A 57,671-nucleotide genomic window follows, 5' to 3' on the forward strand; every position below is an offset into this window, starting at 1 on the left:
TTACCACAATCGGCAGACAAAAAACCCATAGTTTTAAAGAGATTAACGACACAAAAAGCAATCCCAAGAAAACAAAGAGCGACACTAGAACCAACGGTGCTATCGACGCGACGGAATCAGAATAAACACCCCCCACTGCCAACATAACTGAGAATATCAGCCAATAAAAAAACAAACATGCGTAGAATGAAAAAAATCTCATTCTAACCTTACATAAATTATTCACAGATATCGTCTTACGCCGTGATCTTCCATGAAAGAAAAGATATCCATCTCAACGCCATTCACGGATATAGATAGTGTACACAAAGGCAAGTAAACGCATTTAACATCAGGGAAAATCTTCGAAATATTTATTAACGCAGAACTATGGAAACTTACAACGGTGCCAAAGCTCGTTAAAGATAACAACCGTTCAGCAGGCATTGACTGTAACTCTTCGCTCAACTGGATCATACCAGCATATGAGGCGTTGGCATCGTGATGGGCTTTATAATAGACTTTTTGGTTAGGTTTTTTTTGTGAAAGCCAATGCTCCAAGTACTCCCTCTTTTCTGTTGATTCGATATTTAAAGGTTGATCTAAAAACAAAATCTCAGAGCAATATCGCTTAGGTCGACCAAACTCAATAGGAATATTTACTTTTTTCAAACATCCCAATTTACTCTTAAAAACAAGCTTTCCAGGTCGCGAAGAGAGAGTACTTGCCACACTGCAAACATCTATACCCGTTATGTGCCCCGAGTAGGGCTTGAAAGGCAGAGCGACTAACCAGGACATTATCTTCTTTGAAAGGGATATATCCCAGCGTTCGCTCACAGCATCATAATAATTGGCAATTCCCTCTTCATATATATTGACCGTGTGACATCGATTGCTCCTAGCGGGATAATTACTTGCAAAATGACACATATGAGGGATATAAAGATTTATCTTGCGGCCCGTCAAAAACCAAGACCATATCCTCAAAGAATAAAAGATCATACTTAGAATTTTATTATTGAAGGGCGATATTTTTCTCCAAGAATTTGGCTTTCCTGGATACTCTTTTGTGAAATAACAGAACACAGGTCCTTCAAGATTATTAATGAACCCTTCTGAAAATAGCGCATGATATGGAGTAAAGCCAACAACGAGATTTATGGTTTTCAAATCTATCCCAAAACAGGAAACAAATGATTTTTAAATCAATTTACTTATTACAACAATTGAACTTTATGCAGACTGAAGTCAATCCTAGCCCAGCGCAAAATAAATTTTATAACACTTCAACACCCTGAAACGAGAATAAGGTTAGGCTTTATAATTAATATCTCAGACTGAAATCTAACGACTTCGTCTAGCAACTCCTGAGATAAAAGTATCCCTCTAAAGATCCAAGACACCCCTTAATACTGGTGAATCTTTTTTTACGGGTTGATTTACTGGTTTTCCGAGTATCAAATCATAGTACTTTGGTTGCAATCCATAACCAGGTCTTACACTGCGTATACAATCTTCCGTAACTATATCACCTGCACTCAGATTTTTGACAAAGTACAATGAACGCCTAAATTGGACATTTCCTTGTTCACTGGATTTTTGGCCATAATCAACGTTTCCTAACGCCTTCCATGCTGTCTTCGTGTCTCGACAGAGCGCTGCGAGGTCTGCCGGCTCTAGTGAAAAGCTGTCATCAGGACCACCGCCATTCCTGTCCAGCGTAAAATGCTTTTCAATCAGCGAAGCACCGAGCACAACACTTGCGATGGCCGTTGTGTTATCAATGGTGTGGTCGGACAGTCCGGTAATCAGGCCGAAGCGCTCAATCATGTCCGGAATGGTTCGCAGGTTGTAATCTTCAGCCGGTGCAGGATATCCACTCACACAATGCAAAATCGCCAACTGCTGGCAACCGCCATCGCGCGCTGCGGCGATCGCTTCTGCAATCTCTTCTGCATCGGCCATACCCGTTGAAATAATCATAGGCTTGCCAGTAGATGCAACGTAACGAATTAGCGGCAGGTCTACGGCTTCAAACGAGGCTATCTTGTATGCCGGTGCGTTCAAATCTTCAAGTAAATCAACGGCGGTATTGTCGAAGGGGGAGCTAAAGATCGGGATACCAACTTGGTGGGCATGGTCAAATAAGGGCTTGTGCCACTCCCACGGCATATGAGCCTCTTCATATAGCTCATATAGAGTGCGGCCATCCCACAATCCACCCTTGATTCGAAACTCCTCGGCATCAGAATTCAGCGTAATCGTATCAGGCCGATAGGTTTGAAGCTTTACGGCATCTGCCCCTGCTTTTTTCGCTTCTTCAATAATGCGCATGGCCGTCTCGAGCTTTCCGTTATGGTTAGCGGAGAGTTCGGCAATTATGTAGGGAGGATGGTTCCGCCCAATCTTACGGCCAGCGATGCTGATTTCCTTTGACATATTCAGCCCCCAATTAAACGAATAAGTTTCTCTTGCATCTTAGGGCGTTGCTCCGCCCATTCGTCCGCCAAGAGGCCAAGCCGGTAGATATCAACATATTTGTCGTCCCGCTTGTATTGATCTCGCAGGATACCTTCCACTTTGAACCCGAACTTTTCATGCAGTTTGATCACAGGCGTGTTGAAGGCAAGCACTTCACAGCAAAGTTTATGGAGTTTTAGCTCATCAAAAGCATAATTCAACGCCAATAACTCCATCCTGCTGCCAGTTCCTCTGGGTGCGCTGGGCGAAGCGTAAAAGGCCCAGGATGAATTCCCGTTTGCTTGGTCAATGCCTGTAAAACCGACCACGCCCAATGCCTGCTTGTCTTGCTCATAGATGAAGTATTTATGAACGTCAGACTCTTTAACTTTAGCCCACCACGCCTGATGCTCGCCGAGTGATATTTCATGTGTGGTATACATGTTCTCTCTGACAGACGGCTCGTTACGCCACGCAAGCATCAATTCCAGTTCAGAATCCTGTATTAGTCTAATTGTGCCAAATTGGGCCGGAAGCTCAGTCATTGTTTTATGCCCTTGTCAGTCGGTTCCTAAATGATTTATCACTCGCTGGCACCCCAATCCATCCACTAACGAAGCACCAGCCATACTCATGGCGACCAGGTTATCCATGAATTGATTGGCAGTTAACAAACGCTCTAACTCTGCCTGCAAGTGTTCAGTGTTCTTAATAACAAATGATGCACCTTGCCTCGCCATTGCCTCTGCCGCTTCTTTCTGGTTTTCAGCCAAGACCATCGTTACGGTTGGCAATCCTAAACAACAACGTTCCCACGAAGTGCTTCCGGCGGCACCAATGCAGAGATCTGCCTTGCACATGCGTTGGGCCATGTCCGAAACATTCACGCTTACGCTGCTCCGGAACGGCAATGCTTCCGATTGCTGGCGAACCGCTTCAAGGGCCGGAGCTGATGCCCCCATCACTATGTCCAGCTCAGTTTCCGGTGGCAATGAGCTCTGCGCTAGTGCATCCAACACTTGGCCGGTTACGTTGTTCTGGTCCACACCACCCAGTGTAATCAAGATGCGTTCGAGTTTAGGAGTTTTCCTACGCTCGAGGCTGGCTTCCCGAAGTTCGGCAAATTCCGGCCTTAGAAGTGCGTAGTGAGGGCCGATGAGGCGGGTACAGGCTTCTGGAATCAAGCCATCATAGTCCTGAGCCTCTCTGCCCAGGTTTTGATCTAACAGCAATTGGCATTGATGGGGCCGGTCTGCAAGGTCATCGATCACCATGATGTTGTTCACCTGAGCGGCTACGCGGCGCTCCCAATTCACATCCAGGGCGTAGTGATCTACCACCAACCAATCTGTTTTTTTGCCGTTAAGTGCGTTAAGCGTTTGCGCTGCATCCTGCTGCCACTGCACCCCCAACCACTGGGCGTGCTCGGGGGTAGCTGCATCTTCGCTACCATTACTGTGCAAGGCTTCCGTCTCCTGACTCAGCAGATGGAGCTCAAACCCGCGCCGGGCGATCAATTCGGATAGGTTTCCCGGGTGATCCCGGCATATAAAGAGGCATTCATGCCCCTGAGCACGCAGCGCGTCCGCCAGGGTAAGGCAGCGCATAACGTGGCCGGTGCCGATTTGAACGGAGGCATCTGCCCGGAAGGCGATCCGCATTATTGGGCGCCCTGCTCTTGCATGGCTTTAAACAGCCACTCGGCTCGTACCCAGTCCTCCGGGGTATCGATATCCTGAACCCGGTGCCTCGGTAGCGTTACGGGGGCCGCATCCTCTGAGAAGATGGGGCGCTCTTGCGTCCAGGCTTGGGCCGTTCCCCAATAGAACTGGCCGGCGTCGTGCCAGGCTTCTTCAAGATCCTGGGATCGAGCTCCGAAGTGTTCCGGATGAAACATGGCTACTCGCCCGCCACCGGTGATGCGAATGGCACGCTGGATGGGGAAGGCGTAGCTGGTTACCGAAAAGGCATAGCTGCAGGCTTCGCTTTCCAGCAATTGCTGGCCCCGCTTCAGATCTTCAGGAGACACAAATGGGGCGGTCGCGTAGATACAGCAGGCTTGTGACACCGCGCAGCCATTGTCGGCCAGCCATTCAACCGCATGCCGAATGACGGGGATGGTTCCGGTGTAGTCGTCTGAGAGTTGGGCCGGGCGCATAAAGGGGGTTTCGGCCCCGTGTTGCCAGGCAACCGCAGCAATTTCCTCATCGTCCGTCGACACGATCACCCGGTCAAAACAGCCACTTTCCAGCGCGGCATCAATAGACCAGGCAATCATCGGTTTGCCGCAGAACTCTTTAATGTTTTTGCGTGGAATTCGCTTGCTGCCGCCGCGGGCGGGGATAATGGCAACTGTTGTCATGGTCGTTGTACCGCCAACGCCTTGCGAAGCGACGCAACCACTTCGTCTTGCTGATCGTCCGTCAGGCCTTGGAACATCGGCAGGCTGATGGCCTCCCGATAGTAGGCCATAGACTGCGGAAAACTCTCCGGTTCAAAACCCATCGCTTCGTAGTACGGCTGCGTGTGCACGGGAATGTAGTGCAGGTTGACACCAATGCCCTGTGCCCTCAGAGATTCAAAGACTTCTCTGTGCGTAAGGGAGATGCAGTCTAACTTCAAACGGACCACATAAAGGTGCAGGCCTGAGTAACTGTCCGGGTGTTGCCAAGGCAGCACGACGGGTAAATCCGCCAGCAGGTGGTTATACCTTTCTGCCAACTCGTGCCTGCGAGCCACAAACGCATCCAGCCGCTGCATCTGGCTTCCACCCAGCGCCGCCTGCAATTCTGTCATCCGGTAATTAAAGCCCAGATCCACTTGCTGGTAATACCAGGGCCCATCAGGTTCATGGGTCATCAAGGCTGGGTCTCGGGTAATGCCGTGGCTGCGCAGCAGGTTCATCTTATCCGCTAACTCAGCATCGTTCGTTACCGCCATACCGCCTTCAGCAGTGGTCACAATCTTGACCGGATGGAAACTGAACACAGTGATATCGCTATATCGGCCGTTGCCGATAAACTCGCCCTGGTATTTGCCGCCAATCGCATGGGAGGCATCTTCGATCACCTTGAAGCCGTACTCTTTTGCGAGAGTACCAATCGCTTCCATGTTGCAGGGCTGGCCGCACAAGTGAACCGCCACCACCACTTTCGGCAAACGGTCTTCCTGCTTTGCCTGTTCAAGCTTTTTCTTTAGCGCAACCGGGCACAGGTTGTAGGTTTGGGGGTCGATATCCACAAAATCGACCTTCGCACCACAATACAACCCGCAGTTAGCGGAGGCCACAAAGGTAACAGGCGTGGTCCATAGCCAGTCGCCCTCCCCCAGGCCCAATGCCAGGCAGGCAATGTGCAACGCTGAAGTGGCACTGTTAACTGCCAAAGCGTGGTTAGCGCCGACATGCTGGGCTACAGACTGCTCGAATCTCGGCACCATCGGGCCCTGAGTCAGGAAGTCCGACTTAAGCACCTGCAGCACCGCATCGATATCTGCCTGGTTAATATCCTGCTTACCGTAAGGAATCATGGTCAGATCTTGCCAATTTCGCTGTTGTGGCGGTCAATCCAGGATTGCAGTTCTTCGTCTGTCATCCATTCGGTGTTGTTATCACTGGCGTACACAAAGCCTTCAGGCACCGGCTTGCCGTCTTTGATGCGCTCTTTGCAGGTTCCCCAATCATTGATGTTAGGCAGAATTTTGAAATGCTCGGGGTACTCGTAGGTGAAGTAAGAATCCTCGGCGCCAATCATCTGCTCATGCAGCTTCTCGCCCGGGCGGATGCCTACGATTTCCTGCTTGGCTTCTGGAGCAACAACTCGGGCCAGATCCGTCACTTTCATAGACGGAATTTTCTTCACGTAGATTTCGCCGCCCACCATGTCTTCAAAGGCATGCCATACCAACTCAACGCCCTGCTCCAGGCTGATCATGAAACGAGTCATGCGCGGGTCGGTAATGGGCAGTACGCCTTTGTCTTTGATAGACATAAAAAACGGGATAACTGAGCCGCGCGACCCCATTACGTTGCCATACCGTACCACGGAGAACTTGGTTTGGTGGCCACCCGCGTAGGAGTTACCTGCAACAAACAGCTTGTCGGACGCCAGTTTGGTGGCACCGTACAGATTGATTGGGCTGCTGGCTTTATCGGTGGAGAGAGCCACAACGCCCTTGATGCCTTTATCGATGGCGGCATCGATCAGGTTCATGGCGCCGTGTATGTTGGTTTTTACACACTCGAACGGGTTGTACTCGGCGGTGGGTACAATTTTTGTGGCGGCTGCATGCACCACGTAATCCACACCATCCAGCGCACGATACAATCGGTCTCTGTCGCGGACATCACCAATAAAAAATCGCAGGCGGTCGTCACCCTGGAACAGCTTGGCCATCTCCCACTGCTTCATTTCATCCCGGGAAAACACGATGATTTTCCTGGGGTTGTACTTTTCCAGGGTCATTGGAATGAATTTGTGGCCGAAGGAGCCGGTGCCGCCGGTGACGAGGATGGTGGAATTTTCGAGCATAGTCACTTTCTCTGGATTTTACGGTAAAGATGAATGGTATCACCGCCAGTCGGCGGGTGTTAATCGGTAGAACTGGAAGGTTTTCCAGGCCAGCATAAATGCGAAGGCGGATATCAGCCCAAAAGGCACTGCCAGTTCTCCGGCTATCGGCGCCAGGGCAGCAGTACTGGCCAGGAAAACCAAGAATCCTGCGATATGAGCCACAATCAGCGCTTTGTCTTGGCCTCTGGCGTACAAACCGTAATGCGGAATCATTCCCACCACAAAAAGCCCAGTGGAGAGCAGCAACCAAGCAAACAGATCAATACGTTCAAGATAAAGCGGTTTATCCAGCCACTGCAGCAACGGCATGGCCGCCAGCCAGGCGCACACAGAGAACAGCGCAGTAAGGACTACCGTCTGCCAGGCCAACTGGTGGTACTTTTTCCGGAACTCTGCGGCATTGTTGTTGGCATGGGCGGCGATCATAGCCGGGTATAGGAAAGTAAACACGCCCGCATCCATAAAGCCCAGCAACGCCATGCACATACCAATAAAAAGCACGTACGCCCCGAGCACATCCAGCCCTGCGAGGGCTTCAAACCAGTACCGATCCACGGTGTAGATGCCACGCAATGCAAGTGTGGCAATCAGCATGGGAATCGCAATCTTCAGGCCTTTTTTCAGCCACCCCCAATCTACGCTTTTAAGCCATCCACCCATCGGTATTCGCCATAACACGGCAACACCAATCAACATCCCGATACTGCTGCCGGCTATCCAACCGGTAAGTACGGTTGGCAGTTCCTGGCTGGGCTCATTGAGGAACATAACTGCGACCACTGCAACACACCAGGCGCCGGCGCGGAAGAACAAAACCCAACTAGCGACGAGTTGCCGTTGCAGCGCCACCAGAAGGCGGTTAAGTTCCTGAGTTATATGCTCCAATACCAGAATGACCAGAAACCAGGGAAGCAACCACCAAGGGAGCAATTCCAGGGCGAACAAGCCGAAAGTAAGCGGCAAGAATACCGCGTACAAGATTAGACTGAGAGCAACCTGACTCTTAAGCAGCTGGCCTCGGTTTTCCGGCTCTGTTTTCAGGATCTCACGGGTGGTAAAGATGTAGAAATCAAAGCCCAGAAAATAGAGCGCATAACTGATGGTAACCGTCAGCAGGCCATATAAGCCCAGCTCGGCGGGCTCCAAAAACCTCGCCAGCATGAAAATGAGCAGAAATTTGCTGACTAAGGTAGTGCCCCGCAGCCCGAGGTTGGTGAGCCTGATGACCAGGTGCTTCATTACGCGGTTGTATCGCCGGTATTGCTTTGGCTAGAGCTCTCACCATCGGAACCTCTGATAAAGGCTCTGATAAACACAATAAATACCCCGAGCATGCCACCCAGAAGCGTTGCTATTACGCAGATCAGCGCCCGCTTCGGTTCGGCCTTTTCCTCCGCCACAACCGCGGGGTCTACCGTTTTGAATACATACTCTTTCTGGGCATTGGCCAACATCACTGTGCGGGTTTCATTCTCGATGAGCTGGTAGAACACTTGCTGCATGCCCGCGATGTTGGTTTCGTCCAGTTTTTGCTCGAGGTACGCTATCCGGGCTTCGGCTTCTTCCACATCCTGCTTGCGCATGTGCTCGTTGATATCTTGCACCAGCTTTTCCGCCCACTCCTTTGCCAGAATCGGGGAGTAGTGCTTCACGCTCACCGTAATCATGCCGGTGTCTTTGGCTTCGCCAACACTGAAGTGGTCTTCCCGGAAGGTTTCTACCATGTCCCAATCGGTAGGTTTATGGCTCTCACCATCGCTGTCGGGCAGCCATTCGCCCGTTTCGGGATTGTACTTGTCCCGGTCGTACACCCAGTCTCCAGTCTTCTTATTCCAACCTTCCACGGCCATTAACGGAATTTCCATATCATGGCGATGGAAAAAATCAGTAAGGAAGGCGCGCGACTGCAGCACCTCTTTGGCAATAACGGTCTGGTTTGAGCTTCCGCCACCCAGATTGATACCAGCAAGGCTCGCCAAACCTCCAAATTGACTAGCCAGGCCGCTGAGGCCACCGCCCTCTTCCTGGGCTGGAGCCACCAACACGCTGGACTGGTAGATATTGGGTTTGTAAAGCGCGTAGCCAACGCCTGCAGCCGCGAACACAACTGTCGTCAGAATTATCATCCATTTGCCTCGCCACAGAGTGGCGAACAGTTCCCTCAGGTCGATTTCATCGTCTGGGTAATAAGTCGGTTGTGGCGCTGTTTCGTTCATCAGAGGTTTCCTACTGCCGCAGCGCCCAGCGCCATCTGGTAAACGATCTGGCTGACGTTGGTCCAGAGTTCGAGCTGATTCAGGCGGTCTACATCAATCGGCATGATGATGGTATCGCCCGGTTGCAACTGCTGGCTTCGGCCGCCAAACCACCGGCTGCGCTCTGGGAGCATAACGGAGCCATCGGCTTTGACCACATAAACTCGGTCTTCATCTGCTTGCCGGGTGGGACCACCGGAACGTTCGAGGTAGTCATCCACGGTCAGGCCTTGTTGGTGCAGATGACTGGTGGGGAATTGAACTTCCCCGAAGACAGAAACCGCTTGGGGAATCGTGGGTATGGTCAGGCTATCGCCGTCTTGCAGGCGAATCGGCTGATAGTCTTCATCGCTTAAAACAGCCGCAAGATCAATCACCATTCGCCCAACCGGGCGGCTGTTCTGGACATCCTCCAAGAGGCCTTCAACCTGCTGGATACGCTGCGAGGTTTGGCCGCCAAAGTTGTCACCCTCTAGTTGTACGCTTAGTAAATCGCCCTGCAGGCGCTCTTCGGCTTCGCGCAGGCGCTGAGCTTCCAATTGACGCAGTTTTTCTCGTGTAAATACGGCTCCGCGAGGGAATGCATTCTCTGTCAAACCACCGGCGCGTTGGAGCACGTCTTTGAGTGTTTCGCCATCACGGAAGGTGTAGATACCCGGGTAACGGACTTCTCCTTTGAGTTCAATGGTGCGCGTTTTGGCAAACTCAGGAATGGACTTGATCAGTACCCTGTCGCGGCTTTGCAATTCGATATTGCTTCTACCTGCCATGGCATCCGTCAGGTTCACGTTAAGAATGTGCGTTTGGCCCACGCCGTTCTCATCTACGGTGTAGCGGGCTATTTCGGCTTGGTAGAGCGACGCCGAGTCTTTCAGGCCACCGGCCACAAAAATGGCATCTTCCAGCCTTTGGGTAGCAGGCAGGGGGTACTCACCGGGGTATCGCACCGGACCACTGATCGCAATGGTTTGCTGCGGCCGGGTCGGGCTGGCCTGGGCCTTCAGGCGCTGGATCACAGGTTCAAATAGTTTTTCGCGAGTGAAGGTATCACTGGCAGGCACTTCGTCGGCTTTTGCTTTGCTCTCCGGTTGATTCGCCAGATCGGCTTCGCTTTCGATATCAACTTTTCCCGCGTCTGAGAAAAACAGCAACCGGTCTTTTTCTTGCAGCTGGAGATCCTGCTGGCCACCAGGGTTACGCACGGCTTCCCTTAGCTGCAGGTTCAGTACAGAAATAGTGTCATTTTCAGGATCTGTGCGTACAACCGCAGCGTATTGTTTGTCGGCCACCGGAAGCAGCTCTGCGTCCAGATTCTTGATCAGGGAGCTGACACGCATGCCAGGAATCCAGGCAAATTTGCCGGTTCTCGCTGCCGCGCCCTGAACTTCTACATACTGGCCGGTAATGTCTGCTATGGAAGGAATGGTGATTCTGTCACCGGCCTGGATCGGGGCTTTTCTGCCATTATGGCTGGTGTAATCGGCCTCTGCGATGATGCGCAAAAAGTCTTCGTTTGTGCGCTCTATGTTAATGCGTTGCGGGTAGGCCTGAGGCGTGAGGCCGCCAGCCATACTGATCAATTGTGCCAGCGAGTTTTCACCATCCAGCTCATAAAGCGCTGGCCGGTAGACTTCGCCCTCAATGCCGACGCGTTTTCCCACTGACGGGATGAAAATAACATCCCCTGCCTGCAGGCGGTTGTCGTTGCGGCTATCACCTTTGAGCAGCAGCTCGTACAAATCCAGAGTGCCTAATAACTTACCATCGCGCTTGTGCTGCACGTTTCTGAGGGAGCCGGTTTGTTTGATACCGCCAGAGACATACAACGCATTGGTGATGGTAGAGAGAGAGCTAACCGTGTACGAACCCGGGTTTCTTGCCTCTCCGAGCACAAAAACTCTCATGCTGCGCAGTTCGCCCAGTGAAACACTGGCCTGTACCCCAATGTACTGTTCTGAAACCCGCGTTCTGATTTGCTCCCGAGCCTCATCAAAACTCAGCCCGGCCACACTCAGGGGGCCGGAATCCGGAAAGCTGATGGTGCCATCCCGGCTTACGGGAAGCTCAAGGTTCTGGTTTTCTTTGCCCCAGAGTTGAATGCGCAGCACATCTCCAGGACCCATCGTATAGTCTGCAGGTACCGGAATCTCCGTTACCGGAGCAAAGGTGCTGGGGTCTCCAGCGAACAGGTCATAGCCGAAGGGCTTAAGGCCATTGTTCTTGTCCGCCGTTTTTTGCTCTTCTGCCTGTTCTGCGAGCGCCTTGTCGCGCTCCTGATCGGTAATCTGATTCACCGGTTCTACTACTTGCACCGGTTGAGGACGGCTGGATGCCGCGTTCCCGCCAGTCAGTGCGTTCAGGTCTACGCCGTATTGCCTCGCAAGTGCCTCCTGTTGGGCTTTGGGCAAGCTTTTAAACTGTTCAATCTGGGCAGGCGTAATCGACTGGGCAGCAGCCACCATGGGCAGCAACAGTACGAGGGTGAGCAGGCGTTTTTTCAGGTTCACGGTTACGTTATTCCGGTTCTGAGTTTGTGTCGCGAAGTTTTAGAATCTGTAGGTCCAGCTTGCACTGGCGGTCCACTGGTCTTGTTCACCACCTAAAAGCTCGATTTTTTTATCGGTAGCTTGCAGGTTAAGGTCCAACCAACCTTTTAACACTTCGGTTCCGTACCCGGCTTTGACAATGGCCACTTTCTGGGCGCCGTCCGGGGCGAAGTAGAAAATATCGTTATCTGGCTGTGACACGCGGTTACCTCCATCGTTATTGAGGTCTGCGTAGGTCAATGCCAGCGAGACGTTACTACCATCGGGCAGGAAATGAAACAAGCCGGCCGTAAGCGCTTCGGCATCTCCATCGAAGGTGGATCCCATATTACGTCCGTAGTATTGGTAACCGGTTTTATAGCGAAAATGACTGTAGGCGTAGTTTGGAATGGCGTCGCCCACTATGTCGTCTGCAAGCGTATTGGTGAATTCGAAGAACCATTGCTGGTCTGCGCCCAGGAGCTGACTGGTCCAGTCGACTCCAAACAACCAGGATTTCCGTGACGGGATGTATCCGGCCTCGTCTTCGCCCATCATCTCCATGTAAACACTCATGGATTGTTCCCCCACCGGGAAACCGTAGCGGATGTCGATTGCGCCGATCTGGTTGCCGGGATCGGAGCCGTCGTAGGAGTTATCTTTGCCGATGAACGCATCCCAGAAGGTGGAGAATCCACCGGGGTAGCCTTCTCCTCCAAACATGATGGCCCGCGTAAAACCAAGATCCAGGCCCTGAATCGGGCGCAGGTTGAGGCGCATACCTACCAGCCGAATATCGGAAACGATTCTTTCCTCTTCCATCTGGCCGGCGAAGACTGTGAGATTCCAGGGCCCAATCCAATTCAGCCAATCGGATTCCGGCGCCGAGGTGTCTTTTCGGTTCAGCCAAACCGCTGGCATAGGCCGGGCATTGGTGGAGAGTACCATGGCGGATTGCCATCCGGGCCCCCACCATCGCTCAATGGCACCAGCGCCCACCACCCAGTTGCCCGGGGTGGCTGCGAGATATGAGCCGTCTAATCTGAGGGTTTCATCGTCGGAGGCATTGGCCACCACACTGGGCTTGACTCCCAGCGCGACATATTCGCCCTGCCACTGCAGATTAACCGAGAGCTCACCTTTCTCCTTTGGCTGACTGGCAAATCCACGAATTGATGTGGCTTCCGTACTGCCGGAAGCTTGAATTTCAAATCTTGCTCCCGGGCTACCCAACTGTTCCCGTTCGAAATTCAGATACGCTGCCTGGGAGCTAACGGCGCCAGCGTCTGCGGCAATCGAATTGCTTACGCCGCTATCGATATCTGCCCACATCACAGGCCATGTCGTTACGCCTTTGTCGTAATGCCCTCGGTCGGCCAGTTTTTGCAGCGAGTGCCGTGCTCGGGCGTCCCCTGGCTCAAGCCAGGGGGCCGCGTTTATTGCCGTTGAAGCCGCAAGCATTACTCCGGCGGTGATCAATTGTCTGCGTCGGGATACAGGCATTCCGGGCCCTATCGTTTCAGTAGATGTTTTTGGAGAGAAGAGTCAGAGGGGTTTTAATCAGAATCTTGATATCCAACCACAAGCTCCAGTGGTTGATATATTCCAGATCCAGCTCAACGCGCTTTTGCATCTTGTCCAATGTTTCGGTTTCGCCGCGGTAGCCGCTGATCTGGGCCAGCCCCGTGATACCAGGCTTGATTCTGTGGCGGGCCATGTAGGCGAGAATCTTGTCGGAGTAGTAATCGTTGTGGGCAACAGCATGTGGCCTGGGGCCTACCAAGGACATATCGCCCTTCAGCACATTGAATAACTGCGGGAGTTCATCGAGGGAGGATCGGCGCAGGAAACGGCCGATGGGGGTAACACGTGGGTCTTGCTTCTGCGCCTGTTTTACCTGCGCATCGTTATGGACCTTCATGGAACGGAACTTCAATACTTCAATGATGTTGCCATTCCAGCCATGACGCTCCTGGCGGAAAAGTACCGGGCCCGGGGAGGAATGCTTAACGGCAATGGCGCACGCCAGGAGCACCGGGCTGAGCAAGATAATGCCCAACAGTGCCAATGACTTGTCCATGAACGACTTCATGAGCGCACTGCCTGGGTACGCGGTGAGCGGGCTTTCGTTCAAGTGTATGGCCGGCATTCCGCCCAGATTGTGAATACTGTGATTCAGCAGTTTCAGGTTGGCGAAATCCGGCACCCAGACGACGTCTACACTGGCATCCAACAAGTCGACGTAGAGGCCCTCTATCTGATCCGTCTCCCTTGCCGGTAACGCAATATAGACACGGGCCACCTGATTCGTGCGGATAATATCGCGCAACTGGCTTACGTAACCGAGCGTTGGGAAGTAGCTTGTTTCTTCAAGCTCGTCGTCCTGTGCATCGTCAAGCACCACCAGGCCAACCATGTCTTCGCTACGCTCGTATCGGAGTTTACTGGCCAGGTTATAGGCCAACTGGCCTGAACCAATCACCACGCAGGTGCTGGCCGATCCCAGCTTGGTTTCTACTCGCCGGGCAAGGTTGTGGAGCGGCATAAAGGCAATAGCTTGTAGCAAAAAGCCACCAACGATCCATTGGAGCACGACTTCCCGTGAGTAGGTTTCGCTGGTTTTTGTGATAAAGCCAATAAACACCAAAATGGCCGCAAGGGTAGCCCAGGCCGCTGCCAATCTAGCAATGCCAGCGAGATAGCCATTGCGGGTGCTGAATGCCCGATAGACAGCGTATAAAGGAATTGCAAGCAGGGAGGAGAGCACTGCCAGGACGCGGTAGGTAGAAGGAACGTCACCGGATTTATCCAGGGTTAAAACCAACAGCAGGCCCACCTGGATAAAGGTTGCTACAGCCCACTGCCCCCAGAAAATAAACTTGATGGGGGCCCTGGTCATCGGGGCCAGTGGGTACTCATGCTGAGGCCTGGATAACCGGACACTCGCAAGCTGATGCGGGTGAAACTTGGTTCTTGAAAAGTCGTTCATGAAGCTTTCTGGCACGCTACCGCCCCACCGACCAGGGCCCAGTGTTTTAAGGTCATAGGAATTGATTTTCTAACGACAAGGATAGAACGGCTACAACGGGAGAGAAGTTCCCAACAGCTTCCTTGTCAGGGAATGAATGAAGTATTTCAAAAGCATGACGATTCTACGGCAAGCGCTATGACAAGCAAGTGACAAAAAGTCTGACACTTGGGTAATTCGGGTGCCCTGGCAGTAAACATTTGTTAAACATTAGAAAGCGCAACCAATTCGGTCACATTTTCAACACGTCGTCAGACCGCTTTCAAGCTCTGATGACGGAAACAGGCACCTTTACCTGCTGCTGCTTCTGCATAAAGGAAATCAGCACAATTGCCCGCTCCTCACCATCATAAGCCTGGAAAATTGCGCTAATACCTTTAAACGGGCCATCATCCAGCTCTATGGCCTGACCGGGCTTGATGCCGCCCTGCTCTGCCACCTTATCCATGCTACTTTTAATGTAAGTAATCACTTCGCCGTCAATCGGTGCCGGCCGGTTGGCGAAGCTGACTATGCGCAGCACACCGCGAGTGGACCGGAGCTTAGCCCACATCGGGTCGCTTTGCTCCAGGTTCACAAATACATAACCAGGAAACAGTGGCTCCAGCTTTTTGGTGCGTTTACCTGCCTTGATCTTCTCCACCTCGATTTTCGGGTAGAAGCAGGCGATGCCCTGATTCTGCAGGTGCTGGACCGCCCGGTCGCCCTGAGCCGGCTTGTGTTGTAGTGCGTACCAGGTCATGGGTTAGAAATACCAGTTTCCCGCGGCAATGAAATTGGGGTTCAGTATGTTTTCTTTTCCGTAAACCAAGGGGTGGCCCTCCGGCGTTTGCACCTTCCCCCCTGCGGCGACGAGCACCGCGTGGGCGGCTGCGGTATCCCACTCGCTGGTTGGGCCCATTCGTGGATAAATATCAGCATGCCCTTCGGCAATTCTGCAGAATTTCAGGGAGCTGCCAGCCTGGACGGTTTCGTGCGATCCCAGGGTCTCAATAAAGGCGCGGGTTTCTTCATTCAGGTGGTTTTTGCTGGCGACCACGCGCAACGTGTCTTTGGGTTCTGCCACCCGTATGCGGTGCACCATGCCGGTACGGTCCCGCATGTGAGCACCTTCACCCTTGATACCCCAGAAAGCTTCTTTCAGGGCTGGAGCGGTGACCACGCCCATTACGGGCTCGCCGTCTTCAATCATGGCGATGTTAACGGTGAATTCGCCCGTGCGCTGGGTAAAATCCTTGGTGCCGTCGATGGGATCAATCAGCCAGAACCGGCGCCATTTTTTCCGCTCTTCCCAGGGAATCTCCGCGCCCTCTTCCGAGAGTACGGGAATGTCCCGGCTGATTTGGCGCAGGCCCTTGACAATGATGTCGTGGCTGGCGATGTCCGCAGCGGTGATGGGTGAGTGATCTTCCTTATAATTCACCTTGAAATCAGACTGGTAGATATGCAGCACTTTTTCGCTGGCTTCATCAGCGATTTTGATCACATCTGGCAGTATGGAGCTGTAGTGCATCAGATCTCTACCTCTTCGAACAAATCCGGTACCTCGGCATCCCATCCGAACTTTTCCGAGATGCGCTTGCGCATGGTATCACTGGCCACCGCTTCGCCGTGAGTCACGTACACCTTTTCGGGCTTCAGAGTACCTTGCTCCAGCCAGTGCAGGATTTCCCGATAGTCGCCATGAGCACTCATGGAATCCATGTTATGGATCTCTGCTTTCACCGGCCAGTACTCACCGTGAATCTTGACCGATTCGGCGCCATGCACCAAGACATCGCCGCGTGTGCCAGGTGCCTGGAAGCCCGCAAAGACAACGCTGTTTCTGGGATTTGGCAGCAGGGTTTTAAGATGGTGCAACACCCGGCCGCCCGAGGCCATTCCACTGGCTGAGATGATCACGCAGGGATATCTCACGGCATCCAGCTCAATGGATTCCTCGACGGTGCGAACGAACTCTGTTTTGTCGTCGATCAGCTCGCACTGGGCGCCGTTAAGCTTGTGCTCTTTGTGATGTTTGCAGAAAATTTCCGTGGCTTTGATGGCCATGGGGCTGTTGAGATACACCGGAAGTTTGGGAATTCGCCCCTGCCCCATCAGTTTGTGCACAACGTACAACAACATCTGGGCCCGGCCCACGGCAAATGCCGGCATCAACACGATTCCGCCACGGCCTGCGGTTTTGGTGATGATCTGCTCCAGATCTTTTTCAGGATCGGTTTCGCCATGGGTGCGGTCGCCGTAGGTGGATTCGCACACGAGCACATCCGCATGGCTGATGGGCTCTGGCGGGCGCATGATGATGTCGTCCTGGCGCCCGACATCGCCACTGAATACCACGGTTCGGGATGAACTCTTGTGCGTAACGTGAACGCAGGAGGAACCCAGGATATGCCCGGCCGGAGTGAACTGAACCTCAAAGCCCTTCACCGGCTCGAATTTCTCGTGGTAGTGCAGGGATTCAAAGTGCTTCAGGGCTTCCCAGGCGTCTTTTTCGGTAAACAGAGGTTCCGGTTTTTCGTGCTTTGAGAACTTTTTCCGGAAGGCGTACTTGGCATCCTCTTCCTGCAGGAACCCGGCATCGGGCAGCAGTACTTTGCAGAGCTCATGAGTGGCTTTGGTGCAGTAGATCTTGCCTTTAAACCCGTTCTTGACCAACGCAGGAAGGTAGCCGGAATGGTCAATGTGCGCGTGGGTAAGCACCACCGCATCGATAGTTGAAGGATCTACCGGAAACTTGGCCCAGTTTCGGCGGCGCAGGGTTTTCACGCCCTGGTACATGCCACAATCCACCAGCATGCGGTGATTGTCGTCGGAAAGCAGATAGCGGGAGCCGGTGACGGTGCCTGTACCACCGAGGAAGCGGAGTTTCATAGGCGCGTAAGTCCTTGTCTGGTTGGCGATAGACAAAGCTTAACGTAATTTTCCAGTGATGGGAGTGCTGTGGAGGGAGGAATTGACCCCGGTCAGTGGTGATCACCGGGGCCTGATGAAGGTTTTAACCCGCTACAACACCGCAGGCCACCCGGGCACCGCCACCCCCAAGAGGCTGGGGTGAATCCGAGTAATTGTCTCCCCCACCATGAATCACCAGGGCCCGGCCTTTAAAATCGCTCAGCTGCAGCCGCGGCGCAATATTGGTCTGGGCGTTTTCTCCCTCCTGGCCAACGTGCAACCTTGGCAGGTCGCCAAGATGTCCGGATTTATCGAACGGGCCTTTATGCTTCCCGGTGTTTTTTGGGTCGTAGTGTCCACCGGCGGCCCCTGCAGGCGTTGTTTTTCCGTCTTTTTCTACCGGGCTGCAGTCCGCGTTTTCATGGAGATGAAAGCCGTGAACTCCGGGCGAAAGACCAGTGATATCAGACTCAATAAGTACGCCCTGATCGTAAGCGGTGAGTGTAACCGTGCCGATGGAATCCCCGCGGCCTTCCACGCCGGCTTCAAACATTTCCACCTCAAGCTTTGGCTCTGCGACTACCTGTGAAGCCGCCAGAATCAAAGCAGCGGACGTTGTGACAAGGGATAACCCCTGTTTCTTGCTATGCATACTGTTCTCCTTATCCATTGCTGTTAAAGAAGATAGCGATGCTCCGCATGGTGAGCGCCTGCTAACAAGCGTAGTCACGATCTCGCTTGTTTTAAACATTTGACGATGCGAAGCCCTGAATTCCGAATTTTTGATCTTTGGCAAGACCACAACCGGGGCAGCAGACTATTCTTTGGCCTTTCCGAAGAAGTAGGTGGCTTATGCTGGGTAGTTCGCACTTGAGGAAACTGATGATCGTCGTCGGCCTTGCGGCCTCTCAAATGGTTTCAGCCAGCCCTGCCGACGATGCAATGTCACAACTGAACGCCATCATGGCCGATGACACCAAGCGCCAGGCCAGCTACGAGGCCGGTCACGAGCGCATCCGCTTCTGTGGCTATTGTCACGGTGAGGACGGCAACAGCAAGCGCGAATACATACCCAACCTGGCCGCCCAACACCCGCTCTACCTGTTCAACCAGTTCGAGAAATTCCGCAACGGTACCCGTGAGGACTACGTGATGTCCAAACTAGCGAAAACACTGTCATTGGAGGAGCGAATCAATATTGCGGTTTATTACAGCCAGCAAACGGCAAAGCCCCGCACTGGCGGCGACCCCACCAAGGCTGACGCTGGCGAGAAGCTGTTTGCTGCGCAATGCGCGGGTTGTCACGGTGAAAACGCGCAAGGTTTCCAAGATATGCCCCGCCTGGCTGGGCAGCCTGCCGAGTATCTCGGGATTGCGTTGAGGCGGTTCAAGGAGATGGACCCCACCAAGCACAGTACGCCGATGATTGGGGTGGCTGGGATTTTGTCAGAGGGGGAGATTGAAGCTTTGGCGGAGTATTTGGCTGGACGATGATCAGACCTGCAGCAAATGAGAGAAGCTCCGATCAGGCTTGTGCCTGTCCATGAATTGCCCAGGCTTGTGCCTGTCCATGAATAACCTGTGCCTGTCCATGAATAACCGCCGAAATGTACTGCTGGTCTGACCCGTTTACTCTTCTTTCATAATACGAACGACCCGTTCGTCCATGCAGCTACGCACAAATGCATTCATTTCACGCTGGTCGCCAGACTCGTAGAATCGGAGCATAAGTTCATTGAACTCGAGCTGGCTTGAAGCCGGGATATTGACGGCCGGATAGCCGTTGCTCAGCAGGTGGCCGTTCATCATAAAACGCCCCATGCGCTTGTTCACATCGTAGAAAAACTGGCAACGGGCCATGGTTAGGAACAGGTGGACAGCCTGATCGTAAACATCATCCATGTGTTGTAGTTCATCGATCATGCGGTCAAAACGTTCCGGTAACTCACTAGCCGCCGGTGGCTCGTAATCAGTGCCGGCAATGAGTACGGAGCCACTGCGAAAGCAGCCCCACTCCAATGTTTCTTCCCTTGCAGCAACCGCATGCAGAGCCATGGCGCAATCGGCCGATAAACTGAAGCTCCCTTCCCGGATCATTTGAAAGAGCAGCTTCCAGGCCTCGCCCTGATTAACGGCGATTTGCTGATCGCTCAGCCGATGCCCACCCACTGTGACACCCTGCAGCAGGGTTTGTACCTCCGGTAACGTAAAGTTGATGCCCTCCAGGCGCACTGCATCGTAAACAAATACCGACACCGCACGTTGTGCAAGCATAAGTGCTTTTTCGGGGTTGGGTGACATTGACCAGTGGCTGTCTGTGGCGGTGGGCATTTCGGCTCCGGTTGGCGTTGCAACTTTCAGTTGTTTTCAAGACTGCAAATTTACCATAGCGGGCGTAAAAAGCTGAGTTTGCGATAGCTAGTGTCCCGTCTGGCTAATTCCTTAACCTACTGAGCTTCTGAAAAACCGAAGAGCTAGGCGTGCTGGTGAAGGTTTGGTGGTTCCAAATCGAGCCAGCAGAACGACGTTCTTCGGTTTTTCAGAAGCTCCCGGAGGGCTTGTCTCTGAGGACTCTGAGCCCTGTGTTGCCAGTCCTTGATGTGGAACCACCACATCTGCAGACTGGCGCCTTGGTCAGAGTCCTCAGAGGCAAGCAGTAGATTAAGGAATTAGCCAGACGGGACACTAGCGCCTGCCCATGATCCCCCCTAAAAGCCCAAAAGCAGCATATCCAGTGCTGCGGCAATGTCATCTTGCTGCTCAGCAAGGCTACCGGAGCAAAAACGCAATTCGCTTTCCGGCACAGCCGCCATATATTGAGTCGCCATGACGACTTCCAGGCCGTTGATGCTAAACACAGGATTCAGCCTCTGAGCAGGGAATGGCGCCGACGATTTGGGCAGTAACGGCACAACTACTCGTGTGTTCAAGCCACTGAGAAGGTCTGACTGAACGTCCAGCAGATATCCCGCCCCGTTTTTATTTTCAAAGATATCGAAACGAGACATCAGAACTGGCGATGCCGTGCAAGAGGCAAGCCGTTGGCTTCAACATAAGCGTTCGAGCTTTCAAGCGCTTCAGCATTCTCGTTAAGCCATTTGCTCCGCTTATGGAGTTTAACCGCTTCCGCAATTCCTGCTTCTGCAGACCGAGAGACATTGATTCCAAGGGATTTTGCCTCTTTGAGAAGAGTGCTATCCAGCGATAGATTCGTTGGTTTACGTATGGACTTTGTAGTTTCGGCAGTTTGCATGGTGTTGCCCTCTCGAGAAATGTTCTACTCAGTATATGCGCATGGTTCTTGGGCATCAATTTTGTGGAGACAAGCTAGTAAGCTAGTGCCTGTCCATGATCAACTGGGCGAGTGGAGGAATACGCGGAAACCTTCCGGCAGCGGTTGGCGGATTTGAGCTGGTTTATGAAATGCCTTAATGAGCCAATTGCGAGGCAGGCCAACCGGGAAGATGAGTGCACGGGCCATTTCTGGGAGAGTAGATTCAAATCCCAGGCTCTGGATACCGAGGAGGCCCTTCTCTCCTGCATGGTCTACATTGATCTGAACCCAATCCGCGCTGCCATGGCAGAAAAACCGGAGACTTCCGACCACACAAGCAATAAAGAACGCATTCACCCAACCTTTGATCTGGCGGAAGCTATTGCACGACAAACGGAACAGCAGGCGCTGAATGAGTTTTCGGTGCCGTTAAAACCGCTACTGGGTTTTGAAGGCGTGATTCGAAACGGCTTCCAGCGAGGCATCCTGTTCAGCTTTGAAGATTACCTGGAACTGGTAGATTGCACTGGGCGGATCAGCCGAAGCGACAAACGGGGTGCAATTGATGAGAAGGCGCTCCCGATTCTGGAACGGCTGAACCTGGAGCCGGAACGGTGGTGCCACCGGGCGACCGCGTTCGAGGACAGTTATCAGGATTATCGGAATCCTGAACGGCGGCGTCGAGCAGCCTAACGTCCCCACCCTTTCCTGTTGAAATACCTATATCGGCATGCCAGCCGAGAACGTCGCTCGCCTGAAATTGGCGGATTTCCAGCATTCACGGTGGAATGCCGCCGCTGTTTTGCCATAACGCCGAAATAGACGCAGCAAACCGAAAACCAGAAACGACAAAGGCCCGGGGGCGAAACCTCCGGGCCTTTGGGGGCCTGGTCAAGCTAGTGCCTGTCCAAGATCAGTCAAGGCCCAGGGTCGAAACCGCCGGGCCTTTGGGTGTCGGGTCAGGCTAGTGCCTGTCCCTGATCCATTGTACTACTTAGCGACATTCCGCAGGGGCGAACTTTGCTTCCAAAGTACCAGCATTACCTACCGCGAATGCAGAACCGGCAGCTCTACAGCGCCAAGAGATACCATCATTGGGCGGAGTAAAGGCCGCAGTTGCATCTGGCAATGCTGCTGGCGCCGCGGCACCTCCAGTGTAGGGAACCAGCGTAAGGGTGCCATTGCCTGCCCTAGCAGTGTAAGTGATGGTAATTTCGCCAGTGTCTGGGGCAATGACCATATTAGCAACGTTATCCGTAGCACTTGGCGCTGTCCATCCTGCCGCGTAGCCAGTGGCCGAATCCCTACCAATGGAAGCGATTTCAGACACGTTAGTCTTCGCAGCACTAGCCAAGTTAAGACCTTCAGTTACTCGCGCCCGAACGGTGTAATCCTGATACGCCGGAATCGCTACAGCAGCCAAAATACCAATGATAGCCACGACGATCATCAGTTCAATCAGAGTAAAGCCCTGCTGACCCTTGTTCACTTGAATCTTTTGCATTTTATCGACCTCTAGGATTGTCGTTTCGCTTTTTCAGCTCCGGGGCGATGGAGCTTTGCCACCTCACCGCACTGAGCTTGGGATAATCCATGCATTCATCATGCCAAACTCAAGAAAACTGCCAAACAATTCGGTTTAACAACAAGTTGAAAATCTTCGTGAAACAGATCACAGGTTCATATGACTAACCGTGACGGTCACCAGCAGTCTAAGAGTGACGTTTTTTGTCACTCGAGCACGCCTTTTTCGACAAGGCCACGAACGCTACAGGTCTATGAGAAACGTCAAGTCTGAGGCCAGCTTCACTTTCCAAAAGACCAGTACACATCTAAACTCTCTGAGCATAAACACGCGATTCAGCCACTTAGACGACTTTTCTCAGAGCATTTATGGCGAACAGCAACCGAAACGTGACTTTGACGGGCCTCGCCCGTCGTTTTGTGGACGACGGCCTTCTGGATGAAGAAACCGCAAAAGACGCATTTATCCAGGCGTCTCAGAACCGAATTCCACTGATTACCTACCTGACCCAGAATCAACTTGCCGATAGTTCCAAGCTCGCATTCTCCGCAGCCATGGAATTTGGTGTTTCGGTGCTGGACCTGGATTCCTTTCTTCCGGAAATGATGCCGGAGAAAGTGGTCGACGAAAAACTGGTTCGCAAACATAACGCTCTCCCGCTCTATAAAAGGGGCAACAGACTTTTTATAGCAGTTTCAGACCCGACGAATATTCAGGCTCTGGATGAGATCAAGTTCAACACCGGCCTGAGCACCGATGCGATTCTTGTAGATGACTCAAAACTCCGCACTGCTATTGACAAGTACCTGGAGTCCCAAGACACGACAATGGGCGACCTGGACGATGCAGACCTGGAAGGCGTCGAAACAGAGGGCGGTGAAGGCGAGGACGATGACGGCTCGGTATCTGCCACGGACGTTGATGATGCACCCATCGTTAAATATGTGAACAAGATGTTGCTGGACGCAATTCGAGGCGGGGCTTCAGATATTCACTTTGAGCCCTATGAAAAGATCTACCGTGTGCGTTACCGGACCGATGGCATATTGAAAGAGGTTTCTCGCCCCTCCATCAAGTTGGCTCCCAAGATCTCTGCCCGTGTAAAGATTATGGCCCAGCTCGACATTTCTGAGCGAAGGGTTCCTCAGGATGGCCGTATAAAGATGAAGCTATCCAAAACCAAGGCTATCGATTTCCGGGTAAATACCCTGCCAACACTTTGGGGCGAAAAGATCGTTTTGCGGATTCTGGACCCAAGCCAGGCGAAGCTCGGCATTGATGTGCTGGGCTACGAGGAGGATCAGAAAAAGCTGTATATGGACGCCTTGGCCCAACCTCAGGGCATGATCCTGGTCACAGGGCCGACAGGGTCCGGTAAAACCGTATCGCTTTATACCGGGTTGAACATTCTGAACACCCCGGGCATCAACATTTCCACAGCGGAAGATCCGGCAGAGATCAACCTGGAAGGCATTAATCAGGTAAACGTAAACAACCGAGTAGGGCTCGGCTTTGCCGAGGCACTGCGCGCCTTCCTACGCCAAGACCCGGACGTCATCATGGTGGGTGAGATCCGGGATCTCGAAACCGCCAACATTGCCATCAAAGCCGCGCAAACCGGTCACCTGGTACTTTCCACGCTACACACGAACAGTGCAGCCGAGACACTCACGCGTATGATGAATATGGGAGTGCCCGCGTTTAACATAGCCACATCGGTAAGTTTGATTATTGCCCAACGACTGGGCCGGCGACTCTGCAGTAGCTGCAAACAACCCGCGGATGTACCCAAAGACGTGCTTTTGAAGGAAGGGTTCACACAAGAACAAATTGATACAGGCTTCACGTTGTACCGCCCCAAGGGCTGTGATAAATGCAATGGTGGATATAAAGGCCGCGTTGGTATTTACGAGGTGGTCAAGATTACCGACGAGTTGGCAAGCATGATTATGGAAGAGGCCAGCTCCATCAAAATTGCAAAGCAGGCTCAGGCGGAAGGTTTCCGAAACCTCAGGCAATCGGCACTTCTCAAGGTTATTGAGGGAGTGACCAGTCTTGAAGAAGCCAACCGTGTGACGAAGGATTAAGCATGGCAGAAAAAGCGCAGAAGCTCGAAGCATACGTTTGGGAAGGCAAAGACCGCAAAGGTAATAAAGCCAAAGGGGAGCTTGCGGGCTCCAATATCGCCTTGGTAAAAGCCCAGTTGCGCAAACAGGGCATCATTCCGGATAAGGTTAAGAAAAAGCCAAAGCCACTGTTTGGCGGCAGCAAGAAGATCACGCCTTTCGACATCGCAATGCTGACGCGTCAGCTGGCAACCATGATGAAAGCCGGTGTCCCCCTAGTTCAGAGTTTCGATATCGTGGCCGATGGCCTCGAAAACAAAGGCTTGCAGGAACTGGTGATGACCATCCGGAACGATATCTCTTCCGGTACCGGGTTCGCCTCATCTCTGCGCAAACACCCGAAGTATTTTGACGATCTGTATTGTAACCTCGTGGATTCCGGTGAGAAGGCCGGCGCACTGGAGCAGATGCTTGATCGTATTGCGACTTACCTTGAGAAAACTGAAATTCTCAAGAAAAAAGTTAAAAAGGCCATGACATACCCCATCGCGGTTGTCGTTGTTGCGATTGTGGTTACGGCCATCTTGCTGGTTAAGGTGGTTCCCCAGTTTGAAAGCTTGTTCCAAGGTTTTGGGGCCGATCTGCCAGTATTTACCCAATTTATTATCAGGATCTCGGAATGGATGCAGTCCTGGTGGTTTGTGGTTTTACTCGGCATTGTCGGTACCATCTTCCTGTTCAAGGAATCAAAACGGCGATCGCAGAAGTTTTCGGATTTCGTTGATAAATATGTATTGAAGTTGCCCATTGTCGGAGAAATCCTCGATAAATCCGCAGTAGCCAAATTCGGCCGTGTACTCTCTACCACGTTCGCGGCGGGCGTTCCTCTCGTTGACGCACTGGACTCGGTTGCTGGCGCGACGGGCAATGCCGTGTATAGGGACGCTGTGATGAACATTAAAAATGATGTCTCCAGCGGTACGCAACTGCAAGCTTCTATGCGGCAACAGGGAGTCTTCCCTGTGATGGCAGTTCAATTGACCGCCATCGGCGAAGAGTCGGGCAATCTGGACGATATGCTGTCAAAAGTCGCGGAACATTATGAAGGTGTCGTCGACGATATGGTTGATAACCTCACAGCCCTGATGGAGCCCATGATTATGGCCGTACTCGGTGTACTGGTTGGCGGGCTGATTATCGGCATGTACCTGCCAATCTTCCAGATGGGGCAGGTCGTCTAACGATTCACTCATCACACGTTTTTATTTGCCCCTCTCCGCCGGGGAGAGGGGCCAAAACAACGATCTAATCGAGTCCTTGAATGCTCCCCCTAGAAACCATCCTGTCCACCCCCTGGCTTCTCTATCTGGTCGTCATTTTCGTCTCTCTCTGCGTCGGTAGTTTTCTGAACGTTGTCATCCTTCGCCTGCCCAAAATGATGAAGCAGGAATGGCGCTGCCAGTGCGAGGAGTTTCTGGAAGTGCCGGAGGACGACCGCAAGTCAGATGAGCGGATAACTCTTTCAAAGCCGGCCTCCACCTGCCCGTCCTGCGGCCACAAAATTCGCGCCTGGGAAAACATTCCGGTCATCAGCTGGCTAATGCTTGGTGGCAAATGCTCTTCGTGCAAAACACGTATTTCGCCGCGTTACCCCATCATTGAAGCACTGACTGCGGTGTTTTCCGTCGTAACGGTTTATCTGCTGGGGCCATCTGAGACCGCGCTCTGGGCACTGCTGATGGTCTGGGCTCTGGTGGCGCTGACCATGATCGATTTCGACACACAACTCCTGCCAGACGGCATCACCCTGCCCCTGATGTGGCTTGGCCTGGTGCTTAACTACTTTGGTGTGCTGACGGATTTTGGCAGCGCTTTCTGGGGCGCTGTGGCAGGTTACCTCTCGCTCTGGAGCGTGTACTGGTTGTTCAAACTGGCCACCGGCAAGGAAGGCATGGGGCACGGTGACTTCAAGCTGTTAGCGGCGCTGGGGGCCTGGCTGGGCTGGCAACTGCTGCCTGCGGTGATTCTGCTCTCCTCTCTGGTGGGCGCGATAGTGGGCATCAGTCTGATGGTATTCCGCAAACACGGGCGTGAAGTGCCGATTCCTTTCGGCCCTTACCTGGCCGCTGCAGGCTTACTCTCGTTGTGGTTTGGGACTGAAATCCAGGCCATATGGTTCGGGTACCTAGGAGTCTGAATGTCCCGCTATTCGGTTATCGGCCTCACCGGAGGTATTGGCTCCGGAAAATCCACCGTTGCACGCATGTTTGGCGCTCTTGGCGTGCATTGGGTGGACGCTGACGATGTCGCCCGACAGGTCGTAGAACCAGGCACACAAGCCCTCAGAGCCATCGCTGATCACTTCGGCGAAAGTATTCTTCAGGATAACGGCGAACTGGATCGTGCTGCCCTGCGCCAAAAAGTGTTTGAGGACCCGGAACAACGACGCTGGCTGGAGGGATTGTTGCACCCCATTATCCGCCAGGAACTGATCCGCCAGTTATCACCCGAGGATTACAATCTGCCCTACGTGATGCTGGTCTCTCCCCTGCTTCTGGAGACCAACCAGCACGAACTGGTGGAGCGGATTGTTGTGGTGGATGTACCGGAAGAAACTCAGATTAATCGCACCATGACGAGAGACGGGAATAGCCGCGAACAGGTGGAGCGGATACTCGCTGCCCAAATGTCCAGAGCCGCGCGCCGCGAAAAATCCGATGCGATTATCGACAATGCCCAGCCGCTGGAGCGTGTGGAAACTTCAGTACGCGCTCTGCATCAACGTTTTCTGGCGGATTTCAGCCAAGGAGCATAGTCTGATCCGCCCCGCACTTATTCTTACTGCACTTGCCACCGGCCTCCTCGCTTGTTCCTTCACGAAAGCGGCAGAACCGGTTATCACCATGCGTGATATCTCGGTGCCCGCCCTTCTGGCGCCGGAGCGCCTGCCGATTTCGTTCTATACCTTCAAACCCGATGAGTTCTGGGCAGAGCCCAGGGATTCCTGGTGGCTGGGAGTCAGCGACTGGGTTATTCGGCAGGAACGTCAGCACGGCCCAACAGTGCAGTCCCTGGGTGCATGGGCGGATCGAACACTGTCCGGCTCTTCTCAGGCGCTGCCAAATAACGAAAGCTACCTGCGACTGGGGTTTGCAGCAGAATCCGAATACAGCGATCCGGCCCAGTTTGAGCCGGAGCTTCGCTTTCGTCTCGATGTTCCCACCGCTGAGGAGAAGCTGAGGCTGGTGGTGGAAAGTGAAAGCGAAGAACTGATCCCGCTGGCGGAACGTGAGCGGGACAGGCAACTGACGGAACCGGAGCGAACCGACACAGAGACAACCGGCGCCCTGAGGTTTCTGACGGATGTTGGAGACTCCATCAATCTCTCCACCGACATTGGTGGCCGGCTGCGACTACCACCCGAACTGTTCTGGCGTATGAAAGCTCGAAAAGGCTGGAAGATTGACAGGGACTGGTCACTGAATACTCAGCAGCGCCTGTACTACTATCACACAGAAGGCTGGGGGACGCGCAGCTGGATTGGCCTTGATCGCTCATTGGGGAAAGGCTGGCACTACTACAACTCGTCCGAACTGGAATGGGTTCATAGTGACCGCAAGTTTGTAGCGGCCCACGTTCATAGCGTGCAGAAACGACTGAACACTCGTTCGGTAATTACCCCTCGAGTTGGCATTCTTGGCGAAAGCCAGCCAACCTGGCGAACCACAAGCTATTTCGCAGACGTAACCTGGCGCTACCGGATGTACAGCAACTGGCTTTTTGCCGAGTTGATACCAGCTCTGGAGTATCAGCGGGATGAGGGGTTTGACGATCAGGCCTCTATCGTATTCCGAATCGAAATGTACTTTGCAGGCACCATTGACCGGGAATGACATCAGAAATGAGCAGACCACAGCATAAAAGCCGGCCCGCCGAGGAAGCTCTGACGCTCACACCGATTGCCATCACGCGCTCCTGTTTTCAGGACAAGTTCGGCGTTCCCCGGCAACCCCGCCTTACCCGTCATGCCCACGCGGAACTGGTTATCCAGAGCCCATTTGATCGTGAAGACGCTTTCCGGGGCCTCGAGTCAGCCAGCCATATCTGGCTTACCTTCCAGTTTCATGAGGCCGTTCGCGCCGAATGGCGCCCGGTGGTTCGGCCCCCGAGGCTTGGGGGTAACAAGAAAATCGGTGTGTTTGCCAGCCGATCGCCTTTTCGCCCGAACAGTCTCGGCCTTTCCGTCGTCAGAAACGAAGGGCTCGCTCGCAAGAATGGCGAACTGGTCCTGAAGATCAGTAATCACGACCTGATTGAAGGCACACCGATTCTCGACATCAAGCCCTACCTGCCATTCTCGGATTCTGTCCCGGAGGCATCACTGGGCTGGGCAGACAGCGCGCCGACCGACAGATTGGAGGTGACCTTTGCACCGGAAGCCTCTGACCAGCTAAGCCAGCTTCCGGAGGCCGACTATCCGGATTTCCGCGCCCTGATTGAGGACGTCGTCAGTTACGACCCGCGCCCGTCGTTCCGCCGAGGACGGGACGAACAACGAATCTACGGAGCCAACCTGTTCGACAAGAACGTTCGGTTTCGATTTGTGAACGAAGATTCAATCATGCGTGTGGAAGTGATATCCGTCTGTTAAGATGCACCTTGGTGATTTTGTAGTCGACACAGGGAACTTGTGCCTTGCCTTCAAACCAGTTCTTCAAGCGTTTGGGTTTGCGCCCACTGGCACTGCGGTTGCTTGGGTGGGTGCTGCTGTACAGCCTGATATTGTCACTGGTGGCAACGGGTGTTCAGATGATTGGCGAATTCGAACGCCAGAAATCGGAATTGCAGAGCAGTCAGGAGCGCGCCGCTGAACTTATCGCCGGCGGCATGAGCACCAACCTGTGGGTGATGAATTTCAGCGAAGTAGCCAATAGCCTGGACGACATGCGTTCCATGCCTTTTATTGGCTATGCGCGGGTAATCACGACCACCGGCGAAGAATTCAGTACCGGCTCCTACCCTGAAGGCCGGGTAATCACCCAGACATTCCCCCTCGAATTCAACCGTTCCAGTTTTGACCGTCCGCAACGCGTGGGGGAACTGACCATTGTTTCGTCTATTGAACAGGTATACCAGGATATCCTCGATCGCGCCCTGCTGAATCTCCTGTTCCAGTCCATTGTGGTGATGCTGGGCACATTGGGATTGCTGTTGATTGTACGGGTAGCACTGTCCCGCCACCTGGAGACCATGGCGGACTATGCGGCCAAGCTGAATCTGGATGCACTTGTTGAGCCTCTGAAACTGCGCCGGCGCAACCCTTCCCGGCCCGATGAGCTTTCAGAACTGGAGCAGGCATTGAACAAGATGCGGTTGCAGATTCTTGAGGACACCCGTTCCTTAAGGCAGACCACCATCCAGACCCAGGGTGAACGGGACGAAGCTATCCGGGCCAATCACGCCAAGAATCAGTTTCTGGCCAATGTCAGCCACGAGCTGCGTATTCCGCTTCAGTCTGTCCTCGGTTACGCCAATTTGCTGACCGACACGCCTCTGGACCAGGAGCAACGGGAGTATGTGAATACCCTCCTCAATGCCTCGGAAAGCCTGTCTTCCATCATCAATGACCTGCTGGATATCTCCAGCATGGAAGCCGGCAAGCTGGAGCTTGAGGCTATTCCTTTTGACCTGCGCGAAACCCTGAACGATCTGATTCACATGCTTGGCTCCCGGGCCCGGGAAAAAGGTCTGGCCCTGGAAGTACGGGTGGATGAAAACCTGCCCTGGGCGCTGACGGGAGACCCGGTACGCATTCGCCAGGTGTTGCTGAACCTGTTATCCAATGCCATTAAATTCACAGATTCCGGCCATGTGCTGATCAGCATTGAGGTTCTGGGCAGAAAAGAAGGCAAAGTGCGCCTTCGGTTGGCGGTTGAGGACACCGGGGTTGGTATAAATCCGGAGGATATACCTCTGGTATACGAGCCCTATGTTCAACTTGGTCAACGCTTCCAGCGTCAGTTACCTGGTGCGGGGCTCGGGCTCACCATCTGCCGTCAACTGGTCGATCTGATGGGCGGCTCGATGGATCTGGAGAGTCGCCCGGGTGAGGGCTCGACTTTTTGGGTGGAACTGTCACTCCAGGAGGCGACCGATGGCTCTGCCAAGGTGCGGCCGGATTCTCGGCAGGTGCAGGGCCGGCGGGTACTGGTCGTTGATTCCTACGAGCTGTCACGCAAGATTACTCTGGAGATGCTATCCCGGTACGATGTTCACATTGATGCCGTGCGGTCAGCCGGGGAAGCACTGACCGCCCTGCGACAAGCCTTTGATGCAGGCATACCCTACGACGCTACAATTCTGGACGGCTTCGTGCCCGACATGGATGCGGATTTACTGTGCCGCCAGGTACGGAGCAACCCGCAATGGGCCGAAATGAGGCTTCTGATCCTGTCCTCCAACCCCCAGCGAGGGGACGCCGAGCATTTTCGCCAGGCCGGTGCTGATGCCTTCTTGAGCAAGTCTCTCCGGGAATCCTACCTGATTCCGATCCTGAACCAGCTGTTTACCCATGACACACAACAGGAACGCCGGTTTCTTACCCGCTTTTCTCTGAAGACCATGGCGGATGCCGGAAGTCGCCAGCGGGAAATCCCTTGCGGTCGGATGCGGGTGCTGCTGGTGGAAGACAATCCCGTAAACCGCACCCTTACCCGTCGATTGCTGGAAAAACTGGGCTGCGAAGTCATGACGGCAAACGACGGGCAGGCCGCATCCTCGCTGTGGCAATGGCATCAGTTTGATGTGGTTTTCATGGACTGCGTTATGCCCCGGATGGACGGCTACGAAGCAACACGCCAGCTCCGGGCCTGGGAAACCAACCATGGTCGCAGCCGGGTACCGGTTGTGGCACTGACAGCCAGCGCCATGGAAGAAGATGAGGAACGTTGCCGCGAAGCAGGCATGGATTCCTTTGTGGCTAAACCTGTCAACCTTGAAATGCTACGGGCAGTGCTGGAACAATATTGTCAGGCTTCTGCAACATCCTGATGAAGCCGCAAGTCACCTGCCCGGAATCATGCCATGAATGTAGAGTGTCCCACCTGTAAGAAATCCGTGGAGTGGAGCGAGGCCAACCCCTGGCGCCCCTTCTGCTCTGAGCGCTGCAAACTGATCGATCTGGGTGCCTGGGCCAATGAGGAGTATCGGGTGCCCGCCGAAAATGCGTCTCCTGATGATCTCGACCAGGGCGGCGAGGTTACCCGCCATTGACGTTTTGGTTACCAACCACTTACGGGCTTTTAAGTTGTTAACCACCCGGCAGATGTTTAACATCCGTTGACGTTGAAACTATCGCATATACCGGCAGTTGCGCCGGCCACGCTCTCATAACGACAGCAAAAAAGGTGTACACATGAAGATTACCCGCGTCTCAGCACTGGCACTTTCTCTTGCCGCCGCTCCGGTTCTGGCCAGTGACCTGGATCTGAGTCTGACCAACGATTCGGTCAAAGGTCAGGTTAACTTCTTCGGCAGCCAGGACGAGCTGCAACTGGGTGCCGGATACACCTACCATGAAGGTAGTCGCCACATTATCAACGCCGATTTTCATGCCCAGGGCCGTACCGCTCTCGGTAACCTGCCAACGACTGCCGGCATCGGCATGCGTGGCGTCGGCTGGGATGACGACGATGTTGATGGCGGTGCCATCGGCCTTGGTGGTTTCGCCACGGTGAACATTCCAACAGTGCCCGGTCTGTCGTTTGGCGGCAGCCTGCACTATGCTCCAAGCATTCTGTCGTTTGGCGATTCCGACGACATGACCAGCGTGGAACTGCGTGGCAGCTACCGGGTTATCCGCAATGCGGAAGTGTTTGCCGGATACCGTTACCTGAATACAGAACTGGATTTTGCCGGTTCTCCAGATGTGAATCTGGATGAAGGCGTGCTGGCCGGGATCAAGATCTTCTTCTGACCGCTTCGCCTCGGTTACCCGGCGCCTTGCCGGGTGACTGATTCGTGCAGCTATTCACGCCCTGCCCTACCGATTGCTGCTAGTCTGTCCGGACACTTGCAAACCGGACTGCGCTTTCATGAGACTGACAATCCCTTCCATCCTGGCTACTTCCCTGTTGCTTTCCGCCTGTGGGGGCGGAGATAGCGCGATTGACGGCGCCAAAGACATTCCCAACCGGTTTGGCAACACTCAGAACGCGCTGGATGATTTCAGTTCCGGCAGTACCGGGGATTCCAGCAACGCCCGGGGCCTGGAGCCAAACCAGGTACGGGTTACCATGGAACTACCCGTTAATCTGGCACCTGAGGGTGAGCAAACACGGCGTAACCTTCGCATTGTGATTCCCGACCAGGTCCGTGTGTACCGCACCAACACCAGCGCACAAAAATTTGATGATGTGCGCTACTCCACTGAAAAGGGGACGGACGGCCACTTTATTCTGACCTTTGACAATGGCGTTCCCGTTGGTCCGGATGTGATCATTGAAGCACGTTACGGCACGGCCACCATGACAGCCCTGGCAGCAGATGCCGACCGGGATGTAAAGGTGAACCCCTTTTCCCATTATCTGGTTTCTGAGGTCCTCTGGAGCCGCTATTCCACCAATGACTTTCAGACCGTGTTGGCCTGTGTGGATAACGCCTCCTGCCTGAACAAGTATGTATGGGGAACTCTGGCCGACCAGGTACACGATTTTGAGATTGATATTCCGGAGAACGCTAACGTTACCCAAGCGACCTCTACCCTGGCTGACAGGGCTGATTTTGCCAGCTATGTAGCAGATATGGCGGACTACGCGCTGCTCGGGCAGGCATTCTCAGACCGCATTTCCGCCAGTGCAGCGGATTACAATTCCGTGTTTCTGGGCCTGGAGTTGGGCCAGACCTTTCGCGAATCCAATGTAGCGGGAGCCGGCCAGTGGGGCGTACGCATGGCTCAGGTAGAACGGCTGACCGAGGACAACCGCGCCTTTTTGTATCCCGCACTGACGCTCACGTCGTTCGATGCCTTCAACCTGAATATCACGTCTCTGGCCACGGACATACCTTACGATCGCCAAACGCAGATTCACGGTTTTTTCGAGCGGAATAATTCCGGCATTCCAGAGCAGCTCTTTTTCGAGCGCGGGACCGAAACCTGGGAACGAAACAGCCATTCCAGCGCCCCGGGCGCTGCCACACTGACCACCGAAACACCGGCTCGCTTGCTGGCGGGAAGAGCCCTGTACCAAACCATCACCAAACGAAACAGCAGCCTGATCAATGGCTGGACCAGAAACCCGTACTATCTGGATGCCTTTACTTCCGAACCGGTGAGTGACCAGAGCGGGCCAGACCGGGTACTGACGAACTATTTCACCGGCGGCAAAGCGATCGCGCTCGAAGATGATAACGGCAAGCTCAAACGCCGGAACACTCTCGAAAACCACTACCTGAGCGTATTCGAGCTACACCTCCAACGTGCGGAGGAATTCAAGGTCTCCGATATGGCCGGACAGGCCTATAACGTGGCTTACCTCGCCACCCGCTTCGCCGATGGGGCGCCTGCAACATTCGAAACCGGGCATGGTCAATGGGCATTCGGCTCAGCGAACGATCAGACTCTGAACGGCACCGCCAATGTGGACCAGTTCACCCTGGGCCGCGACGCCTCCGGTGGCGTAGCCACACCCGATACCAGCAACGACACCTGGAATCTGATTAACCGGCGTTCCCGCCTGAGCTCGGGCGATATTTACATGGGGCGGCTGGGGTTGTTCCGCAACGAGATCGATGAACGAACCAACTTCAACGACCCCAACTTCGGCAATCCCGATATGGGCCTGGGTGCGGCGACCCCGAACCAGGAATTGATGGCATTCAACCTCAACGATGGCACGCTGGGTAGTGGCCTCCTGGTGGCAGGAAAAACACTCACAAACGGCGCACTGACAGAAGGCGCCTATCGGTTACAGGGCGCGATCGTTGGCGTGACCCAGGAGGAAAACCGGCTCTACCACGTGAATAACGCGCGGTTGACCCTGGCGAATAGTTCTGCCAGCTTCGAAGGCGTAACCATGATGGTTAACCACCTTATCGAAGACAACGAGGTGGAGGCCCCTGAAGAACTGCCAATGCAGTTTAATGGCAGCTTCACAACAACATCGGAAGGGGGTATTTCGATTACCGGCGCCGGAGAATACGAGATGCACGGCTTCTATACCGGGGCCGGCAACCAGATCTTTTTGGTGATCAGTGACAGCACCGGCCCCGAAATGAAAACCGGTTTATTACTCGCAACGCTTATTGAGGAATCCCCTGAGCCCTAAAACCTGAACGGCGGACAGCCCCGTATAACCTGTTATAATTCCAGCCATATCGATTGTAACGAGGGGTTTATGACTGCAGTTAACCGGGCGCTGATGCTGTTCGTACCGTTGTTTGCGTTTGCTGTTGCGGGTGCCATCTACACGCCAACCGCCAGTCAGAATACCCTGCCGGGAGAAGGGGAAGGCGAGGTTACCCTGTCTTCCCTGCCTCCACTTCCAAAATGGGCGAATGAGGGCCTCCCGGACTTCTCGATTTACCAGGATACCACCGAAAAGAAAGTCGCGTTCTTCTCTTACCTCTACCCCAGAATTGTTCTCGCCAATTCCCGTATTCTGCTTGAGCGTGAATATCTGGCTTCGCTTGAAGAAAAGGCGGCACTGACCAAAGATGAGCTCGCATGGTTGACGAGCCAGGGAGATCGACTGCGTATTGAGGCGGAGGCCGGAAGTGACCAGCAGTTTGCCCTGCTGAGGAAACGCCTGGATGTCATCCCCCCTTCACTGATCCTGGCTCAGGCTGCAAACGAGTCCGCCTGGGGCACCTCCCGGTTCGCGACCGAAGGCAACAATCTCTTTGGCCAATGGTGCTTCTCCCGGGGCTGTGGGTTGGTCCCGCTAAGCCGCATCGAGGGCGCCAACCACGAAGTGGCAAAGTTCCCGTCGCCTTATTACTCTGTGCGCTCCTACATTCAGAACCTGAACCGTCATCCCACTTACCAAACAGTTCGCGACATTCGGCTCGCTGATCGCAAAGCCCGGAAACCCCTGTCTGGGTGGGAGCTTGCAGAGGGCCTGCTGGGCTATTCCGAACGCGGTGAAGAGTACATAAAAGAGATTCGCGCCATGATCCGTTACAACAACCTGGGGTTCTACGACAAGGAGTTCAGAACCCTGCTGGGTGACCGAACCCCTGCGCAGTTTGAACGGCTGGCATCCGCCATACCGGACACAACCCTCCTGCCCGGTGGAACCGGTGGCCAAGTAAGCCCGTTTGAAGGCTAATCCCTGAACCTGACAGATTCGAGATTCTCCGATGCTTGATTTCTTGCCCGCGCCGCTAAAAGGCATCCTTGCGGTGCTGTTGATACTGACCAACACCCTGTTGTTCCTTCCGCTACTGTTGCTGGTAGCACTGGCCAAACTCATTGTTCCAGTCCTTCCGTTTCGTAAGGCGTGCACTATCGTGCTGAATGCCATTGCCTGGTACTGGATCGGCTTCAACAACACCCTGATGAACCTACTCCACCGGGTGGAATGGGAGGTCCGTGGTGCGGAAGAACTCAGCAAGGAGCACTGGTATTTTGTCACCTGCAACCATCAGAGCTGGGCTGACATTCCCGCTATTCAGTATGTACTGAACAGCAAAATCCCGCTGCTGAAGTTCTTCCTGAAAAAGCAGCTGATCTGGGTGCCTTTATTAGGGGTGGCCTGGTGGGCTCTGGATTTCCCGTTTATGCACAGACATACCAAGGAACAGATCGCCAAACGCCCGGAACTGAAAGGCAAGGACATTGAAGCGACAAAGGCCGCCTGTGAAAAATTCCGGTACACACCAGTGACCATTTTCAATTTTATGGAAGGCACCCGTTTCACCCCGGAAAAACATCAGCGCCAGAATTCACCCTACAAGCATCTGCTGAAACCCAGAGCGGGCGGTACGGCCTTTGTGTTTGGCGCCATGGGCGAGATGATTCATACCATGCTGGATGTCACTATCGTGTATCCCGGTGGTCGACCCGGCATCTGGGACTACCTGTGCGGACGGGTGCACAAGATCGTGATCGATATTCGCACCCGCGAAGTGCCGGAGCGTTTTCTTGGAATGGATTACGAAAACAACCGGGAGGTCAGGGTCGACTTCCAGCGATGGGTAAGTGAGATCTGGGCGGAGAAAGACCAGCGAATTGAAACACTGTTGGCCGAAAACAGCTAACGAATAATCCCTGCGGGGCTGCGGTATTACAGCAGCCCCAGCTCCCGGGCCCGGACAATTGCCTGTGTCCGTGATTTAACATCCAGCTTGGCGTTTATCCTTCTGGCGTGGGTTTTCACGGTATGCAGCGAAATGTGCAATTTGTCGGCGATTTCCTGGTTTGATAGCCCCTGGGCGATCAATTCCAGAACGCCCTGCTCTCGATCACTGATAGGCTCGGCCAGGGGGTCTGCCGCCGGTGCCACGGGCTCACAACCAAACAGCCGCCCAAGCGCTGCGGTGAAGTCCCCGTTATCAAGATGGCGATAACATTTGTCCATCAACGGGCCAAGCTCTTTCATAAGCTCTGCAAAGGGGCTTATAAAATGCTCCCGGCTCGCCTGGGCAACGACGCTCTCCAGCCTCTTCCGGGCGGCAGGAAGGCCTTTCTCGGCTTCCAGCAGAACAGCATCCAGCAAACCCGCATGCAGCTGCAGCCCCCAGGGCATGCCGCCCTCGTATTTCTCTGAGACAGCATCCAGATGTTCCCGGGCTCTCACCAGGTCGCCATTGGCCATATCAGCCCGCACCTGCAAGCAATCCAGCAGGCCTGGCATCATCGGGAAAAGCTCTGGAACACATCCACCTTTACGGTAAGGTTCCAGTTTGGCGATCGCCTGCGTCGCACTGTCGTGTTGGCCTTGAGCCAGCCAACAGCTGGCCTTCAACGCTTCCAGAACCGGTACGTACAGGCTCTCATCCACCTGCCAGGTATGCATGGTGCGCTCTGCCCGGCCCACCCAGACGAAGGCATCATCCATCCGGCCCTGAGCGCGACACATCAGTACCCTCAACGCCATGGCGAGCAGCAACCCGAGATCACGGGTCTGTTCGGCATGACGGGCACAGTTGACCAATAGTCGATCGGCTTCCGTCAGACGCCCCTGATGCCAGAGCACCAGAACCAGATTCAGCTGCAGGCGGGTTTCCCCGATTCGTGCCGGCCGGCTAAGCTCCTGCATGGCCGTATCCAGCCCGGTTCGCAACAGTTGCTCCGCGTGGCGCAGTGCCCCTTTGCCCAGTTCAATGCGGGCATGGGCGTATACCGCCAGGGCCTCGGACCCCGAATCGCCAGCTTCGCGGGCCAGCTTGGAAGCAACACGATTGGCATCCCGAGCCTCCTGAAAAGACCCGGCCGCACAAAGCGCGCTCGAACGAACAATTTGAGTCACCAACTGCGCCTGGGTCGACATACTACCCATCGCCAGCGCCTTGTCAGCCATGGCCAACGCGGGCTGCACAAAGCCCTCACCGCGCAATATAAACGCCTTCAAAGCGTAGATGCGGCCCTCATGCTCGTTCCGGTCCCGGTCATTGAAGCCTTCAAGAAGCTGCTTTGCCTGCTGGAACTGACCACCAATGGCATGTACCCAGCCGTAAACAATACGCAGCCGGGCGCTTCGCTCCAGCAATTCTGCAGGCAGGTTTTTTCTCAAGCTCAACAAAGAGGCAGTATCCTGGCCCAGTAACAGCGCCTCGGTACTCTCGGAGGCAATGCGCACGACCTCATCGCTATCACCGGCCAGGACCGCATACTTTAATGCTTCCGGGAATTGCTGGCGCTGCTCGAACCATCGGCTGGCCATAAGCATTCGGGTGATGTAGCCCCCCATCACCGGGGTTTGCAGCCAGGCCTGTAGCAATGGGTTCAGGCGATACCACCGGCCCCGGCCAGGGACCGGCTTCAAGGGCAGACCACGATCAGCAGCCTCAGACGGTGGCATCCCCGACTCTGACACGGAAGGCTCGATAGCGAAAAACAACTCATCCGAACAGCTGTCCAGCTCGGCAATCGCCCTCATTGATTTCAACTGAGCGGACCCCAGCTGGGCCGCAATACAGTCTTTCAGGAAACGCTCTACCGAAGGGGTTTCGTGCAGGGCCCGACGCTCCCCGCCCTGTTTCAGCTCCCGCCGATACAGTGCCAGTGGCGTTGGCCAACCTTCAGTCAGCCCGAATAAATGATCAATCGCGACGCTCGTAATCAGGCTGTCGGAGCGCGCTTTCGCAAAAAACTCAAAGGTTTCAGACCGTGAAAACTCCAGAATATCGGGACCCAGCCTGGTGTAGTTGCCATTCAATTCCAGTGTGTGACTCTCAAAGGGCACCGGAAGCCGAGAAGCCATAGCAACTGAAAGACCCGAAGGCAGGTGGGTAACCAACTGGTGCAATAAGCCGCTGACCGCCGGGTTGGTAAGATGATGGACATTATCCAGAACCAGTACTTCTCTGACCTCGCGGGCCTGCCGATCCCGATTGACCAGAAGCATCGTCAAATGGTCTTCAAAGGTTCCACCATTCGGCGGCAGTACCTCTGCCAATCCCAATGCCATCGCAAGTATGGAAAGAAAACGGGAGGGAGCGTTGTCCCCGGCGTTCAGGGAGATCCAGCGAACATTCACGTCCGGTGCACTGGCCAGCGCACTGACCAGGGCGTGAGTCTTGCCGTAACCTCCGGGTGCTTCTAGCTGTAGCAGTCTACCGGCTTGCAAGGCCTGGCATATCATTCGATCCAGATTCGGCCTCGCCAGGGTATCGTCTGGTACAGATGGCACCCTCAGCCGGTGCTCCATAAGATCCCGCACCAGCTCACCGCTCTGTAGACTGGAGTTCGCGGTCTGGAACTCGTCGTTGGCTGCACAGCCTTCTTTAAAGGATTTCACGCACTGCCCCGTTTGAAACCGGCCGGACGAACGCCCAAACCGGAAAATAAGAGTCTTGCTTAGGCCGAAAACGGCATGGCGTCCTGCATGGGGTACGCCTTTAGTATGAGTCTTGAGGGAGAGGTTAAACCAAAGCAGGTGCTTGCTGCAAAAAATTGACGGGGAAAAAAGAGGTTAGAGGCGATTTTTTAACGCGGAGACACTTACCAACGGCCAAAAAAAAGCGAGCCGTAAAGGCTCGCTTTTCCTGACAGCGGTGAAACGCTGTTATTAACGGGTTCCAGCGCGACGCAGAGCCGCCGGCGTGTAATCCCGCGACTGACGCTCGACACCGAAGGTGTACGGCTGGTTCTCTTCGTTCGTCAGGCCAAGAGCCAGGTAACGACCGGAGAGCAGATCGTACAGTACTTCGATCGCGTACCAGGGCACGTTCTGATCGTAGAACTGCATTCCGTGGGCTTCAGCGACACGCCAGAGCTCGCCACGGCCATCGTAGTGATCGATAACCGCTGCCTGCCAGGAGTCCTCATCAATGTAGAAGTCACGCTGGGCGTATACATGCCGCTCACCGTCCTTCAGGGTTGCACGCACGTGCCACACACGGTGCAGCTCGTAACGGGTCAGATCCTGATTGATGTGTCCGGCTTTGATGATTTCATCGTAGCTCAGGCCGCGATCCACCAGCTTGTAGGAGTTGTACGGAATGTACATTTCCTTCTTGCCCAGCAGTTCCCAGTTGTAGCGATCGGGAGCGCCGTTGTACATGTCGAAGTTGTCAGAGGTACGCATGCTATCAGACGCAGTACCCGGACCATCGTAGGCAACCTGCGGAGCACGACGAACCCGACGCTGACCGGCGTTGTAGATCCACGCCCGGCGCGGTTCTTTCACCTGATCAATCGTTTCATGTACCAGCAGTACGTTACCCGCCAGACGCGCTGGCGCAGTAATAGCCTGCTTGAAGTAGAACAGAACGTTGTCGTCTTCACCTGGCTGATAATCGTTCAGGTAAGTACGCCATGTCAGTTCGTCCTGGAACTTGACCACTGAGTAGTCGCCACCAGCTGTAGGAGTGACCTGGCCAACGTTCCGCTGCACCGAACCACCGCGATACCGGGTAATGTGGTTCCAGATAGCTTCGAGGCCGTTCTGGGGAATCGGGAACGGCGTTGCACTCTCGTAATTGCCCAGCCCGTTACCGTCCTGAATCAACTCCACTTTGGTGGCGTTCTCAACGGTCTCATCCATCACTTCTTTCGGGTAAGCCGCCGTACGATGGGTCGGATAGACCGGAATCTTGTAATCGGCGTACTGGCGAATCATCGCCACCTGGCCCGGAGACAGCTTGTCGGCATATTGATCAACATTGCTCTGATCAATGACAAACTCGGGCTGCTCATTCGGGAACGGATTTACATAGATACCGTCGCCCTTGTAGCCCGCCGGCGGAGTTGTTAACCCGCCGGTCCATGCCGGGATGGCACCGCCATTACCAGACTTCTCTGCACCCATCGGGGTCAGAGTATCGCCCAGCTTGGCCGCTTCTTCTGCAGAAACCGCGCCCCAGGCCTGACCGGTAAAGAGACTTGCAGCCAGTACACCTGTGGCCAGTAGTTTCTTGTTTAATTTCATCTAAATTACCTCGTTGAACGAATTCGGTCCGGTTCAGAATGAGTAGGAAACGCTCGCACTCACGAAATCACGGTCGGTCAACTCGTTATACGGTTTGCCACCGAAAAAGTTTGTGTAGCCGATGTTGCCTGTGATCTTGTTCTGATAAACCGCCTGAACGGACAGACCAAGCGCCTTGCTTCCTTCGTTGAAGGCACCACCCGGCTGCGGGGAATAACCTTCTACGTCGTGGCTCCAGGCCAGCTGCGGCAACAGGTTTACACCTGCAAACACGTTCGGGTAGTCCCATACCAGACGGGTACGGTAACCCCAGGAGAAATCAGTGGTGAAGCCGTCGTTTTCACAGTAGTCAGTATTCAGGTTAAGCGGCGCGCCACCTATAACTGGCTGAGAACAGGCATCACCCTGAGAGGTCGGCACTGGACCAACGCCGAAGGTGCCGGAGCGCCCATAACGTGCCTCGTCGTAGCCCGGCAGATCGTGTACCCAGGTCATACCCACTTCATTGATCAGGGACAGACGGCTGGCTCCCATAACCTGATCGAAGAACTTGATCAGCGTGAACTGGAATTGGGAGACATTGTAACGGTCATAGCCAGAAGCCCTCAGACCGTTGATATCGAAGTCCGCTCCAAGTTCTTTTTGCCGCTGTTGTTGCAAGAGGCTAACAGGCGTCGAATTTGGATCATTAGGGTTGGTTGGCAGTTGCAGACCAGCATAGATCAGCTCAAAAGCGTTCCACTGAAGGGGCACATCCTCACGGAAGCTGTACTCTGCGCCCAGCGACCAGCCGCCGGGCGTGGTGGTATTGATACTGATACCGTAGAGATCGATGTTCTCCGGGTATTCCATAAAGTATTCGGGGAAGTACCCCGGACCACGGGCAGGGCCATCATTAAGCACACCGCTAACATACGGCAAGCGACTGTTGTACTTGATGTAATAGAAGCCCAGTTCTGAATCATTCAGCTCAGGCACATACCAACGAACAGCAACACCGAACTGATCCTTCGAATCCGCCTCTACATCAGCAAGGCGATTAATGGCATAGCCGCCAAGGCCCAATGAGTCGGCCGCATCAAGTATCTGACTCTGAGCCTCGCTCACGTCACCCGCTGGCCAGATAGGGCCACAGCCATCGGCGACAAAATCAATGGTAGAGAAGAAGGTTCCGCAATCGTCCGGCCGCACCGGCTCCCATTTGGCCTGAACGAAGGCTTCAATGGAGACGTTTTCAGTCACACCGGCAGACATGTAGAACATCTCAACCGGCAGCAGCGCATCCTTCAGCTCAGAGCCTGGAGCACGGAACGCCTGAACGTCTACCGGGTTGATGGTGTTGATACCACCCTGAATAAAGGTACTTTCACCCCAGCTCACCACCTGCTTACCATAGCGCAGGCTCACGGGGATGTTGCCGAAGTACCAGTCAGAAAACACGTAGGCATCGAGGATTTCGCCGCCTGAGGCGTTATCCTTCGCTTTCTCGTTGAGCTCTACGTAACGGCGATTCTCGTCTTTGAGTTCGAAGTCATACCAGTAACGGCCACGAACAAAACCACCTACGCGGGTCAGATATTGGCTGTCCACGGCGTAATCCAGGAACAGCTCACTGTTGCCCTTGACGATCTTCGAGATGGTATCGCCTTTATCGAAGTTGCGGTTACCGTCGTCATAGTTGTTGGTGGAAGCAGTACCCCGACCATCGTGCGGAGCCAGAAGACGCTTGTCGGCGTCCTCTACTCGCCAGGAAGCACCTGCAGATAGCGTGGTATTGAACTGAGCCTCAACATCACCCATGTAGAACGAGTATGCTGCTGCCTGGCCGGACACACCGGCGGCTATGGCTACGGCAAGTGGTAACTTGGTCCAACGCTGCCACGGTTGAGTTTTTCTTGTCATTGGAAGGCTACTCCGTTGTTGTTCTGAGTCGCTGCTCGATTGTTCTGGTGTTAGGTGTCCTGACGGCTGTAAACACAGTGCCGTGATGATTGCACTATAGCTAAGCCTTTCGGGGGCTTTGATCAGTCAAAAGTATGATTTTGCTGTCACTCTCTGTTCAGCCGGGGCTCGCACTCCCTCACTATAGACAAGATTCAGGAGTGCAACCACCTGTCGTCTTACAGCATTTCGATTGCCATTGCGGTGGCTTCACCACCGCCGATGCAGAGCGCGGCGACACCCTTGTTTTTGCCATAGCGCTTGAGGGCATGCATCAGGGTAACCAGAAGACGGGAACCGGTAGACCCAACCGGATGCCCCTGGGCACAGGCGCCACCGTGAATATTGACTTTGTCCGGATCCAGGCCCAGCTCTTTGATAGGCATCATGGCCACCATGGCGAAGGCTTCGTTGATCTCGTAAAGGTCAACATCGTCCTTGGTCCAGCCGGTTTTCTGGAAAAGTGTCTGGATCGCGCCCACTGGCGCACAGGTGAACTCGCTGGGATGCTGGGACTGAGTGCTATGGGCAACGATCCGCGCCAGGGGCTTGAGGCCACGTTTTTCGGCTTCGGATTCACGCATCAGCACCAGTGCTGAGGAGCCGTCAGAAATGGAAGACGCGTTTGCCGCAGTCACGGTACCGTCTTTGGCAAACGCCGGGCGCAGTGTCGGAATCTTCTCAATGTTGGCGTTGTGGGGCTGCTCATCATCCTCTACTACCACCTCTCCCTTACGGGTCTTGACGGTAACGGGGATGATCTCTTCTTTGAGCAGGCCTTCTTCAATCGCTTTCTTGGCACGATTCAGGGAGGAAATCGCGTAGTCGTCCATTTCTTCCCGGGTATAGCCTTTCTTGTCCGCCATTTCCTGGGCGAAAGATCCCATCAAACGGCCAGTCTCGGCGTCTTCGAGGCCATCCAGGAACATATGGTCCTGGGGCGCCTGCCCAGGCCCCATGCGGTAGCCCTGGCGGGCGCCCAGCAAAATGTGAGGCGCGTTGGACATACTCTCCATGCCACCGGCTACCATGATGTCGTTTGAGCCGGCTTTGATCAGGTCATGGGCGAACATGGTCGCTTTCATGCCGGAGCCACAAAGTTTGTTAATGGTGGTGGCGCCAGTACTGTCTGGCAGTCCCGCCTTGCGCATGGCCTGGCGAGCGGGCCCCTGTTTCAGGCCAGCCGGCAGCACATTACCCATAATGACTTCCTGAATATCGGCAGGCTGCAGGCCGGCGCGCTTCACCGCCTCAGCGATGGCAATTGCGCCCAGTTCCGGCGCGGAAACCGGGGCAAGACTACCCATAAAACCACCCATGGGGGTGCGAACACCGCTCACGATGACAACGTTGTCCTGACTCATGCTGTGACCTCTCTGTTGGTTCTTTATGATTCTGGTTATGGTTTGTGGGGCGCTTCAAGATACTCCTGGGATTGCATTTCCAGCAATCGGGATTCCGTGCGCTCGAATTCAAAGCTCAGACGCCCGCCCGAATAGAGCTCGGTGATGGGCGCCGCAGCGGAGATAATGACCTTGACGTTGCGGTCGTAGAACTCATCGATCATGTTGATAAAACGGCGCGCCTGGTCGTCCTTGTCGCCACCAAGCACCGGTACATTGCTGACGATAATGGCGTGGAACTGGCGCGCCATTTCGATGTAATCGTTCTGGCTCCGGGGGCCGTCACACACGTCTTTGAAGTCAAACCAGACCACATCGTCTGCGTGGGCCTGGGCCGGAATCTTGCGACCGTTGATTTCCATGGTTTTACTGTGCTTCGCCGCTTCGACGGCCAGGGCGTCGAAACTGTTCCGCAAGCTGATATCCGCCTCATCATCCAGCGGACAGTGATAAAGCTCTGCCTGCTCCAGGGTACGCAGGCGATAGTCCACGCCGCCATCCACATTCACCACATCGGTGTACTTCTTTACCAGCTCGATGGCTGGCAGGAACCGCGCGCGCTGGAGGCCATCTTTATAGAGGCCATCGGGGACGATATTGGACGTACACACCAAGGTAACACCACGACCAAAAAGCCCATCCATCAGCGTGGCAAGGATCATGGCATCGCCAATGTCGGAAACAAAGAACTCGTCGAAACAGATGACACGGGTCTCGTCCGCAAACTTTTTAGCCACCATCTCAAGGGGGTTTTTCTCCCCTTTCAAAGCTTTCAATTCGTTGTGAACGCGCTGCATAAAACGGTGGAAGTGCACCCGCATCTTGCGCTCGAATGGCAGCGACTCAAAAAAGGTGTCCATCAGATAGGTTTTACCCCGGCCAACGCCGCCCCAGAAATACAGACCTTTAACCGGCTCTTCCCGGCCCTTCTTGAGTTTGCGGCGCAGTTTGGCCAACCCTTTGTTGCGCTCGTTTTCAGCAGCCACCAATTTATCGTACAGTGCCTGCAAGCGTTGAACTGCATCTACCTGGGCGGGGTCCTTGTGAAAATCCGGGCGTTCAAGATCCTTTTGGTAACGCTCCCAAGGGGTCAGGTTCGCAACGGTATCGGAGGACGTGGCTGCAGTCATCAGGCTTCCTGAATAGTTGAGTCGAGTGAAAAATCGGCGCGGTATTGTCGCCTATTTCGCGTTTTTTCGCCACGCCGGGCGGCTCTCGGGGCAATACGACGATTGGCTCAGTGTTTCAGCATGGGCTCAATCGGTTTGGGGCGTTATACTCCGTTTACGGGGATTGGCTCACTTCCAGGCAATATAAGGACGATTTTCATATGACAAACCTGATTCTGGCGGCAGTTGCCGCGTTGGTAGTTGGCATTGTCATCGGGATTCTGGTTGGCCGTTCCGGCCAGGGAGCAACGTTGCGGCAGCGCCGGGCGGAGCAGCAGATTGAAGAGCTGCGCAGCGAGTTTACGCGCTATCAGGCCCAGGTGAACGAGCACTTTATGGAATCCGCGCACCTGTTGCGCCGGTTCAACGACGCCTACCGGGATGTGAACCAGCATATGGCTCGCGGCGCCAACCGTCTGTGCAATGACGAAGACTGGATGGAAGAGCTGGACCAGGAATCCAAGGGCAGACTGGAGCATGGCAGTGATGGCGAGCCTTCCGAGCCGCCCAGAGATTATGCACCCAAGGCCGATCCTGAAGCCAAGGGCACGCTGGCCGAAGACTATGGCCTGGACAAGGGCGAGAAGCGCCCGGCCTGATTCGGAATCAGAGGCTGCGCCACGCGCAGCCTGGCAACGATCTTCATACCGGATTATCACAATCGATGAAACGGTGTGTAACACCAAACGCCTCAGCAATCGCCGCCCCTAACGCCTGCACTCCATAACGCTCTGTCGCGTGATGGCCCGCCGCAAAGTAATGAATGCCGCATTCCCGGGCGGTATGCGTTGTCGGCTCCGAGATTTCACCACTGATGTAGGCGTCTACGCCCGCCTCCAAAGCAACGTTGATAAAGCCCTGAGCGGCGCCCGTACACCAGGCGACGGCTTTGATTTTGTCTGCCCCTGCACCAACGTGCAACGGCTGCCTGTGCAGAGCCCGAGCCATCTCTAACTCAAACTTTTCAACTGACAAGGGCTCCGGCAACTCACCCTGCCAGACCAGCCCCCCCAGCGGCCTCGGATTCTGGATTCCGAGCACTTCCGCCAGTTGCCGGTTGTTGCCATACCCTGGATGATCGTCCAGTGGCAGATGGTAGGCGACGAGGTTGATGTCGTTGTCCAGCAACTGCTTGATCCGGTTTTTCTTCATGCCACGAATAGTCTGGTCTTCACCTTTCCAGAAGTAGCCGTGGTGGACAAGGATCATGTCTGCGTTCTGTTCGACTGCTGCGTCGATCAGTGCCTGCGATGCCGTCACTCCCGTCACGATAACGCCTACGCTCTCCTTACCCTCTACTTGCAGCCCATTGGGAGCATAGTCCTGAAAATTATCGGGCTGGAGCCATTCGGCTATTTTAACGAGGATTTCGTTTCTAAGGGCCATGACACCTCTCCTGCTCTATCTGACTCATGATCATCGTAAGCTGGCGTGCACGCAGTTCAGCGGTGATGGGCGGGAGGGGCTTTCCGGAAATTTCGGAGGCCATGGATGGCCGGAGAGAAGCGCACAGGGATGTGCTTGTAGCGGTTTCCGGGAAGCCCCTCCCGCCCGTCACTACCACCGAAGTTCTGCACGCCAGCGGGCTCGATGCTTAGCGAGCCCGCCATTTGGGAGCAAGGCCTTACAGCACACCGAGGCCTTTTATCAGAGCATTGTTCTGATCGCTCGTACCAATCGTGATGCGCAGAAAATCGCTGATTCTTGGCTTATTGAAATGCCGAACAATAATGCCCTGCTCCCGAAGCTTCGCCGCAATCGCAGCGCCTTCATGGCCGGGATGGCGGGCAAAAACAAAGTTTGCCTTGGATGGCAGCACCTCAAAACCAAGCGTTTCCAACTCCCTGGTCACCCGCTCGCGCTCGCGGATCACGCCACTGCAGGAATCCTCGAACCACTGTTTGTCCTCAAACGCTGCCACGGCACCGGCCAGAGCCAGCCGATCCAGCGGGTAGGAATTGAAGCTGTCTTTGACGCGGTTCAGGGCTTCTATCAGCTCCTCGTTGCCCACAGCAAAACCAACTCTCAAGCCGGCCAAGGACCTGGCCTTGGATAGAGTTTGGCAAACCAACAGGTTCGGGTATTGATTTACCAAGCGAATCGCCGTCTCGCCACCGAAATCCACATAGGCTTCATCAACCACTACCACGCTATCCGGGTTGGCCTGCAGGATATCCTCTACGTGCCCAAGTCCGAGGTAGCGTCCCGTCGGCGCATTCGGGTTCGGGAAGATAATGCCGCCGTTGTCACGCTTGTAGTCGTTCGGATCGATCTCGAAGCTGTCAGTCAACGGAATAACCGCACTCTCGATCTGGAACAAGCCGCAATACACCGGGTAAAAGCTATAGCTGATGTCCGGAAACAGGATCGGCTTGTCGTGTTTCAGAAGCCCCTGAAAAATATGCGCCAGCACTTCATCGGAACCGTTGCCAACAAACACCTGTTTGGGGGTGATTCCAAAATCCACGTGATATTCGGCAATGGCATCTTTCAGGGCCTGGCCTTCCGGGTCCGGATACAGGCGCAGGCTGTCATTCAACTCTCTCTGAATGGCTTCAATCACTTTTGGCGATGGGCCGAACGGGTTTTCATTGGTGTTCAGCTTCACCAGATTGGCCATTTTCGGCTGTTCACCCGGCACGTACGGCTTGAGTTCACTGACCAGGTCGCTCCAGTACTTACTCATTGATCCGGTACTCCGCTGAACGTGCGTGTGCTGTCAGCCCTTCGCCACGGGCTAGAACCGACGCTACCCGCCCCATACGGTCGGCACCCTGAGCGGTAAAGCCAATCAGGGAGGAGCGCTTCTGGAAATCGTACACACCCAGAGGTGAACTGAATCGTGCGGTGCCGCTGGTTGGCAATACGTGATTCGGGCCCGCGCAATAGTCACCCAGGGCTTCGGCCGTGTGCCTGCCCATGAAAATCGCACCGGCATGGCGGATGTCGTCGAGCATGGCCTGCGGATCTTCTACTGAGAGCTCCAGGTGCTCGGGGGCAATCCGGTTGCTCACTTCGGCGGCTTCTTTCAGATCTGCCACCTGAATCAGTGCCCCCCTTCCCAGCATGGAGGTGCGGATAATCTCCTCGCGCTCCATGGTCGGCAGTAGCTTGTTGATACTGGCTTCCACCGCATCCAGGAAGTCTGCGTCCGGGCTGACCAGAATGCTCTGGGCCTGCTCATCATGTTCGGCCTGGGAAAACAGGTCCATGGCAATCCAGTCCGGGTCGGTCTTGCCGTCACAGATCACCAGGATCTCGGAAGGGCCGGCAATCATGTCGATACCGACCACCCCGAATACTTCGCGCTTCGCGGTGGCCACAAAAATATTCCCCGGACCCACAATCTTGTCCACCGAAGGAACGGTTTCCGTACCATAGGCCAGCGCAGCCACGGCCTGGGCACCACCGATAGTGAACACCCGGTCTACCCCGGCAATGGCGGCCGCAGCCAGTACCATGTCGTTCACCACACCGTCTGGCGTTGGCACCACCATAATGACCTCAGCCACACCAGCGACTTTGGCCGGAATCGCATTCATCAGTACCGACGAAGGATAGGCCGCCTTGCCACCCGGCACGTACAGACCGGCGCGATCCAGCGGCGTTACCTTCTGGCCCAGCACGGTTCCGTCTTCGTCCTGGTATTGCCAGGATTGCTGATTCTGGCGTTCGTGGTAGTCACGGATGCGTCCCGCCGCTTTTTCCAGACCCTCACGCTGATCCTGGGGAATTCGGTCCAAAGCTGCCTGCAAACGGCTTTTATCCATTTCCAGCTCAGCCATGGAGCCAACGTCCAGGCGATCAAACTTGGCCGTAAACTCCAGCACCGCCGCATCGCCCCGGGTCTTCACCTCGTGCAGGATATGCCGAACCGACTCATTCACCTGATGATCCACACTGTCGTCCCAGGCCAGCAGCTGGGCCAGCGCACTGTCAAAGTCGCTCTGGGTGGTGTTCAGTCTGGTGATTCTGTCGGTCATTTTTCAGATCCTGTCTTGGAGTAACACTACGAATCGCGGCGTCGTTCAACGGCCGCGGACATCTTCTCGATTATGGGGTTTATCTGGCCGTGTTTCATCTTCATGGAGGCCCGGTTAACCACCAGTCGGCTACTGATGTGGTCAATCAGTTCTCTTGGCTCCAGCCCGTTGGCCTTGAGGGTATTGCCGGTATCCACGATATCAACAATCTCATCGGCCAGGTTCAGGATCGGTGCCAGTTCCATGGCTCCGTAGAGCTTGATGATATCGGCCTGCCGGCCCTGAGCCGCATAATAGCGCCGGGCCAGGTTGACGAATTTGGTGGCAACACGAATCCTGCCTGCCGGTGGCTGCTCGCCTTTTTTGCCTGCGGTCATCAACCGGCAACGGGAGATGTTCAGATCAAGCGGTTCGTAGAGGCCGTCGCCACCGTGCTCCATCAGAACATCCTTACCTGTAACGCCCAGATCGGCGCCACCGTATTGAACATAGGTGGGCACATCGGTCGCCCGGATGATCAGAATCCGCACGTTCGGGTCGGTGGTGGGAAACACCAGCTTGCGGGACTTTTTCACGTCGTCGACAAGCTCAATGCCCGCTTCCGCCAGCAGCGGCAAGGTTTCTTCCAGAATGCGACCCTTCGACAAGGCGATGGTGATGGAATCTGTCATGTATCCTTCCGGGTTCCCGTTGGTCAAATTCAGGCTGGCAGACGGCGGATGCTGGCACCCAACAGCTGCAATTTCTCTTCAATGCATTCGTAACCGCGGTCAATGTGGTAAATGCGGTCGACAATGGTATCGCCGTCTGCCATCAGACCGGCGATCACGAGGCTGGCTGAGGCCCGCAGATCGGTTGCCATCACCGGAGCACCGGTCAGGTGTTCAACGCCCTTGATGATGGCCGCATTACCTTCAAGGGTAATGTCTGCACCCATCCGGATCAGTTCCTGCAAGTGCATGAAGCGGTTTTCAAATACGGTTTCGACGATGGTTCCGGAACCCTCGGCGACCGCATTCATGGCCGCAAACTGAGCCTGCATATCCGTTGGGAACGCCGGATACGGCGCGGTCCGCAGGCTGACAGCCTTGGGCCGCTTGCCTTTCATGTCCAGTTCAATCCAGTCCGGGCCGGTCGTGATGTGCGCCCCCGCCTCTTCCAGCTTGAGCAGCACCGCTTCCAGGATATCTTCCCGGGTATCTTTTACTTTCACCCGACCACCGGTCGCAGCCGCCGCCACCAGGTAGGTTCCGGTCTCGATCCGGTCCGGCAGCACGTTGTAGTGGCATCCGTGCAGGCGCTCCACACCATTGATTTCAATGGTCGCGGTACCGTGGCCTTTGATATCGGCACCCATGGCGATCAGGCACTCGGCCAGATCCACCACTTCCGGCTCGCGGGCCGCGTTTTCGAGGATGGTTTTACCCTCGGCGAGCGCAGCTGCCATCATCAGGTTTTCGGTACCCGTTACGGTGACCGTATCCAGGAAGATGTGGGCACCCTTCAGCCGGCCATTGGTCTTGGCCTTGATGTAACCATTCTCCACCTTTATGTCGGCACCCATCATTTCCAGACCGTGGATGTGCAGGTTAACCGGTCGGGTACCGATGGCACAGCCACCCGGCAGGGAGACTTCGGCTTCGCCAAAATGTGCCACCAGCGGGCCAAGCACCAGTATGGAGGCGCGCATGGTCTTTACCAGCTCGTACGGTGCATGGAAGTGCTTGATGGTGTTGGCGTGCACTTCAACACTCATCTTTTCGTCAATGAGCAGCTCCACCCCCATGCGACCGAGCAGCTCGATCATGGTGGTAATATCGTTCAGGTGAGGCAGGTTGCCGACGGTAACCGGCTCATCCGCCAGCAGTGTCGCCGCCAGAATGGGCAGGGCCGCGTTCTTGGCACCGGAAATGCGAATTTCGCCATCCAGGGGCTTTCGACCCCTGATCAATAGTTTGTCCACGGTAATTATCCTGTTCGGTTCAGGCGCCGGCCTGCTGATCGGCCCACTCGCTCGGGGTAAAGGCTTTCGGGTGAAGGGCGTGAATGGTGCCGTCCATGACATGCTGGAATAGCACCTTGTTGATCATTTGCTGCCGTTTGATGGTGGGCAGTCCCTCAAATACGTCACCCACCACCACAACAAGATAGTGGTTGCCATCAACCTGTACCTGAACCTCGCAACCGGGCAGGGCTTCTTTGACAAGTTCGGTAACCTGGGCGGCGTCCATAAGGATTCCTCGACTAAGTTGAAATCAGGGGCGGAATTGTAACCAATTCCCGGGCGCCGGTCAGCTGTGCTCGGCAAATCCGGGAATCTGATCCTGAAGATTACTGAGTGCGGCCAGAGAACGAAGTCGCTCACTGGCGCCTGTGAAGGAGAGATGGCAATGTCGGCTTAGCGCCAGACGCTGCCAACACAAAAGCATCGAAAGCACCACACTGTGCGCGGTGCCAAGCCCGGACAGATCAACCTCAAGCGTCCCATCGGCCTGCCGTATTTCCTGTTCGCCCTGCTTGCGCAGCGCCAGGACCGTGTCGGCATCGACATCGCCGGTTACGCAAAGAGTTTTGCCGTTCCGGACGATGCCCGGCAACCGATCACTCATGAACGATCCACCTGCTCGTCCAGATTCAGGGCCTCAACCGCGTCACCCCAGCCGTCAATGACCGCCTGAACCTGGCCGCGATTCTCTTCCATTTCCTGGGCAAAGCGATCCCGGAAGGCAAGGCCGATGTTCACGCCCTCTACGATGACGTTTTCCATCATCCAGCGGTCGTCACCTGTCCGGTACATTGAGTAAGTGACCGGATAACGGTTGCCGGAGGCACTGATCAACTCCATTTCTACCGAAGCGCGATCCTCATTCTGAGGAAGGATGGTGGCTTCCTTGACGATGATCTCGAAATCTTCCGCAGAAACCAGGGCCTGGGCATAACTGTCAAACAGGCTGCGCTTGAACTTCTCGACAAAAGCATCCCGCTGCTCTGGCGTGGTCTGGCGGGCATATCGACCCATCACCCGGGCAGCAATCCGGCGAAAATCGACAAACTCCTGAAGGGTTTCATCCATGCTGGCATAAAACGCCTCAGGGTCCTTTTCGTACAACCCTTTCTCGGCATTGAGCTTCTGCACCAGCTTCTGGGTATTCTCGTCCACGTAACGCTTCAGATCCTCCTCCGGGCCGGCCCAGACCTGGCCCACCATCAGGGCGACCATGGCAATCATCAACGTCAAACGATGTTTAAGGACACTCATTAGTTTCTCCTGTGCATGGCTCTGGCTCAGCGGCCGGAGGCAAAGTTACTGATCAGCCGTTCCAGATTCATGGCGGACTGGGTGGAATAGAAGGTATCCCCCGCGTTCAGCGATTCCAGGTCGCCGCCAATCGATATATCAATGTACTGCTCACCCAGCAGTCCGGATGTACGTATTACTGCTGCACTGTCGGCCGGGATGTTATCAACCTCAGCGTGGATAGACATGGTTACGCGCGCCTGGAAAGTGTCCCTGTCCAGGGTAATGGATTCGATGGTACCGACGGTGACACCAGCCATGGAAACCTTGCCTCGGGGCGTCAGACCACCGGTATCGTTGAAATTGGCATACAGCGTATAGGTCTGCTCCGCGGATTTCGGCGACAGGCCACTCACCTGCAGCGCCAGAAACATGAGCGCGGCCAAACCGGCGACCATAAACAGCCCAACAATGATTTCTGTGCTTCTTTGTGCCATGAAAGGCTCCCTGAATCCTGTTAAAAATCACCGAACATGACGGCAGTCAGTACGAAATCGAGACCGAGCACTGCCAGCGATGAGTAGACCACGGTTTTGGTGGTCGCCGAACTGATACCAGCAGAGGTGGGCACGCAGTCATAGCCCTGGTAGACCGCAATCCAGGCACACACGAACCCGAACACCACACTCTTGATAAAGCCGTTAAGCACGTCATCCACAAAATCGACGGAGGACTGCATGTTGCCCCAGAAAGAACCCTCGAACACACCCAGCCATTCCACGCCAACCAGCATGCCGCCCCAGATCCCCACTACCGAGAAAATCATGGCAAGTACCGGCATGGCGAGAAAACCGGCCCAAAGTCTCGGTGCAACAACCCGGCGCAACGGATCTACCCCCATCATTTCCATACTGGAGAGCTGTTCCGTCGCCTTCATCAGGCCGATCTCTGCCGTCAGGGCGGAGCCCGCGCGACCGGCGAACAGCAGGGCCGTCACCACCGGCCCCAACTCGCGTACCAGCGTGAGCGCAATCATCTGGCCAATCGCCGACTCCGAGCCGTAATCACTGAGAATGGTATAACCCTGAAGCCCTAGCACCATCCCGATAAACAATCCTGAGACCACCACAATCGCCAGTGACAACACGCCGACGGCGTAGAGCTGTTTGACCAGCAAGGGAAAACCTGTAGCAGGCCTGGGGACACCGGCCAGCACACCGAACAGAAACTGCCCGGAACGACCAAAGGAGGCGATGATCGCGATCCCGAGCCGCCCCAGGCCGGCAATACGATCCATCATGAAGACCGCCCTCCCACACCAAAATCAGCCGCTGCATCGCCACTCGGGTAATGGAACGGCACCGGGCCATCAGGCTGCCCTTCAAGAAACTGCTGAACCCGCTCAGACGGATGCGCCCGCAGCTCCTCGGGAGTGCCCTCACCGATCACCTTGCCGTCGGCAATAATGCAGGCGTAATGGCAAATACTCAGGGATTCGGGCACATCGTGCGACACCAGAACGCTGGTCAGCCCCATGGAACTGTTGAGATCCCGGATCAGCTTGACCAGCACGCCCATGGCAATCGGATCCTGCCCGGCAAAGGGCTCGTCGTACATGATCAACTCCGGGTCCAGCGCGATACTGCGGGCCAGGGCCACCCGCCGGGTCATGCCACCGGACAACTCTGAGGGCATCAGCTCTCTGGCGCCACGCAAGCCCACCGCCTCCAGCTTCATCAGAACGATGTCCCGAATCATATCCTCGGGTAATGACGTGTGCACCCGCAGCGGGAAGGCAACGTTCTCGTAAACACTGAGATCGGTGAACAGCGCGCCACTCTGAAACAGCATGCCCATCTTCTCGCGCAGCTGGTAGAGCGCCTTGCGCTTGAGCCCGGGCACGTCGTGGCCTGCCACATTCACCTGGCCCGAATCCGGGCGAAGCTGACCTCCAATGAGCCTGAGGAGCGTGGTTTTACCGGTACCACTGGGCCCCATGATGGCAGTCACCTTCCCTTTGGGAATATCCAGACTGATTCCATCAAAAATCCGGCGCCCGGAACGGGAAAACACCACATCCCTAAGTGTTATGTACGCAGATGACTCCATAATCCATCCCTTTCAAGGAGCGCCTACATTATGACAAGCTCTCCCAGACCTCAATTAAAGCAACGTAAAATGTCTTGATGGCAATGATCAGAATCCCTGATGCAGGCGAGCCGGGGGCACCAGAAGTGATATACTTCGGCCTCAAATCCCAGATCGAGCAGACAGCCAGCCGACATGACCGAATCAAATACCTTCAACACCCAGGACTTTTGCAACTCGGCCCTACGGGCAATCCGCATCGAGCGCGAAGCCATTGAAGCGCTGGAAAGCCGTATAAACGGTGACTTCAGCCGCGCCTGCGAGGTCATCATGGCCTGCAAAGGCCGGGTTGTGGTGACAGGTATGGGCAAATCGGGGCACATCGGCAACAAGATTGCCGCCACGCTCGCCAGCACGGGCACGCCCGCCTTTTTTGTTCATCCCGGCGAAGCCAGCCATGGCGATCTGGGCATGATAACACCCCAGGATGTGGTCATCGCCATATCCAACAGCGGCAGCACCAGCGAAGTGGTCACCATTCTCCCTCTGATCAAGCGCATGGGCGCGCCATTGATCAGCATGACAGGCAAACCCGATTCCGTACTGGCACAGGAGGCCGTTGCCAACCTGGATGTCAGCGTGGCCATTGAAGCCTGCCCCCTGGGCCTGGCACCCACCTCCAGCACCACCGCCACCCTGGTCATGGGGGATGCCCTGGCCGTGGCGCTGCTTGAAGCCCGGGGATTCAGCGCCGAGGATTTCGCGTTCTCCCACCCCGGCGGCAGCCTTGGACGCCGCCTGCTGCTGCGGGTATCCGACATCATGCACACCGGTGACCAGATTCCTCAGGTTGCCGAGGGCACAACCCTGAGCGGGGCACTGCTGGAAATAACCCGCAAGGGCCTGGGTATGACCACGGTCGTTAATGCCGCCGGCACCCTGACGGGCATCTTCACCGACGGCGACCTGCGCCGGACCCTGGACAAATCCGTGGATGTGCACACTACCCCCATCCAGGACGTGATGACCCGCAACGGCAAAACCATCCGGGCAGACCACCTGGCGGCAGAAGCCTTGAATATCATGGAAGAAATGAAAATCAACGCCTTGCCGGTTACCGACGCAAACGGCACCCTGGTGGGCGCTATTAATATGCACGACCTGCTGCGGGCCGGAGTGATTTGATGACTCAGACAGCGCATCCGTTACAAACCCACTGGGACGCAGCCCTGAAGGCCAAAGCCTCGGACATTCGCCTGATCGCCCTGGACGTGGACGGCATCATGAGCGATGGCCGCCTCTATTTCAGTGCCAGCGGCGATGAACTCAAGGCCTTCAACATTCTTGACGGCCTGGGCCTGAAACAACTGATGCAGGCAGGCATCACCGTGGCGGTGATTACCGGACGACGCTCTCCTCTTACGGAAAGACGAATGTCGGACTTGGGCATCCCGCACCTGATGCAGGGTCGCGAAGACAAAAAAATCGCATTGCTGGAATTGATCCGGGATATGAACCTTGCGCCGGAGCAGATTGCCTACATGGGCGACGACCTGCCCGACCTACCCGCGCTGCGTTTTGCCGGCCTTGGCATCACGGTACCCAACGGCTACTGGCTGGTTCAGCAACACGCCGACTACTGTACCCGCAGCCCCGGTGGACAGGGCGCTGTGCGCGAGGCCTGCGATCTCCTGCTCTGGGCGCAAGGGCACCTGGACAACACTCTTGCCCCCTATCTGGACGAGCCAGCATGATCACCGAGCGGCTTTTCGGCGATCGTGGCAAACGGCGGATTACAGCTCTGGCCCTTGCCGCCACCGTAACAGCAACCGTTTTTCTGCTGTGGCAAAGTGACGAACCTGTCAGTTCGCGGAATGCCGCCAGCGAGCTACGGGGGCCCGCAGAGCCCGACGGCTTTGTGATCGGCGGACAATACCGCGCCTGGGATGAGCAAGGGAACCTCCAGATTGATCTCAAAAGCCCCAGAATTGAGCAGTTTGAAGCAACCGGCACGGCTCATCTGGATACGCCGAGAGCCCGGCTTTTCAGTGAGGGCAGCCCCGACCCTTGGCTCGTCGAGTCCAATGAAGGTAGCCTTCAGCAGAACAATGAAAAGCTGGAACTTACGGGGAACGTCCGATTGACCCGACAGGCCGAAGGCCGCGAAGCCGTTCTGGAGACCGAGGCACTGACCCTGGACAACAGCAACGGCACCGTCTACACCGACCAGCCGGTGACCATCACCGAGCCTTTTGGCGTCACCCGCTCCACCGGTATGAAAGCCTGGATCAACGAACGCATTCTCGAACTCAACTCCCGGGTAGAGGGACAATATGAAACCGTCAGGTAAACGATCTTTCTGCCGGCCAGCGATTCTGGCCATGGCATTGCTGGCCGGCCCGGCATCGGCATTCAACCTGGATTCCGATATCCCCATAAAGGTCAGTGCAGATTCGGCCCGTCTGGATGAAAGCGCCGGAACGGCCGTTTACACCGGCGCTGTCGAACTGATTCAGGGCGAAACCCGGCTGGACGCGGATCGGGTGGTACTTTACCGCAACCAACAGGGTGTCAGCCGGATTGAAGCCGCCGGCAACCCCGCCCATTACCGGCAACCCGGCCAGGAAGGCGAAGGCACGACCGATGCCAAGGCCCTGAACATCACCTGGTCTGGCG

The 57,671-nt window shown here is 55.0% G+C and carries 56 protein-coding genes (2 of these 56 cut by a window edge); 19 read left to right on the forward strand and 37 right to left on the reverse strand.

The window, feature by feature from the left end; all coding sequences use genetic code 11:
• The 17 genes from ARC85_RS07525 to sodC all read right to left on the reverse strand — a co-directional run.
• On the reverse strand, positions 1–52 hold the start of the coding sequence (locus ARC85_RS07525; protein WP_286714659.1) for an O-antigen ligase family protein. The gene continues 1,196 nt to the left of window position 1, outside the view; the window shows 52 of its 1,248 coding nt (coding positions 1–52); the start codon lies at positions 50–52; its stop codon lies off the left edge, out of view.
• Between the two features lie 170 nt (positions 53–222).
• Positions 223–1,152, reverse strand: a complete 930-nt coding sequence (locus ARC85_RS07530; protein WP_286714660.1) for a polysialyltransferase family glycosyltransferase — start codon at positions 1,150–1,152, stop codon at positions 223–225.
• A 216-nt stretch (positions 1,153–1,368) separates the two neighbouring features.
• The gene (pseI, locus tag ARC85_RS07535; RefSeq protein ID WP_286714661.1) at positions 1,369–2,421 is read right to left on the reverse strand and encodes a pseudaminic acid synthase; all 1,053 of its coding nucleotides are present in this window, start codon (positions 2,419–2,421) and stop codon (positions 1,369–1,371) included.
• Positions 2,422–2,423: 2 nt separating this feature from the next.
• Complete coding sequence (pseH, locus tag ARC85_RS07540; RefSeq protein ID WP_286714662.1) at positions 2,424–2,987, reverse strand: UDP-4-amino-4,6-dideoxy-N-acetyl-beta-L-altrosamine N-acetyltransferase; 564 nt, start codon at positions 2,985–2,987, stop codon at positions 2,424–2,426.
• A 15-nt stretch (positions 2,988–3,002) separates the two neighbouring features.
• Positions 3,003–4,103: a UDP-2,4-diacetamido-2,4,6-trideoxy-beta-L-altropyranose hydrolase gene (pseG, locus tag ARC85_RS07545; RefSeq protein WP_286714663.1), complete on the reverse strand. Its 1,101-nt coding sequence runs from the start codon at positions 4,101–4,103 to the stop codon at positions 3,003–3,005.
• Positions 4,103–4,804 (reverse strand): pseudaminic acid cytidylyltransferase, encoded by a 702-nt coding sequence (pseF, locus tag ARC85_RS07550; RefSeq protein WP_286714664.1) that lies wholly within the window; start codon positions 4,802–4,804, stop codon positions 4,103–4,105. The genes pseG and pseF overlap by 1 nt, the downstream gene beginning before the upstream one ends.
• Complete coding sequence (gene pseC / locus ARC85_RS07555; protein ID WP_286714665.1) at positions 4,801–5,970, reverse strand: UDP-4-amino-4,6-dideoxy-N-acetyl-beta-L-altrosamine transaminase; 1,170 nt, start codon at positions 5,968–5,970, stop codon at positions 4,801–4,803. Before pseC ends, pseF begins: the two co-directional genes overlap by 4 nt.
• Before the next feature lie 2 nt (positions 5,971–5,972).
• The gene (gene pseB / locus ARC85_RS07560) at positions 5,973–6,971 is read right to left on the reverse strand and encodes a UDP-N-acetylglucosamine 4,6-dehydratase (inverting) (protein WP_286714666.1); all 999 of its coding nucleotides are present in this window, start codon (positions 6,969–6,971) and stop codon (positions 5,973–5,975) included.
• Positions 6,972–7,010: 39 nt separating this feature from the next.
• Positions 7,011–8,252 (reverse strand): lipopolysaccharide biosynthesis protein, encoded by a 1,242-nt coding sequence (locus tag ARC85_RS07565; protein WP_286714667.1) that lies wholly within the window; start codon positions 8,250–8,252, stop codon positions 7,011–7,013.
• Positions 8,252–9,229 carry a Wzz/FepE/Etk N-terminal domain-containing protein gene (locus ARC85_RS07570; RefSeq protein WP_286714668.1) on the reverse strand — a complete coding sequence of 326 codons (978 nt, stop codon included), beginning with the start codon at positions 9,227–9,229 and terminating at the stop codon, positions 8,252–8,254. The genes ARC85_RS07565 and ARC85_RS07570 overlap by 1 nt, the downstream gene beginning before the upstream one ends.
• Positions 9,229–11,775: an SLBB domain-containing protein gene (locus tag ARC85_RS07575; protein WP_286714669.1), complete on the reverse strand. Its 2,547-nt coding sequence runs from the start codon at positions 11,773–11,775 to the stop codon at positions 9,229–9,231. Before ARC85_RS07575 ends, ARC85_RS07570 begins: the two co-directional genes overlap by 1 nt.
• A 39-nt stretch (positions 11,776–11,814) precedes the next feature.
• The gene (locus ARC85_RS07580; RefSeq protein WP_286714670.1) at positions 11,815–13,296 is read right to left on the reverse strand and encodes a capsule assembly Wzi family protein; all 1,482 of its coding nucleotides are present in this window, start codon (positions 13,294–13,296) and stop codon (positions 11,815–11,817) included.
• A 16-nt stretch (positions 13,297–13,312) separates the two neighbouring features.
• Positions 13,313–14,692: an undecaprenyl-phosphate glucose phosphotransferase gene (locus tag ARC85_RS07585; RefSeq protein WP_286714705.1), complete on the reverse strand. Its 1,380-nt coding sequence runs from the start codon at positions 14,690–14,692 to the stop codon at positions 13,313–13,315.
• A 391-nt stretch (positions 14,693–15,083) separates the two neighbouring features.
• Positions 15,084–15,563 (reverse strand): transcription/translation regulatory transformer protein RfaH, encoded by a 480-nt coding sequence (rfaH, locus tag ARC85_RS07590; protein ID WP_286714671.1) that lies wholly within the window; start codon positions 15,561–15,563, stop codon positions 15,084–15,086.
• A 3-nt stretch (positions 15,564–15,566) separates the two neighbouring features.
• Positions 15,567–16,334 (reverse strand): 3'(2'),5'-bisphosphate nucleotidase CysQ, encoded by a 768-nt coding sequence (cysQ, locus tag ARC85_RS07595; protein WP_286714672.1) that lies wholly within the window; start codon positions 16,332–16,334, stop codon positions 15,567–15,569.
• Complete coding sequence (locus ARC85_RS07600) at positions 16,334–17,695, reverse strand: MBL fold metallo-hydrolase (RefSeq protein WP_228223902.1); 1,362 nt, start codon at positions 17,693–17,695, stop codon at positions 16,334–16,336. The genes cysQ and ARC85_RS07600 overlap by 1 nt, the downstream gene beginning before the upstream one ends.
• A gap of 124 nt (positions 17,696–17,819) precedes the next feature.
• The gene (gene sodC, locus ARC85_RS07605) at positions 17,820–18,368 is read right to left on the reverse strand and encodes a superoxide dismutase [Cu-Zn] SodC (RefSeq protein WP_286714673.1); all 549 of its coding nucleotides are present in this window, start codon (positions 18,366–18,368) and stop codon (positions 17,820–17,822) included.
• 230 nt (positions 18,369–18,598) lie between these two features.
• On the opposite strand from sodC, the gene ARC85_RS07610 reads away from it, so the two are divergent.
• Positions 18,599–19,210, forward strand: a complete 612-nt coding sequence (locus tag ARC85_RS07610) for a c-type cytochrome (RefSeq protein WP_224850105.1) — start codon at positions 18,599–18,601, stop codon at positions 19,208–19,210.
• A 135-nt stretch (positions 19,211–19,345) separates the two neighbouring features.
• Here ARC85_RS07610 and ARC85_RS07615 read toward each other — a convergent pair whose 3' ends face one another.
• The 3 genes from ARC85_RS07615 to ARC85_RS07625 form a co-directional block, all read right to left on the reverse strand.
• Positions 19,346–20,047 (reverse strand): Fic family protein, encoded by a 702-nt coding sequence (locus ARC85_RS07615; protein ID WP_286714674.1) that lies wholly within the window; start codon positions 20,045–20,047, stop codon positions 19,346–19,348.
• A gap of 377 nt (positions 20,048–20,424) precedes the next feature.
• On the reverse strand, positions 20,425–20,724 hold the full coding sequence (locus tag ARC85_RS07620; protein ID WP_023011844.1) for a CcdB family protein: 300 nt from the start codon (positions 20,722–20,724) through the stop codon (positions 20,425–20,427).
• A complete protein-coding gene (locus tag ARC85_RS07625) occupies positions 20,724–20,969 on the reverse strand; it encodes a type II toxin-antitoxin system CcdA family antitoxin (protein ID WP_081698882.1) in 246 nt (81 codons plus the stop codon). The genes ARC85_RS07620 and ARC85_RS07625 overlap by 1 nt, the downstream gene beginning before the upstream one ends.
• Positions 20,970–21,134: 165 nt before the next feature.
• Between ARC85_RS07625 and ARC85_RS07630 the strand changes: the two genes are divergently transcribed.
• Positions 21,135–21,683 (forward strand): hypothetical protein, encoded by a 549-nt coding sequence (locus ARC85_RS07630; protein WP_286714675.1) that lies wholly within the window; start codon positions 21,135–21,137, stop codon positions 21,681–21,683.
• 301 nt (positions 21,684–21,984) lie between these two features.
• Here ARC85_RS07630 and ARC85_RS07635 read toward each other — a convergent pair whose 3' ends face one another.
• Entirely contained in the window at positions 21,985–22,494 is a 510-nt protein-coding gene (locus ARC85_RS07635; protein ID WP_286714676.1) for a pilin, read from the reverse strand.
• A 389-nt stretch (positions 22,495–22,883) separates the two neighbouring features.
• Between ARC85_RS07635 and pilB the strand changes: the two genes are divergently transcribed.
• The 12 genes from pilB (at position 22,884) to yihG (ending at position 36,839) form a co-directional block, all read left to right on the forward strand.
• Entirely contained in the window at positions 22,884–24,602 is a 1,719-nt protein-coding gene (gene pilB, locus ARC85_RS07640) for a type IV-A pilus assembly ATPase PilB (protein ID WP_286714677.1), read from the forward strand.
• A 2-nt stretch (positions 24,603–24,604) separates the two neighbouring features.
• Positions 24,605–25,822, forward strand: coding sequence for a type II secretion system F family protein (locus ARC85_RS07645; protein ID WP_286714678.1), 1,218 nt, complete (start codon positions 24,605–24,607; stop codon positions 25,820–25,822).
• Positions 25,823–25,902: 80 nt separating this feature from the next.
• Positions 25,903–26,778, forward strand: a complete 876-nt coding sequence (locus ARC85_RS07650; RefSeq protein ID WP_286714679.1) for a prepilin peptidase — start codon at positions 25,903–25,905, stop codon at positions 26,776–26,778.
• Positions 26,779–27,396 (forward strand): dephospho-CoA kinase, encoded by a 618-nt coding sequence (coaE, locus tag ARC85_RS07655; protein ID WP_286714680.1) that lies wholly within the window; start codon positions 26,779–26,781, stop codon positions 27,394–27,396.
• 88 nt (positions 27,397–27,484) lie between these two features.
• The gene (locus ARC85_RS07660; RefSeq protein WP_181861263.1) at positions 27,485–28,474 is read left to right on the forward strand and encodes a hypothetical protein; all 990 of its coding nucleotides are present in this window, start codon (positions 27,485–27,487) and stop codon (positions 28,472–28,474) included.
• Positions 28,475–28,482: 8 nt separating this feature from the next.
• Positions 28,483–29,232, forward strand: a complete 750-nt coding sequence (gene tsaA / locus ARC85_RS07665) for a tRNA (N6-threonylcarbamoyladenosine(37)-N6)-methyltransferase TrmO (RefSeq protein ID WP_286714681.1) — start codon at positions 28,483–28,485, stop codon at positions 29,230–29,232.
• 44 nt (positions 29,233–29,276) lie between these two features.
• A complete protein-coding gene (locus ARC85_RS07670) occupies positions 29,277–31,631 on the forward strand; it encodes a hybrid sensor histidine kinase/response regulator (protein WP_121207110.1) in 2,355 nt (784 codons plus the stop codon).
• A 33-nt stretch (positions 31,632–31,664) separates the two neighbouring features.
• A complete protein-coding gene (yacG, locus tag ARC85_RS07675; protein ID WP_014422088.1) occupies positions 31,665–31,853 on the forward strand; it encodes a DNA gyrase inhibitor YacG in 189 nt (62 codons plus the stop codon).
• A gap of 142 nt (positions 31,854–31,995) precedes the next feature.
• Positions 31,996–32,556 (forward strand): YfaZ family outer membrane protein, encoded by a 561-nt coding sequence (locus ARC85_RS07680; RefSeq protein WP_286714682.1) that lies wholly within the window; start codon positions 31,996–31,998, stop codon positions 32,554–32,556.
• Between the two features lie 118 nt (positions 32,557–32,674).
• On the forward strand, positions 32,675–34,906 hold the full coding sequence (locus ARC85_RS07685; RefSeq protein WP_286714683.1) for a hypothetical protein: 2,232 nt from the start codon (positions 32,675–32,677) through the stop codon (positions 34,904–34,906).
• A gap of 69 nt (positions 34,907–34,975) precedes the next feature.
• Positions 34,976–35,908 carry a glucosaminidase domain-containing protein gene (locus ARC85_RS07690; RefSeq protein WP_153741133.1) on the forward strand — a complete coding sequence of 311 codons (933 nt, stop codon included), beginning with the start codon at positions 34,976–34,978 and terminating at the stop codon, positions 35,906–35,908.
• 31 nt (positions 35,909–35,939) lie between these two features.
• Positions 35,940–36,839, forward strand: coding sequence for a 1-acylglycerol-3-phosphate O-acyltransferase, YihG family (gene yihG / locus ARC85_RS07695; RefSeq protein ID WP_153741134.1), 900 nt, complete (start codon positions 35,940–35,942; stop codon positions 36,837–36,839).
• 26 nt (positions 36,840–36,865) lie between these two features.
• Here the strand turns inward: yihG and ARC85_RS07700 are convergent, their stop codons facing one another.
• The 5 genes from ARC85_RS07700 to zapE all read right to left on the reverse strand — a co-directional run bounded on the left by ARC85_RS07700 (position 36,866) and on the right by zapE (position 45,611).
• Positions 36,866–39,541: a LuxR C-terminal-related transcriptional regulator gene (locus ARC85_RS07700; RefSeq protein ID WP_286714684.1), complete on the reverse strand. Its 2,676-nt coding sequence runs from the start codon at positions 39,539–39,541 to the stop codon at positions 36,866–36,868.
• A gap of 270 nt (positions 39,542–39,811) precedes the next feature.
• The gene (locus tag ARC85_RS07705) at positions 39,812–41,173 is read right to left on the reverse strand and encodes a DUF1329 domain-containing protein (RefSeq protein ID WP_153741136.1); all 1,362 of its coding nucleotides are present in this window, start codon (positions 41,171–41,173) and stop codon (positions 39,812–39,814) included.
• 33 nt (positions 41,174–41,206) lie between these two features.
• Positions 41,207–43,075 carry a DUF1302 domain-containing protein gene (locus tag ARC85_RS07710; RefSeq protein WP_286714685.1) on the reverse strand — a complete coding sequence of 623 codons (1,869 nt, stop codon included), beginning with the start codon at positions 43,073–43,075 and terminating at the stop codon, positions 41,207–41,209.
• A gap of 218 nt (positions 43,076–43,293) precedes the next feature.
• Positions 43,294–44,478 (reverse strand): thiolase family protein, encoded by a 1,185-nt coding sequence (locus ARC85_RS07715; RefSeq protein ID WP_286714686.1) that lies wholly within the window; start codon positions 44,476–44,478, stop codon positions 43,294–43,296.
• A gap of 35 nt (positions 44,479–44,513) precedes the next feature.
• On the reverse strand, positions 44,514–45,611 hold the full coding sequence (zapE, locus tag ARC85_RS07720; RefSeq protein WP_031210185.1) for a cell division protein ZapE: 1,098 nt from the start codon (positions 45,609–45,611) through the stop codon (positions 44,514–44,516).
• 236 nt (positions 45,612–45,847) lie between these two features.
• Between zapE and ARC85_RS07725 the strand changes: the two genes are divergently transcribed.
• Positions 45,848–46,285, forward strand: a complete 438-nt coding sequence (locus ARC85_RS07725) for a Z-ring associated ZapG family protein (protein WP_023011323.1) — start codon at positions 45,848–45,850, stop codon at positions 46,283–46,285.
• A 43-nt stretch (positions 46,286–46,328) separates the two neighbouring features.
• Here the strand turns inward: ARC85_RS07725 and ARC85_RS07730 are convergent, their stop codons facing one another.
• From ARC85_RS07730 to ARC85_RS07780, 11 genes are all read right to left on the reverse strand, one after another.
• Complete coding sequence (locus tag ARC85_RS07730; RefSeq protein WP_286714687.1) at positions 46,329–47,072, reverse strand: Nif3-like dinuclear metal center hexameric protein; 744 nt, start codon at positions 47,070–47,072, stop codon at positions 46,329–46,331.
• Between the two features lie 238 nt (positions 47,073–47,310).
• On the reverse strand, positions 47,311–48,372 hold the full coding sequence (gene hisC, locus ARC85_RS07735; RefSeq protein ID WP_286714688.1) for a histidinol-phosphate transaminase: 1,062 nt from the start codon (positions 48,370–48,372) through the stop codon (positions 47,311–47,313).
• A complete protein-coding gene (hisD, locus tag ARC85_RS07740; protein ID WP_286714689.1) occupies positions 48,365–49,669 on the reverse strand; it encodes a histidinol dehydrogenase in 1,305 nt (434 codons plus the stop codon). Before hisD ends, hisC begins: the two co-directional genes overlap by 8 nt.
• Positions 49,670–49,695: 26 nt before the next feature.
• Entirely contained in the window at positions 49,696–50,340 is a 645-nt protein-coding gene (hisG, locus tag ARC85_RS07745; RefSeq protein ID WP_011786147.1) for an ATP phosphoribosyltransferase, read from the reverse strand.
• Positions 50,341–50,369: 29 nt separating this feature from the next.
• Positions 50,370–51,632 (reverse strand): UDP-N-acetylglucosamine 1-carboxyvinyltransferase, encoded by a 1,263-nt coding sequence (gene murA / locus ARC85_RS07750; RefSeq protein ID WP_011786148.1) that lies wholly within the window; start codon positions 51,630–51,632, stop codon positions 50,370–50,372.
• Between the two features lie 19 nt (positions 51,633–51,651).
• On the reverse strand, positions 51,652–51,900 hold the full coding sequence (locus tag ARC85_RS07755; RefSeq protein WP_014422100.1) for a BolA family protein: 249 nt from the start codon (positions 51,898–51,900) through the stop codon (positions 51,652–51,654).
• A gap of 60 nt (positions 51,901–51,960) precedes the next feature.
• Positions 51,961–52,278 (reverse strand): STAS domain-containing protein, encoded by a 318-nt coding sequence (locus ARC85_RS07760; RefSeq protein WP_011786150.1) that lies wholly within the window; start codon positions 52,276–52,278, stop codon positions 51,961–51,963.
• Positions 52,275–52,928, reverse strand: coding sequence for an MlaC/ttg2D family ABC transporter substrate-binding protein (locus tag ARC85_RS07765; protein WP_014422102.1), 654 nt, complete (start codon positions 52,926–52,928; stop codon positions 52,275–52,277). Before ARC85_RS07765 ends, ARC85_RS07760 begins: the two co-directional genes overlap by 4 nt.
• Before the next feature lie 26 nt (positions 52,929–52,954).
• Positions 52,955–53,404 carry an outer membrane lipid asymmetry maintenance protein MlaD gene (gene mlaD, locus ARC85_RS07770; protein WP_153741142.1) on the reverse strand — a complete coding sequence of 150 codons (450 nt, stop codon included), beginning with the start codon at positions 53,402–53,404 and terminating at the stop codon, positions 52,955–52,957.
• A gap of 20 nt (positions 53,405–53,424) precedes the next feature.
• Entirely contained in the window at positions 53,425–54,207 is a 783-nt protein-coding gene (mlaE, locus tag ARC85_RS07775) for a lipid asymmetry maintenance ABC transporter permease subunit MlaE (RefSeq protein ID WP_011786153.1), read from the reverse strand.
• Entirely contained in the window at positions 54,204–55,016 is an 813-nt protein-coding gene (locus tag ARC85_RS07780; protein ID WP_153741143.1) for an ATP-binding cassette domain-containing protein, read from the reverse strand. Before ARC85_RS07780 ends, mlaE begins: the two co-directional genes overlap by 4 nt.
• A gap of 174 nt (positions 55,017–55,190) precedes the next feature.
• Between ARC85_RS07780 and ARC85_RS07785 the strand changes: the two genes are divergently transcribed.
• The 4 genes in view from ARC85_RS07785 to lptA are tightly spaced (each overlapping or abutting the next) and all read left to right on the forward strand, a layout consistent with a single transcriptional unit that may run on beyond the window.
• Positions 55,191–56,180, forward strand: a complete 990-nt coding sequence (locus ARC85_RS07785; RefSeq protein ID WP_011786155.1) for a KpsF/GutQ family sugar-phosphate isomerase — start codon at positions 55,191–55,193, stop codon at positions 56,178–56,180.
• Complete coding sequence (locus ARC85_RS07790; protein ID WP_014422104.1) at positions 56,180–56,749, forward strand: KdsC family phosphatase; 570 nt, start codon at positions 56,180–56,182, stop codon at positions 56,747–56,749. The genes ARC85_RS07785 and ARC85_RS07790 overlap by 1 nt, the downstream gene beginning before the upstream one ends.
• On the forward strand, positions 56,746–57,345 hold the full coding sequence (lptC, locus tag ARC85_RS07795) for an LPS export ABC transporter periplasmic protein LptC (protein ID WP_153741144.1): 600 nt from the start codon (positions 56,746–56,748) through the stop codon (positions 57,343–57,345). Before ARC85_RS07790 ends, lptC begins: the two co-directional genes overlap by 4 nt.
• Positions 57,329–57,671, forward strand: partial view of a lipopolysaccharide transport periplasmic protein LptA gene (gene lptA, locus ARC85_RS07800; RefSeq protein ID WP_114434201.1) — the 5' portion only. 224 nt of this gene lie beyond the right edge of the window; 343 of the gene's 567 nt are visible here — the first part of the coding sequence; the start codon lies at positions 57,329–57,331; its stop codon lies off the right edge, out of view. Before lptC ends, lptA begins: the two co-directional genes overlap by 17 nt.

The sequence above is a fragment of the Marinobacter sp. tcs-11 genome (genome assembly GCF_002049515.1).
In the GTDB taxonomy this organism is placed as follows: Bacteria; Pseudomonadota; Gammaproteobacteria; order Pseudomonadales; family Oleiphilaceae; genus Marinobacter; species Marinobacter nauticus.

Bases quoted from the DNA above. Each gene is read 5' to 3' on its own strand.
- ARC85_RS07790 (WP_014422104.1), top strand. From the start codon at position 56,180: ATGACTCAGACAGCGCATCCGTTACAAACCCACTGGGACGCAGCCCTG.
- ARC85_RS07785 (WP_011786155.1), top strand. From the start codon at position 55,191: ATGACCGAATCAAATACCTTCAACACCCAGGACTTTTGCAACTCGGCC.
- ARC85_RS07570 (WP_286714668.1), bottom strand. From the start codon at position 9,229: ATGAACGAAACAGCGCCACAACCGACTTATTACCCAGACGATGAAATC.
- sodC (WP_286714673.1), bottom strand. From the start codon at position 18,368: ATGCATAGCAAGAAACAGGGGTTATCCCTTGTCACAACGTCCGCTGCT.
- mlaD (WP_153741142.1), bottom strand. From the start codon at position 53,404: ATGGCACAAAGAAGCACAGAAATCATTGTTGGGCTGTTTATGGTCGCC.
- pseI (WP_286714661.1), bottom strand. From the start codon at position 2,421: ATGTCAAAGGAAATCAGCATCGCTGGCCGTAAGATTGGGCGGAACCAT.
- ARC85_RS07630 (WP_286714675.1), top strand. From the start codon at position 21,135: ATGAAATGCCTTAATGAGCCAATTGCGAGGCAGGCCAACCGGGAAGAT.
- ARC85_RS07705 (WP_153741136.1), bottom strand. From the start codon at position 41,173: ATGAAATTAAACAAGAAACTACTGGCCACAGGTGTACTGGCTGCAAGT.
- ARC85_RS07585 (WP_286714705.1), bottom strand. From the start codon at position 14,692: ATGACCAGGGCCCCCATCAAGTTTATTTTCTGGGGGCAGTGGGCTGTA.
- ARC85_RS07660 (WP_181861263.1), top strand. From the start codon at position 27,485: ATGCGTGATATCTCGGTGCCCGCCCTTCTGGCGCCGGAGCGCCTGCCG.
- ARC85_RS07710 (WP_286714685.1), bottom strand. From the start codon at position 43,075: ATGACAAGAAAAACTCAACCGTGGCAGCGTTGGACCAAGTTACCACTT.
- ARC85_RS07765 (WP_014422102.1), bottom strand. From the start codon at position 52,928: ATGAGTGTCCTTAAACATCGTTTGACGTTGATGATTGCCATGGTCGCC.
- pilB (WP_286714677.1), top strand. From the start codon at position 22,884: ATGGCGAACAGCAACCGAAACGTGACTTTGACGGGCCTCGCCCGTCGT.
- ARC85_RS07780 (WP_153741143.1), bottom strand. From the start codon at position 55,016: ATGGAGTCATCTGCGTACATAACACTTAGGGATGTGGTGTTTTCCCGT.
- ARC85_RS07625 (WP_081698882.1), bottom strand. From the start codon at position 20,969: ATGCAAACTGCCGAAACTACAAAGTCCATACGTAAACCAACGAATCTA.
- ARC85_RS07755 (WP_014422100.1), bottom strand. From the start codon at position 51,900: ATGGACGCCGCCCAGGTTACCGAACTTGTCAAAGAAGCCCTGCCCGGT.
- pseC (WP_286714665.1), bottom strand. From the start codon at position 5,970: ATGATTCCTTACGGTAAGCAGGATATTAACCAGGCAGATATCGATGCG.
- mlaE (WP_011786153.1), bottom strand. From the start codon at position 54,207: ATGATGGATCGTATTGCCGGCCTGGGGCGGCTCGGGATCGCGATCATC.
- ARC85_RS07615 (WP_286714674.1), bottom strand. From the start codon at position 20,047: ATGCCCACCGCCACAGACAGCCACTGGTCAATGTCACCCAACCCCGAA.
- pseH (WP_286714662.1), bottom strand. From the start codon at position 2,987: ATGACTGAGCTTCCGGCCCAATTTGGCACAATTAGACTAATACAGGAT.
- ARC85_RS07645 (WP_286714678.1), top strand. From the start codon at position 24,605: ATGGCAGAAAAAGCGCAGAAGCTCGAAGCATACGTTTGGGAAGGCAAA.
- yacG (WP_014422088.1), top strand. From the start codon at position 31,665: ATGAATGTAGAGTGTCCCACCTGTAAGAAATCCGTGGAGTGGAGCGAG.
- lptC (WP_153741144.1), top strand. From the start codon at position 56,746: ATGATCACCGAGCGGCTTTTCGGCGATCGTGGCAAACGGCGGATTACA.
- ARC85_RS07610 (WP_224850105.1), top strand. From the start codon at position 18,599: ATGATCGTCGTCGGCCTTGCGGCCTCTCAAATGGTTTCAGCCAGCCCT.
- pseF (WP_286714664.1), bottom strand. From the start codon at position 4,804: ATGACAACAGTTGCCATTATCCCCGCCCGCGGCGGCAGCAAGCGAATT.
- cysQ (WP_286714672.1), bottom strand. From the start codon at position 16,334: ATGCACTACAGCTCCATACTGCCAGATGTGATCAAAATCGCTGATGAA.
- rfaH (WP_286714671.1), bottom strand. From the start codon at position 15,563: ATGACCTGGTACGCACTACAACACAAGCCGGCTCAGGGCGACCGGGCG.
- ARC85_RS07650 (WP_286714679.1), top strand. From the start codon at position 25,903: ATGCTCCCCCTAGAAACCATCCTGTCCACCCCCTGGCTTCTCTATCTG.
- ARC85_RS07760 (WP_011786150.1), bottom strand. From the start codon at position 52,278: ATGAGTGATCGGTTGCCGGGCATCGTCCGGAACGGCAAAACTCTTTGC.
- ARC85_RS07715 (WP_286714686.1), bottom strand. From the start codon at position 44,478: ATGAGTCAGGACAACGTTGTCATCGTGAGCGGTGTTCGCACCCCCATG.
- ARC85_RS07730 (WP_286714687.1), bottom strand. From the start codon at position 47,072: ATGGCCCTTAGAAACGAAATCCTCGTTAAAATAGCCGAATGGCTCCAG.
- ARC85_RS07565 (WP_286714667.1), bottom strand. From the start codon at position 8,252: ATGAAGCACCTGGTCATCAGGCTCACCAACCTCGGGCTGCGGGGCACT.
- hisC (WP_286714688.1), bottom strand. From the start codon at position 48,372: ATGAGTAAGTACTGGAGCGACCTGGTCAGTGAACTCAAGCCGTACGTG.
- ARC85_RS07600 (WP_228223902.1), bottom strand. From the start codon at position 17,695: ATGAAACTCCGCTTCCTCGGTGGTACAGGCACCGTCACCGGCTCCCGC.
- ARC85_RS07580 (WP_286714670.1), bottom strand. From the start codon at position 13,296: ATGCCTGTATCCCGACGCAGACAATTGATCACCGCCGGAGTAATGCTT.
- pseB (WP_286714666.1), bottom strand. From the start codon at position 6,971: ATGCTCGAAAATTCCACCATCCTCGTCACCGGCGGCACCGGCTCCTTC.
- ARC85_RS07620 (WP_023011844.1), bottom strand. From the start codon at position 20,724: ATGTCTCGTTTCGATATCTTTGAAAATAAAAACGGGGCGGGATATCTG.
- hisD (WP_286714689.1), bottom strand. From the start codon at position 49,669: ATGACCGACAGAATCACCAGACTGAACACCACCCAGAGCGACTTTGAC.
- ARC85_RS07635 (WP_286714676.1), bottom strand. From the start codon at position 22,494: ATGCAAAAGATTCAAGTGAACAAGGGTCAGCAGGGCTTTACTCTGATT.
- ARC85_RS07685 (WP_286714683.1), top strand. From the start codon at position 32,675: ATGAGACTGACAATCCCTTCCATCCTGGCTACTTCCCTGTTGCTTTCC.
- coaE (WP_286714680.1), top strand. From the start codon at position 26,779: ATGTCCCGCTATTCGGTTATCGGCCTCACCGGAGGTATTGGCTCCGGA.
- tsaA (WP_286714681.1), top strand. From the start codon at position 28,483: ATGAGCAGACCACAGCATAAAAGCCGGCCCGCCGAGGAAGCTCTGACG.
- ARC85_RS07690 (WP_153741133.1), top strand. From the start codon at position 34,976: ATGACTGCAGTTAACCGGGCGCTGATGCTGTTCGTACCGTTGTTTGCG.
- pseG (WP_286714663.1), bottom strand. From the start codon at position 4,103: ATGCGGATCGCCTTCCGGGCAGATGCCTCCGTTCAAATCGGCACCGGC.
- ARC85_RS07725 (WP_023011323.1), top strand. From the start codon at position 45,848: ATGACAAACCTGATTCTGGCGGCAGTTGCCGCGTTGGTAGTTGGCATT.
- yihG (WP_153741134.1), top strand. From the start codon at position 35,940: ATGCTTGATTTCTTGCCCGCGCCGCTAAAAGGCATCCTTGCGGTGCTG.
- hisG (WP_011786147.1), bottom strand. From the start codon at position 50,340: ATGACAGATTCCATCACCATCGCCTTGTCGAAGGGTCGCATTCTGGAA.
- ARC85_RS07680 (WP_286714682.1), top strand. From the start codon at position 31,996: ATGAAGATTACCCGCGTCTCAGCACTGGCACTTTCTCTTGCCGCCGCT.